This is a genomic window from Streptomyces actuosus, from assembly GCF_016921115.1.
Classification (GTDB): domain Bacteria; phylum Actinomycetota; class Actinomycetes; order Streptomycetales; family Streptomycetaceae; genus Streptomyces; species Streptomyces actuosus_A.
This window is the reverse complement of record NZ_JAFFZS010000002.1, coordinates 341,487-397,422: the sequence shown is the minus strand read 5'-3', so window position 1 is coordinate 397,422 and position 55,936 is coordinate 341,487. Positions and strand designations below refer to the sequence as shown.

49 protein-coding genes and 3 pseudogenes (1 of these 52 running past the window's edge) are annotated in these 55,936 nt (G+C 72.7%); 20 read left to right on the top strand and 32 right to left on the bottom strand.

The features are described 5' to 3' along the window. Positions 1-91 precede the first annotated feature (91 nt). Positions 92-787, top strand: a complete 696-nt coding sequence (locus JS756_RS04695; RefSeq protein WP_205381622.1) for a hypothetical protein — start codon at positions 92-94, stop codon at positions 785-787. 30 nt (positions 788-817) lie between these two features. Here JS756_RS04695 and JS756_RS04690 read toward each other — a convergent pair whose 3' ends face one another. Both JS756_RS04690 and JS756_RS04685 read right to left on the bottom strand, forming a co-directional pair. Then, positions 818-1,030 carry a DUF397 domain-containing protein gene (locus JS756_RS04690; RefSeq protein ID WP_205381621.1) on the bottom strand — a complete coding sequence of 71 codons (213 nt, stop codon included), beginning with the start codon at positions 1,028-1,030 and terminating at the stop codon, positions 818-820. Then, positions 1,027-1,902 carry a helix-turn-helix domain-containing protein gene (locus JS756_RS04685; protein WP_205381620.1) on the bottom strand — a complete coding sequence of 292 codons (876 nt, stop codon included), beginning with the start codon at positions 1,900-1,902 and terminating at the stop codon, positions 1,027-1,029. Before JS756_RS04685 ends, JS756_RS04690 begins: the two co-directional genes overlap by 4 nt. A gap of 162 nt (positions 1,903-2,064) precedes the next feature. Between JS756_RS04685 and JS756_RS04680 the strand changes: the two genes are divergently transcribed. Together JS756_RS04680 and JS756_RS04675 are read left to right on the top strand one after the other, a co-directional pair. Further along, positions 2,065-2,631, top strand: a complete 567-nt coding sequence (locus tag JS756_RS04680) for an ATP-binding protein (RefSeq protein ID WP_205381619.1) — start codon at positions 2,065-2,067, stop codon at positions 2,629-2,631. Positions 2,632-2,770: 139 nt separating this feature from the next. Next, positions 2,771-3,622: a helix-turn-helix domain-containing protein gene (locus JS756_RS04675; protein WP_205381618.1), complete on the top strand. Its 852-nt coding sequence runs from the start codon at positions 2,771-2,773 to the stop codon at positions 3,620-3,622. 240 nt (positions 3,623-3,862) lie between these two features. Here JS756_RS04675 and JS756_RS04670 read toward each other — a convergent pair whose 3' ends face one another. Both JS756_RS04670 and aspS read right to left on the bottom strand, forming a co-directional pair. Then, complete coding sequence (locus JS756_RS04670; protein WP_240203220.1) at positions 3,863-5,233, bottom strand: thioester domain-containing protein; 1,371 nt, start codon at positions 5,231-5,233, stop codon at positions 3,863-3,865. A gap of 607 nt (positions 5,234-5,840) precedes the next feature. Then, positions 5,841-7,604 (bottom strand): aspartate--tRNA ligase, encoded by a 1,764-nt coding sequence (aspS, locus tag JS756_RS04665; protein ID WP_205381616.1) that lies wholly within the window; start codon positions 7,602-7,604, stop codon positions 5,841-5,843. A 163-nt stretch (positions 7,605-7,767) separates the two neighbouring features. Between aspS and JS756_RS04660 the strand changes: the two genes are divergently transcribed. Next, on the top strand, positions 7,768-9,891 hold the full coding sequence (locus JS756_RS04660; protein ID WP_205381615.1) for a SpoIIE family protein phosphatase: 2,124 nt from the start codon (positions 7,768-7,770) through the stop codon (positions 9,889-9,891). A gap of 157 nt (positions 9,892-10,048) precedes the next feature. Here the strand turns inward: JS756_RS04660 and JS756_RS04655 are convergent, their stop codons facing one another. The 3 genes from JS756_RS04655 to JS756_RS04645 form a co-directional block, all read right to left on the bottom strand. After that, positions 10,049-11,095, bottom strand: a complete 1,047-nt coding sequence (locus tag JS756_RS04655; RefSeq protein ID WP_205381614.1) for an AI-2E family transporter — start codon at positions 11,093-11,095, stop codon at positions 10,049-10,051. 330 nt (positions 11,096-11,425) lie between these two features. Next, complete coding sequence (locus JS756_RS04650) at positions 11,426-12,397, bottom strand: pirin family protein (RefSeq protein ID WP_205381613.1); 972 nt, start codon at positions 12,395-12,397, stop codon at positions 11,426-11,428. 226 nt (positions 12,398-12,623) lie between these two features. Further along, a complete protein-coding gene (locus tag JS756_RS04645; RefSeq protein ID WP_205381612.1) occupies positions 12,624-13,097 on the bottom strand; it encodes an SseB family protein in 474 nt (157 codons plus the stop codon). Between the two features lie 151 nt (positions 13,098-13,248). Between JS756_RS04645 and JS756_RS04640 the strand changes: the two genes are divergently transcribed. The 3 genes from JS756_RS04640 (at position 13,249) to JS756_RS04630 (ending at position 16,974) form a co-directional block, all read left to right on the top strand. Next, positions 13,249-15,075: an acyl-CoA dehydrogenase gene (locus JS756_RS04640; protein ID WP_205381714.1), complete on the top strand. Its 1,827-nt coding sequence runs from the start codon at positions 13,249-13,251 to the stop codon at positions 15,073-15,075. Between the two features lie 118 nt (positions 15,076-15,193). Beyond that, positions 15,194-16,486 carry a M18 family aminopeptidase gene (locus tag JS756_RS04635; protein ID WP_205381611.1) on the top strand — a complete coding sequence of 431 codons (1,293 nt, stop codon included), beginning with the start codon at positions 15,194-15,196 and terminating at the stop codon, positions 16,484-16,486. A gap of 245 nt (positions 16,487-16,731) precedes the next feature. Continuing rightward, positions 16,732-16,974, top strand: coding sequence for a DUF6458 family protein (locus tag JS756_RS04630; RefSeq protein ID WP_205381610.1), 243 nt, complete (start codon positions 16,732-16,734; stop codon positions 16,972-16,974). Positions 16,975-17,128: 154 nt separating this feature from the next. Here the strand turns inward: JS756_RS04630 and JS756_RS04625 are convergent, their stop codons facing one another. Next, entirely contained in the window at positions 17,129-17,524 is a 396-nt protein-coding gene (locus JS756_RS04625; protein ID WP_205381609.1) for a cupin domain-containing protein, read from the bottom strand. Between the two features lie 51 nt (positions 17,525-17,575). Here JS756_RS04625 and JS756_RS04620 point away from each other — a divergent pair, with 51 nt between their 5' ends. Together JS756_RS04620 and JS756_RS04615 are read left to right on the top strand one after the other, a co-directional pair. Continuing rightward, positions 17,576-18,559 carry a GlxA family transcriptional regulator gene (locus JS756_RS04620; RefSeq protein WP_205381608.1) on the top strand — a complete coding sequence of 328 codons (984 nt, stop codon included), beginning with the start codon at positions 17,576-17,578 and terminating at the stop codon, positions 18,557-18,559. Next, entirely contained in the window at positions 18,556-19,050 is a 495-nt protein-coding gene (locus JS756_RS04615; protein ID WP_205381607.1) for an LURP-one-related/scramblase family protein, read from the top strand. Before JS756_RS04620 ends, JS756_RS04615 begins: the two co-directional genes overlap by 4 nt. Before the next feature lie 193 nt (positions 19,051-19,243). Here JS756_RS04615 and JS756_RS04610 read toward each other — a convergent pair whose 3' ends face one another. Next, positions 19,244-20,041 (bottom strand): carbon-nitrogen family hydrolase, encoded by a 798-nt coding sequence (locus JS756_RS04610; RefSeq protein ID WP_205381606.1) that lies wholly within the window; start codon positions 20,039-20,041, stop codon positions 19,244-19,246. 243 nt (positions 20,042-20,284) lie between these two features. Between JS756_RS04610 and JS756_RS04605 the strand changes: the two genes are divergently transcribed. Continuing rightward, complete coding sequence (locus JS756_RS04605) at positions 20,285-21,109, top strand: maleylpyruvate isomerase family mycothiol-dependent enzyme (protein WP_205381605.1); 825 nt, start codon at positions 20,285-20,287, stop codon at positions 21,107-21,109. A 386-nt stretch (positions 21,110-21,495) separates the two neighbouring features. Here the strand turns inward: JS756_RS04605 and JS756_RS04600 are convergent, their stop codons facing one another. From JS756_RS04600 to JS756_RS04590, 3 genes and pseudogenes are all read right to left on the bottom strand, one after another. Beyond that, entirely contained in the window at positions 21,496-22,818 is a 1,323-nt protein-coding gene (locus tag JS756_RS04600; RefSeq protein WP_240203219.1) for an MFS transporter, read from the bottom strand. Further along, the gene (locus JS756_RS04595) at positions 22,815-23,477 is read right to left on the bottom strand and encodes a GntR family transcriptional regulator (RefSeq protein ID WP_240203218.1); all 663 of its coding nucleotides are present in this window, start codon (positions 23,475-23,477) and stop codon (positions 22,815-22,817) included. Before JS756_RS04595 ends, JS756_RS04600 begins: the two co-directional genes overlap by 4 nt. A gap of 205 nt (positions 23,478-23,682) precedes the next feature. Then, positions 23,683-24,003 (bottom strand): annotated as a pseudogene (locus JS756_RS04590) (MBL fold metallo-hydrolase); the annotation flags it as partial. Positions 24,004-24,035: 32 nt separating this feature from the next. On the opposite strand from JS756_RS04590, the gene JS756_RS04585 reads away from it, so the two are divergent. Further along, on the top strand, positions 24,036-24,248 hold the full coding sequence (locus tag JS756_RS04585) for a cupin domain-containing protein (RefSeq protein ID WP_205381601.1): 213 nt from the start codon (positions 24,036-24,038) through the stop codon (positions 24,246-24,248). Then, positions 24,205-24,570: a helix-turn-helix domain-containing protein gene (locus JS756_RS04580; RefSeq protein WP_307790328.1), complete on the top strand. Its 366-nt coding sequence runs from the start codon at positions 24,205-24,207 to the stop codon at positions 24,568-24,570. The genes JS756_RS04585 and JS756_RS04580 overlap by 44 nt, the downstream gene beginning before the upstream one ends. A 444-nt stretch (positions 24,571-25,014) precedes the next feature. On the opposite strand, the gene JS756_RS04575 is transcribed toward JS756_RS04580, so the two are convergent. The 3 genes from JS756_RS04575 to pdhA (JS756_RS04565) are packed head-to-tail and all read right to left on the bottom strand — an operon-like array spanning position 25,015 to position 28,614. Next, positions 25,015-26,442 (bottom strand): dihydrolipoamide acetyltransferase family protein, encoded by a 1,428-nt coding sequence (locus JS756_RS04575; protein WP_205381599.1) that lies wholly within the window; start codon positions 26,440-26,442, stop codon positions 25,015-25,017. Positions 26,443-26,452: 10 nt separating this feature from the next. Continuing rightward, on the bottom strand, positions 26,453-27,433 hold the full coding sequence (locus JS756_RS04570; protein WP_205381598.1) for an alpha-ketoacid dehydrogenase subunit beta: 981 nt from the start codon (positions 27,431-27,433) through the stop codon (positions 26,453-26,455). Between the two features lie 2 nt (positions 27,434-27,435). Beyond that, entirely contained in the window at positions 27,436-28,614 is a 1,179-nt protein-coding gene (gene pdhA, locus JS756_RS04565) for a pyruvate dehydrogenase (acetyl-transferring) E1 component subunit alpha (protein ID WP_205381597.1), read from the bottom strand. Between the two features lie 324 nt (positions 28,615-28,938). Here pdhA (JS756_RS04565) and JS756_RS38515 point away from each other — a divergent pair. The 3 genes and pseudogenes from JS756_RS38515 to JS756_RS04555 all read left to right on the top strand — a co-directional run. Next, positions 28,939-29,147 (top strand): annotated as a pseudogene (locus tag JS756_RS38515) (DNA-binding response regulator); the annotation flags it as partial. 103 nt (positions 29,148-29,250) lie between these two features. Further along, positions 29,251-29,688, top strand: a complete 438-nt coding sequence (locus JS756_RS04560) for a pyridoxamine 5'-phosphate oxidase family protein (RefSeq protein WP_205381596.1) — start codon at positions 29,251-29,253, stop codon at positions 29,686-29,688. 65 nt (positions 29,689-29,753) lie between these two features. Next, positions 29,754-30,797, top strand: coding sequence for a phosphotransferase (locus JS756_RS04555; RefSeq protein ID WP_205381595.1), 1,044 nt, complete (start codon positions 29,754-29,756; stop codon positions 30,795-30,797). A gap of 55 nt (positions 30,798-30,852) precedes the next feature. Here the strand turns inward: JS756_RS04555 and JS756_RS04550 are convergent, their stop codons facing one another. Continuing rightward, entirely contained in the window at positions 30,853-32,466 is a 1,614-nt protein-coding gene (locus tag JS756_RS04550) for a protein kinase domain-containing protein (RefSeq protein WP_205381713.1), read from the bottom strand. Positions 32,467-32,954: 488 nt separating this feature from the next. Here JS756_RS04550 and JS756_RS04545 point away from each other — a divergent pair, with 488 nt between their 5' ends. After that, entirely contained in the window at positions 32,955-34,649 is a 1,695-nt protein-coding gene (locus JS756_RS04545; protein ID WP_205381594.1) for a Stk1 family PASTA domain-containing Ser/Thr kinase, read from the top strand. 106 nt (positions 34,650-34,755) lie between these two features. Here JS756_RS04545 and JS756_RS04540 read toward each other — a convergent pair whose 3' ends face one another. Then, complete coding sequence (locus tag JS756_RS04540; RefSeq protein ID WP_205381593.1) at positions 34,756-35,301, bottom strand: bacterial proteasome activator family protein; 546 nt, start codon at positions 35,299-35,301, stop codon at positions 34,756-34,758. Positions 35,302-35,472: 171 nt separating this feature from the next. Here JS756_RS04540 and JS756_RS04535 point away from each other — a divergent pair, with 171 nt between their 5' ends. Further along, positions 35,473-36,264 carry a hypothetical protein gene (locus JS756_RS04535; protein ID WP_205381592.1) on the top strand — a complete coding sequence of 264 codons (792 nt, stop codon included), beginning with the start codon at positions 35,473-35,475 and terminating at the stop codon, positions 36,262-36,264. A 109-nt stretch (positions 36,265-36,373) separates the two neighbouring features. On the opposite strand, the gene JS756_RS04530 is transcribed toward JS756_RS04535, so the two are convergent. Beyond that, the gene (locus JS756_RS04530; protein WP_205381591.1) at positions 36,374-37,360 is read right to left on the bottom strand and encodes an NAD(P)H-quinone oxidoreductase; all 987 of its coding nucleotides are present in this window, start codon (positions 37,358-37,360) and stop codon (positions 36,374-36,376) included. A gap of 147 nt (positions 37,361-37,507) precedes the next feature. Then, positions 37,508-38,200, bottom strand: a pseudogene (locus tag JS756_RS04525) (potassium channel family protein); the annotation flags it as partial. Between the two features lie 81 nt (positions 38,201-38,281). Here JS756_RS04525 and JS756_RS04520 point away from each other — a divergent pair. Next, positions 38,282-39,397 carry a potassium channel family protein gene (locus JS756_RS04520; RefSeq protein WP_205381589.1) on the top strand — a complete coding sequence of 372 codons (1,116 nt, stop codon included), beginning with the start codon at positions 38,282-38,284 and terminating at the stop codon, positions 39,395-39,397. A 122-nt stretch (positions 39,398-39,519) separates the two neighbouring features. Here JS756_RS04520 and JS756_RS04515 read toward each other — a convergent pair whose 3' ends face one another. Genes JS756_RS04515 through pdhA (JS756_RS04495) form a run of 5 tightly spaced genes read right to left on the bottom strand, consistent with a single transcriptional unit; the run spans position 39,520 to position 45,507 of the window. Beyond that, positions 39,520-40,908 carry a molybdopterin molybdotransferase MoeA gene (locus tag JS756_RS04515; RefSeq protein WP_205381588.1) on the bottom strand — a complete coding sequence of 463 codons (1,389 nt, stop codon included), beginning with the start codon at positions 40,906-40,908 and terminating at the stop codon, positions 39,520-39,522. Next, positions 40,905-41,888, bottom strand: a complete 984-nt coding sequence (locus JS756_RS04510) for an NTP transferase domain-containing protein (protein WP_205381587.1) — start codon at positions 41,886-41,888, stop codon at positions 40,905-40,907. The genes JS756_RS04515 and JS756_RS04510 overlap by 4 nt, the downstream gene beginning before the upstream one ends. Positions 41,889-41,939: 51 nt before the next feature. Further along, a complete protein-coding gene (locus tag JS756_RS04505; protein ID WP_205381586.1) occupies positions 41,940-43,370 on the bottom strand; it encodes a dihydrolipoamide acetyltransferase family protein in 1,431 nt (476 codons plus the stop codon). Then, positions 43,370-44,374, bottom strand: coding sequence for an alpha-ketoacid dehydrogenase subunit beta (locus JS756_RS04500; protein ID WP_205381585.1), 1,005 nt, complete (start codon positions 44,372-44,374; stop codon positions 43,370-43,372). Before JS756_RS04500 ends, JS756_RS04505 begins: the two co-directional genes overlap by 1 nt. Next, entirely contained in the window at positions 44,371-45,507 is a 1,137-nt protein-coding gene (gene pdhA / locus JS756_RS04495) for a pyruvate dehydrogenase (acetyl-transferring) E1 component subunit alpha (protein WP_205381584.1), read from the bottom strand. The genes JS756_RS04500 and pdhA (JS756_RS04495) overlap by 4 nt, the downstream gene beginning before the upstream one ends. A gap of 188 nt (positions 45,508-45,695) precedes the next feature. On the opposite strand from pdhA (JS756_RS04495), the gene JS756_RS04490 reads away from it, so the two are divergent. After that, positions 45,696-46,181, top strand: a complete 486-nt coding sequence (locus JS756_RS04490) for an Lrp/AsnC family transcriptional regulator (RefSeq protein ID WP_205381712.1) — start codon at positions 45,696-45,698, stop codon at positions 46,179-46,181. Positions 46,182-46,283: 102 nt separating this feature from the next. Here JS756_RS04490 and JS756_RS04485 read toward each other — a convergent pair whose 3' ends face one another. Both JS756_RS04485 and JS756_RS04480 read right to left on the bottom strand, forming a co-directional pair. Beyond that, positions 46,284-46,874, bottom strand: coding sequence for a TetR/AcrR family transcriptional regulator (locus JS756_RS04485; RefSeq protein ID WP_205381583.1), 591 nt, complete (start codon positions 46,872-46,874; stop codon positions 46,284-46,286). Then, positions 46,871-48,388: a 3-hydroxyacyl-CoA dehydrogenase gene (locus tag JS756_RS04480; protein WP_205381582.1), complete on the bottom strand. Its 1,518-nt coding sequence runs from the start codon at positions 48,386-48,388 to the stop codon at positions 46,871-46,873. Before JS756_RS04480 ends, JS756_RS04485 begins: the two co-directional genes overlap by 4 nt. A gap of 159 nt (positions 48,389-48,547) precedes the next feature. Here JS756_RS04480 and paaN point away from each other — a divergent pair, with 159 nt between their 5' ends. Then, positions 48,548-50,239, top strand: a complete 1,692-nt coding sequence (paaN, locus tag JS756_RS04475; protein WP_205381581.1) for a phenylacetic acid degradation protein PaaN — start codon at positions 48,548-48,550, stop codon at positions 50,237-50,239. A 138-nt stretch (positions 50,240-50,377) separates the two neighbouring features. On the opposite strand, the gene JS756_RS04470 is transcribed toward paaN, so the two are convergent. From JS756_RS04470 to JS756_RS04445, 6 genes are all read right to left on the bottom strand, one after another. After that, complete coding sequence (locus JS756_RS04470) at positions 50,378-51,139, bottom strand: TrmH family RNA methyltransferase (RefSeq protein WP_205381580.1); 762 nt, start codon at positions 51,137-51,139, stop codon at positions 50,378-50,380. A 10-nt stretch (positions 51,140-51,149) separates the two neighbouring features. Next, on the bottom strand, positions 51,150-52,421 hold the full coding sequence (locus JS756_RS04465; RefSeq protein WP_205381579.1) for an HTTM domain-containing protein: 1,272 nt from the start codon (positions 52,419-52,421) through the stop codon (positions 51,150-51,152). Continuing rightward, positions 52,418-53,452, bottom strand: coding sequence for a DUF5819 family protein (locus tag JS756_RS04460; protein ID WP_205381711.1), 1,035 nt, complete (start codon positions 53,450-53,452; stop codon positions 52,418-52,420). The genes JS756_RS04465 and JS756_RS04460 overlap by 4 nt, the downstream gene beginning before the upstream one ends. 436 nt (positions 53,453-53,888) lie before the next feature. Beyond that, complete coding sequence (locus tag JS756_RS04455) at positions 53,889-54,218, bottom strand: rhodanese-like domain-containing protein (protein ID WP_205381710.1); 330 nt, start codon at positions 54,216-54,218, stop codon at positions 53,889-53,891. Positions 54,219-54,274: 56 nt separating this feature from the next. Next, complete coding sequence (locus JS756_RS04450; protein ID WP_205381578.1) at positions 54,275-55,078, bottom strand: hypothetical protein; 804 nt, start codon at positions 55,076-55,078, stop codon at positions 54,275-54,277. A 163-nt stretch (positions 55,079-55,241) separates the two neighbouring features. Then, on the bottom strand, positions 55,242-55,936 hold the 3' portion of the coding sequence (locus tag JS756_RS04445; RefSeq protein WP_205381577.1) for an LLM class flavin-dependent oxidoreductase. Its footprint extends 169 nt past the window's final position; the window shows 695 of its 864 coding nt (coding positions 170-864); its start codon lies beyond the right edge, outside the window; it ends in the stop codon at positions 55,242-55,244.

Here is a 55,936-nt window from a genome sequence, read left to right as displayed (position 1 = left end):
GTCGGACCGCGGGACTGCGCGCCTGGCCCGGTCGGCGGCCCGCGTCTGGCAGAGTGCTGCCCGACCCCACCCCTCTCCCCCCCTGGGCCCAGTGAACCTCCCCGACCCGCACCGCCGACTCCTCTCGGACGTCGCCACCGCAGACCTCCCCCACACCCTCGTCCTCGCCGGCGGCTACGCCCTCCAGGCCCACGGCCTCGTGGACCGGCCGCACGCCAACGTGGACATGGCGACGGAGAGCCAGGAGCCGACGGACCGGCTCGCCGAGGCGGTCGCGACCGCGCTCCGCAGCCGCGCCCGCGACGTCGTCACGGGGCCCGTCACCCCGCTCACGGCGCACCTGTCGGTCACGGACCCGCCCACGGGCGAACGGTGCGACCTGATCCTCCACAAGGAGACGCTCTGGCACCCGCCGGTCCTCACGGACCTCGGCCCCGCCCTGAGCACGGAGGACGCCGTCGGTACGAAGATCAGGGCCCTGTACGACCGGGGCGCCGCCGTCGACCTCGTCGACGCCCGCGCCGCCGCGGCCCGTTTCACCCTGCCCGACCTGGAGGACCTGGGCCGCCATCACGCGCACGACCCCTTCGACCTGCCGACCCTCCGGTCCCGTCTGGAGGGCAGCGACTGGTACCCGGACGCCGCGTTCACCGCGTACGGCCTGACGGAGGCGGACATCGCCGCCCTGCGCACCTGGGCCCAGCACTGGTCCGACGACATCGCGGAACGCCTGCTGGAGGACGGCGCCAACCCGGACACCGAGGACGGCTCCGAGCCCGACGGGTGAAGCCCGCCCGGCCCACGTGCCGACGAGGCGTCAGCTCCCGGACGCGTACCCCACGAACTCCGCCCAGGCCTCCGGCGACAGCGCCAGCCGGGGACCGGCGTCGCGGTACTTGGAGTCGCGGACGTGGACGGTGCCGGGGGTGGGGGCGATCTCGACGCAGGAGTCACCCTCGTTGCCGTCGCTGTAGCTGCTCTTGAACCAGGCCAGTTCGGAGGCGTCCCCGGCGGAGGGCTTGCGGATCATGTCTCTCCCAGCAGTTGCTCGATGAAAGCCAGCGACTCCCGAGGCGGGAGAGCCTGGGCCCGGATGGTGCCATACCGCAGCTCCAGGATGCGCACCTGCCTCGGATCACAGACGGGACGACCGTTGAAGGCGCCGTCGGAGCGGCCCGTCGCCGTACCGTCGGCGAACTTCAGCAGCTCGATCCTTCCGTCGAGACCAGGGTGCGCCTCCACACGGGTCGGCATCACCTGCAGCGTGACGTTGCGCAACCGGCCCACCTCCAACAGGCGTTCGAGCTGCTGCCGCCACACCATTGTGCCTCCGAGTGGCCGTCGCAGCAGCGCCTCTTCCAGCACGAAGCCGAGCGCGGGGGCAGGATCCCGCTCGAAGATGGTCTGTCGGGCCATCCGAGCGGCCACCAGGCGTTCCACCTCGGCCTGCGCGTAGGGCGGTTGTCGCGACTCGAACGCGGCCCGCGCGTGCTCCGGCGTCTGCAGCAACCCGTTGATGCTGTTGCAGACGTACACCCCGAGCTCTACGGCCTTCGCCTCCATCTCGGCCAGATCCCGCACCTTCTTCGGGTACCGGACCTTGTTCACGTCCTCCTTCATCGCCGAGAGCAGGCCGCCCGCGCCCAGCACCTCGTCCGCCCTGTCCAGATACTCGGGCCGGGGGATCCGCTTCCCGGCCTCGATCTTGTAGACGAGGTCCTCGCCGTACCCGACCGCCCGCCCGAAGTCGGCGGCCCGCATGCCCACGGCCTCCCGCCGCAGCTTCAACTGCCGTCCCACGGTGGCGACGACGGCGACGCCCCACTCGTCGTCCGGGTCCACCTCCCATCCCGGCTCGTCCGCCTCGGTCCTGAGCCGCCGTACCTCACCGTCCACCGACATGCGCGCCCCTCCGACGTACCGCCACCGCCTCGTACCGCGACGCCCCTACCCGCGCGCACCGCCCCGACAAGCCCGGACACCACCGGACAAGCGCCGGACAGTCACCGTACGCATCGGCGCCGTCACTCCTCACGGTAAGCCGCTCCGGCCACGCTGAGTGACGTGAATCAGGAACTGACCGCCGCCGCAGACCGGCTCCCCCAACCCGCCCGCCCCGTCCGCAACTTCAGTGTCCTGCTGTCCCCGACCCCACGCGGCGCCCGGCTGGCCCGGCTGCTCGCGGTCGAGCAACTGCGCTCGTGGGAGCTGCCGTTGGATCCGGCGCGGCACGTCGTCGCCGAACTGGCGAACAACGCGGCCACGCACGGCCGCGTCCCCGGCCGGAACTTCCGCCTTCTTCTGTACGTCGTCGGCGCTGTCCTGCGCGTCGAGGTCACCGACACGCGCGGTGACCGGCTCCCGCCGCACCGGAACGCGGTGCGCGGCGGAGAGGGCGGTCACGGGCTGGCGCTCGTGGACGCGTTCGCCGACCGCTGGGGAGTGGCACCGGGGCTGCCGCCGCGCAAGACGGTCTGGGCCGAACTCACCGTCCCGGCCTGCATGTCACCGGCACCCGACGGTCCGGGTCCCGGTGCCGCGGGCGGTCTTCTCCAAGGACCATCGGGGAGAAAGAACTCCCACCAAGCCCCACCCCTCCCTCCCGCGGGGCGCACTCACTCGCCGGAGTGAATATGTCCAACTCGGCTGGATCCGGGACCGGTTGCGTGCCCTACGCTCAGCGCGACACCACCGCAGACATGCGACGGCCCCCGCCGGGACTGCCATCCCAGTGCGAGGGCCTGACCACCTAGGAAGCAGACCCTTCCCGATGGATACCGAAAACCCTAACGCGCGCTCGCGTCCGCAGTCCCGGCTCCCGGGGAAAAACCACCCGGGGGCGCGGCCGGATTCCGGCGTGGTCCACGACAGCGCCCGCCACACCGAGAACTTCACGGTGATCGGCAACCATCTCGCCCAGCACGAGGAGTTGTCCCTGCTCGCCATCGGGCTGGGCTGCCACATCCAGTCGCTGCCCAAGGGCAGCCCCGTCGGCATCAAGTCCCTCGCCGACCGCTTCCCCGAGGGGCCCACGCGCATCGCCGCGGCTCTGCGGGAACTCGAAGCCCACGGCTATCTGCGCCGTACCCGTGAGCGCCGGCCGGGCGGGCAGGTCGTCACCCGCACGGTCTTCTGCAACAAGCCCGGACATCGCGCCGGTCCGGCCGAGGGTCCCCGCAGGTCCGCCCGCCGTCCGGCGCCGGAGAAACCGCCGCCGCGCAGGCGCCTGCCCGCCGTACCGCAGCCCGCGTCGCCCTCACCCGACCTCCTGCGGGCGGCCGTCGACGTGCTGGCCGGCCTCCGCCGCCTCGACCCCCGCCTGCTGCTGTCCGCGACGGACACCGAGCACCTCGCTCCGGGCGTCGCCGCCTGGATGGAACGCGACCTGCCGCCGTCCGCCGTGCGCCGCGCCCTGACCGAGCGGCTGCCGGCCGAGCCCTTGACCCGGCCCGCGGCCCTGCTGGCCCACCGTCTGACCGCGCAGTTGCCGCCACCGCCGCCGTTCCGGCCCCCGGCCCCACCGGCCCCGGAGCCCAGACACCCCTGGCAGACCTGCGGCACCTGCGACCGCGTCTTCCGGGCCCCCTCCCCCGGTCGCTGCCGCGACTGCCGAACCGGTTGACGCGACGGACGTGGCGCCCCGGGCGCCGTCCACGGCAGAGTCCGTCGGGAGAGCGCGGAAGGAACTCATCAGGCCGGTGCGCCACGGTGTCCGTGTGCCCGGCGTGCCTCGGGCCCGGTCCGGGGTGTTCCCGGCCGGGCCCGACAGAGCAGCACGGTCCGCCGGCGGACGTCGGGGGCGTCCGGCGGCGGACCGTGCTCACCTGTTCGGCGTCGGGTCGTCAGGACCCGGCGGCCACCGTCAGGCGGACGGCGTGGAGCGGCGCTTGCGCAGGAAGAAGACCAGTCCGCCACCGGCCAGCACCAGAGCCACGGCCGCGCCCGCGATCACCGGGGTGGCGCTGCTGCCACCGGTCTGGGCCAGGCCGCCACCGGTGGTGGTGGTGCCGGGCGTGTCGGTACCGGGCGTGGAGGTGCCGGGCGCCGGGGTGCTCGCCGAGGGACTGGGCGACGGGCCGGCGGTCTTGCAGTCCAGGACGCCGTGGGTCTCCCACGGGCCGTAGCCGGCCGCGCTGGCGATCTTGATGTCGTACGCCTGGTCCTCGTCGACCTTCACCAGGACGGTCTCGGACTTGCCCGGCTGGACCGTGTGGGTCTCGCCGTTCAGGGTGAAGGTGAACTCCTGGTCGCCGCTGTTCGCGGCGGTCACCTGGATGCCGCCCGCGGCGCAGTCCTTCTCGAAGGTCACGGCCGGGATCGGGCCCTTGTGCTCCTTCGGCGCCCAGGCGCCGGACGCGGACGCGGTGACCGGCACCTCGGTGCTGCCGGCCAGGATCAGGGTCTGGCTCTTCTTGTCGACGGGGCCGAAGACCCGGCCGACCTCGATCCGGGTGGTGGTGGAGGCGGTGAGGGTGCCCTCGCCCTTGGGCGCGTCCGCCGGCACCTTGAAGAACAGCTTGTCGCCGTTGGCCGCGGTGGTGGCGGCCTTGCCGTCCGCGTCGACCAGGGTCACCCCGGCGTCCGCGGACTTCTGGTCGAGGGCCACCGAGACCTTGTCGGCGCTGGTGTTGACGGTGACCGGTCCGATGCTGTCGCCGCTGGTGCCCGAGACGCTGTCCGGGGTGAGCTTCAGCGAGGGCAGCGGCTCGTCGGCGGAGCCGTGCTGCTCGGCCTGCTCCTCCAGCCACTTCGTGACCTTGTCGGCGCCCTTGTCGCGCGGGTGGGCGTTCACGCCGTCGGAGAAGTGCCAGATGGCCGCCTGGGTCGCGGCTGCGGCGGTGTCCTCGTTCAGCTTGGCACCGACCTTGGAGCCCAGTGCGTCCGGCTGGACCACGGGGTAGGCGTGCTGCAGGATCCAGCGGATCCTGCCCAGCCGTTCCTTCTTGTCCGACAGGACGGAGTGGTCCCAGTCCGTCTCGGTGTACTTGGTGCCGTCGTACGTGGGGTTGTGGATGTCGATGCAGTACGTCTCGAGTTCGGCGCCCTTCAGCGTCAGGCGCATGGTGCCGCCGGTGAGGGTCTCCTCGGCGTGATCGGAATCGTCGAGTATGTCGATACGGCCGCCATGGACGATGTCGCCCAGAACGGCGGTGTCGGCCTCGCCACCCCCGTCGGCCGACGCCGCTCCGGCGAAGGCGACACTTCCCGCACAGAACATGCTCGTCGCGAGCATGACACCAGCAACGGACGGTATGGACCGCCCGCGAACTCGGAACATAGCTACGTCTCCTCCCGACGGCCGCACGGCATGGCGGACCGCCGACATGCCACGCCCCCAGAACGCGGCCCGTGTTGGTCGCCGCACATCCTAGGGATTCCTGAGCCCCGACGTACCACCGGGTCGGAAATGACTCGTCGGACACGTGATATGGGTGGGTCCCTGGAGTAGCAAGGGAGTTGACGCTACATCAGGGTGCCGGCCCAGGAACAGGTGCACATCGCGTCGAGTCCGCCCCGCCCCACACGCCCCGCCATGGCTCGTGATCGCCGACCAGAGCCGGCTCCGGGCACGCCCGCCCGTCCCCCGAGGCCGTCGGACGCCCCGTCGAGTGACGGGACTTCCCCCGCAGTCATCGCCTACCCGACGCCTCGACAACTGAGCAACCGGGCCCGGGGACCGGGCACGTCCACGCATCAAGCAGCGTCACGGCACAGGAGCGGACCCGGTCATCGGGGGTGAACGCCGCCGCCCGGCCCGCTCCGCGGGGCCCGCACATGGCGAGGCGCCCGGACCGGGGCTCGTCCGCCCCGGGTCCGGGCGCCTCGGCGCCGGCCGGTGTCTACTTCGGCTGCGGCTTGCGCACCGACAGGTGCAGCTCCTTCAGCCGGGCCTCCTCCAGCTCCGTCGGCGCCCCCATCATCAGGTCCTGGGCGTTGCCGTTGAGCGGGAAGGAGATGGTCTCGCGGATGTTGGGCTCGTCGGCCAGCAGCATCACGATGCGGTCGACGCCGGGGGCGATGCCGCCGTGCGGCGGGGCGCCGAAGCGGAAGGCGCGGAGCATGCCCGCGAACTTCTCCTCGACCGTCTCGCGGTCGTAGCCCGCGATCTCGAACGCCTTGAGCATGATCTCCGGCTCGTGGTTCCGGATCGCGCCGGAGGACAGCTCGACACCGTTGCAGACGATGTCGTACTGCCAGCCCAGGATGTCCAGCGGGTCCTGGGTCTCCAGGGCCTCCAGGCCGCCCTGGGGCATGGAGAACGGGTTGTGCGAGAAGTCGATCGCGCCGGTGTCCTCGTCCTTCTCGTACATCGGGAAGTCGACGATCCAGCAGAACCGGAAGACGTTCTCCTCGAAGTGCCCGGCGCGCTTGGCGGCCTCGACCCGCACCGCACCCATGATCTTCGAGACCTCGTCGAACTCGCCGGCGCCGAAGAACACGGCGTGACCGGACTCCAGGCCGAGGCGCTCGGTGAGGACCTTGACGTTCTCCTCGGTGAGGAACTTCGCGATCGGGCCGGTCAGCCCGCCGTCCTCGGCCACCCGCACCCAGGCCAGGCCCTTCGCGCCCAGCGAGATGGCGTACTCGCCGAGCTGGTCGAAGAACTTGCGCGGCTGGTCCTGGACCGCCGGGACCGGCAGCGCCCGCACGTGCTTGCCGGCGAAGGCCTTGAACTCCGAGCCCTCGAAGACATCGGTGATGTCGACGAGCTCCAGCTGGGCCCGCAGGTCGGGCTTGTCGGAGCCGTACTTCAGCATCGCCTCGCGGAACGGGATCCGCGGGAAGGGGGAGGTCACGTGGCGGCCGTTGCCGAACTCCTCGAACAGCTCGGTCATCAGCTGCTCGATGGGCAGGAAGACGTCCTCCTGCTCGACGAAGCTCATCTCGACGTCGAGCTGGTAGAACTCGCCCGGCGAGCGGTCGGCACGGGCGTCCTCGTCGCGGAAGCAGGGCGCGATCTGGAAGTAGCGGTCGAAGCCGGAGATCATCAGCAGCTGCTTGAACTGCTGCGGGGCCTGCGGCAGAGCGTAGAACTTGCCCGGGTTCAGACGGGAGGGAACGACGAAGTCGCGCGCGCCCTCGGGGGAGGTCGCCGACAGGATCGGCGTCGCCATCTCGTTGAAGCCCAGCGCCGTCATCTTGTGCCGGATCGCGGAGATGACCGCCGACCGGAGCATGATGTTGCGGTGCATGCGCTCGCGGCGCAGGTCCAGGAAGCGGTACTCCAGGCGCCGCTCCTCGTTGACCCCGTCCTCGGCGTTGATGGTGAAGGGCAGCGGAGCCGCCGCGCCCAGCACCTCCACGGCGCCGACCTCGACCTCGACCTCGCCGGTGGGCAGGTCCGGGTTCACGTTCTCGGTTCCACGTGAAACAACCTGGCCGTCGACGCGGACCACGGTCTCCTTGGACAGCTTGTCCAGGGCCTCGTACGCCTCCGTGCCCGGGCGGGCGACCAGCTGGGTGATGCCGTAGTGGTCACGCAGATCGATGAAGAGGATGCCGCCCAGGTCGCGCCGATTGTGCAGCCAGCCACTCAGCCGGACGTCGGTGCCGACGTCAGAGGCGCGGAGCTGTCCGCAGGTGTGGGACCTGTACCGATGCATCGTCGTTTCATCCAGTCTTCGCGGATCGGGAATCTCCGGGGCCCGGTGCCCGGACTTTTCAAGGGTACCGGGCAGGCCGTCGTCGCCTCCCCACCCTTTTCCCGGCGTGACATGACCAGGCCAGCGGTGGCATCGTCCGATCGTCTCTTCATAAAGTGGGGCAATGCGCACCGGTGAACCCCTGCCCTCCGTGGGGGAGGTCCTCTCCGCACTCGCGACCGGCCTGTGGAACTGGGACACCGCCACCGGTCAGGTCTCCCTCGACGCCGAGGCGGCACGCCTGCTCGGGCTGCCCGCCGAGCAGGCCGTGCTCACCGAAGCGCAGGTGCGCTCACGGCTCCACCCGGTCGACTGGAACGAGATCACCGGTGTCGTCCAGCTCGCCGTCGCCGAGGGCACGCTGGCCGAGGTCCGGATCCGGATCATGGACGAGCGCGGTCACGTCGTCCGCGTCGTCCGCAGCCGCTCGAAGCCGTCCTTCGATCCGGTCAGGCGGGCCTTCGAGCTGACGGGCACCCTCCAGGAGGTCGCCGAGCCCGCCCCGGGCACCCCGGCGGGACGCCGCGCCGTCACCGGCGACTGGCGGCGCTCCCGGGAGGCCTTCCTGCTGGACGCAGGCCGTGCTCTGGCGGAGGCGCGGTCCACGGCCGAGGTGCTGCGGGTGGCGGCCGGGCTGTCGATGCCCGGCTTCTCACCGGACGGGCTCGCCGTCTTCGGCGTGGAGGGCGACCGGCTGACGATCATCGGCCACCACGGGCAGCAGCCCGGCGACGAGGGGCCCTTCGCCCAGCTGGCACTGGAGACCGACTACCCGGCGGCCGAGGTGGTGCGCACCGGGCGCGCGGTGTACCTGTCCTCCCCGGAGCAGTACCGGGAGCGCTATCCGCTGACCTGGCCGCTGGCCCAGCGGTTCCACCGGCAGTCCTGGGCGTTCCTGCCGCTGACCGTGGCGGGCGGCACCATGGGCGCCTGGATGGCCGCCTTCACCTATCCCGTCGCCTTCACCCCGGACGAACGGTCCGTCCTGACCACCGTCGCGCGCATGCTGGCCCAGGCCCTGTCGAGGGCCGGCGCCGCCGAGACCGAGCGGGAGCTGACCGACGGGCTCCAGCGCTCGATGCTGCCCTCCCTCGGCAAGGGCATCCCCGGCATGAGCATCGCCGCCCGCTACGTCCCCACCGGCGGCGGACTCCAGGTCGGCGGCGACTGGTACGACATGATCCCCCTGCCCAGCGGCCGGTTCGCCCTCGTCATCGGCGACGTCCAGGGGCACGACGTGCACGCGGCCGGCCTGATGGGCCAGCTGCGGATAGCCCTGCGGGCCTACGCCGCCGAGGGCCACCGGCCCGATGCGGTGCTCTCGCGCGCCTCCCGCTTCTTCTACGGACTCACGCAGAGCGACGACGACATGGCCGGCCTGCGCTTCGCCACCTGCCTGTACATCGAGGTCGACCCGGTCACCGGCATCGTGGAGACCGCACGCGCCGGGCACCTGAACCCGGCCGTACGGATGCCGGACGGCACGGTGATGCTGCGGACCACCGCCGGCGGGCTGCCGCTCGGCATCGACCCGGACAGCGACTACCCCACCACCCTGCTCACCCTGGATCCCGGCGAGACGCTGCTGATGTGCACCGACGGCCTCGTCGAGACCGGCGGCCACGACCTGGACTCCGGCTGGCAGCGCCTGCGGGGGGTCATGGAGGAGCACAACGGGCACGACGGCGAGGACGGGGATCTGGAAGAGCTCGCCGACGCCCTCGTCCGGGCCGTGCACGGGCCCTCCTCGCACCACACCACCGGCCCGCTCGCCGACCGCCGCGAGGACGACATCGCCCTGCTCCTGCTGTGCCGGCAGGGCGGCGGCCGGGGCGCGAACGGGACGGCGGTCCGGCCGCCGGTGCGCCGCATGATGCTGACGGTCGCGCAGGCCGAGCCGGAGCGCGTGGCCACCGGCCGGCGGCAGCTGCGCGACCTCCTCCATGACTGGTCCTCCCCCGACCAGGTGGACTCGGCGGTGCTGCTGGTCTCCGAGCTGCTCACCAACGTCCTGGTGCACACCGACGCCGACGCGCTCCTGCTGGCCGAGGTCACCGGCGAGAGCGGCGCCCGGCGGCTCCGGGTCGAGGTCACCGACGCCGGGGACGACCTGCCGCATGTGCGCCGGCCGGGCGAGCTGGCGTCCTCCGGGCGCGGTCTGATGCTGATCGAACTGCTCGCAGACGCGTGGGGGGTGGCCCCACGGGGCCAGGGCAAGAGCATCTGGGTCGACCTGAAGGAGGCCTGACCCGGCAGGCACGCACCGGCGGACCGCTCGGGTCACGTCGGGGAGCGCGGGCCGCGGTACGGGGTGCGGGGGCGTCGTGGGGTGCGGTGCGGCGGGGTGGTCGGTGCGGGATACGGGCCGCGGAACAGGCGTGGGCGGCGCCGGGGCACGCCGCGGACTACGGCGCGGTGGCGCGGGCCCGCAGTTCCTCGACGACACCGAAAGCGGCGGCCGTGACCGGCACGGCCAGCAGCATGCCCAGGATCCCGGCGACGGACGCGCCCGCGGTGATCGCCAGCATCACCACGGCCGGATGCATCTGCACCGTCCGGCTCTGGATCGCCGGCTGGAGCACATGCCCCTCCAGCACCTGCACGGCGAGGACGACGCCGAGCGCCCAGAGCCCGATGACGAACCCGCGCTCGGCGAGCGCGACGAGGACGGCCAGGGTCCCGGAGATGAACGCGCCGAGATAGGGGATGTAGGCCCCGACGAAGACCAGCGCCCCGAGTCCCACCGCCCCCGGCACGTCCAGCGCGAGCAGGCCGACGGTGATGAACGTGGCATCGATGAGGGCGATCAGGGTGGTGCCCCGCATGAACCCCTCGACGGCGCGGAAGGCCCGGCGGGCGACGGCCTCCAGGAGGTCCGCGCTGCCGCCGGGGGCGAGGGAGCGCAGGGTGCCGACGGCCCTGTCGCCGTCGCGCAGGAAGAAGAAGACGAGCAGCAGCGCGAGAACCGCCATGGCGAGGGTCTGGGCGACGACGCTCACCCCGCTGAGGAAGCCCGAGGCCGCGGTCCCGCCGAACCTGCCCAGCAGGTCGCGGGCGTTCGTGGCGAGGTCGTCGAGCGAGGTGCCGGCCGCCCCGAAGTGATCGGCGACGCTGCGTGCCGCGTCCTTCAGCGAGGAGACGATCTGGTCGCCGGTGTCGACCAGTGCGGCGACGACGATGTACACGGCGCCGCCGACCACCGCGACGACGGCCACGCACGTCACGGCGGCGGCGACGGACCGGTTGACCCGGGCCTGCAGCAGGCGCCGGTGGAGCGGCCCGAGCAGCGCCGTACCGAGCAGCGCGAGCAGCACGGGCGTGACGGCCGTGCGGAACTCCGCGCACAGCAGGATCCCGACCCAGCCGACGCCCGCGACGAGCAGGATGACGACGCACCAGGCGGCGAGCCGCCGGACGGCTGCGGGCAGCGGCGAGGGGGAGGGCTCCTGCACCCTCACCACCCGACCACACCCCCCGGCCCTCCGTCGCGCGGGGGACGCCCGGCGGAGTGAGCCGCCGGCACGGGCGGCCGGCAGGGGCGCGGTGCGGGTTCCGGTGCCGGTCCTGCGGCCCGCGCACGGACGACGGCAGGGGCGGAGCCCGGTGCTCCGCCCCTGCCGGCCGTCGTCCGGGCCGCCCTGCGCCCACTCGCATCGCCCCCTGTGCCCGTCGGCTCGCGCCGGCGTCCGTCGGCGCGCGGCCCCGCGAAGGCGGCGATCGTCCGGCCGGAACAGGGACCACGACGCACCGGCCCCGGTTCCCCGGGGCCGGTCCGGCACGTCCTACAGACCGCCCTCCTGCATCCCGTGCACGGCCGGGATCGTTCCGAGGCGGCCCTTCTGGAAGTCCTCGAAGGCCTGCATCAGCTCGTCCTTGGTGTTCATCACGAACGGGCCGTAGTGGGCCATCGGCTCACGGATGGGCTGTCCGCCGAGGAGGACGACCTCCAGGTCGGGCGTGTGGGAGTCCTGCCTGTCGTCGGCGCGGACGGTCAGCGAGCCGCCGCCGCCGAAGACCGCGGTCTGGCCCAGGTGGACCGGGCGCCGCTCGGCGCCGACCGATCCGCGCCCGGCCATCACGTAGGCGAGGCCGTTGAAGTCCTCGCGCCACGGCAGGGTGATCTCCGCACCCGGCGCCAGCGTCGCGTGGACCATGGTGATCGGCGTGTGGGTGATGCCGGGACCGGCGTGGCCGTCCAGCTCACCGGCGATGACGCGCAGCAGCGCGCCGCCGTCCGGGGACGTCAGCAGCTGGACGCTGCCGCCACGGATGTCCTGGTAACGCGGGGGCATCATCTTGTCCTCGGCGGGGAGGTTCACCCACAGCTGGAGGCCGTGGAAGAGCCCTCCGGACATGACGAGGTGCTCCGGCGGGGCCTCGATGTGCAGCAGGCCGGCGCCGGCCGTCATCCACTGGGTGTCGCCGTTGGTGATGGTGCCGCCACCGCCGTTGCTGTCCTGGTGGTCGAAGACCCCGTCGATGATGTAGGTGACGGTCTCGAAGCCGCGGTGCGGGTGCCAGGGCGTGCCCTTCGGCTCCCCGGGCTGATAGTCCACCTCACCCATCTGGTCCATCATGATGAACGGGTCGAGGTGGCGGTAGTTGATCCCCGCGAACGCCCGGCGCACCGGGAAGCCCTCGCCCTCGAATCCGCTCGGCGCGGTCGTGACCGCCAGCACGGGGCGTGCCGCGGCGTCGGCGGGAGCGGTCACGCGGGGCAGCGTCAACGGGTTCTCGACGGTCACTGCAGGCATGTCGGTACCTCCTCGGTCTACGCTCACTTTAGTTGAGCGTTGAACTTCTTGCCACCCTGAACGAAGAAAGCCCGGAGGGCATTCCCTCCGGGCTCGCGCCACGGTCCAGCCGTGGAACAGAGGCCTCAGCGGCACGTCCGGCGCATCGGAACGACGGAAGCGGCCGCACGAGCAGCACGGGGGGCGACGGCGTCAGCCGTGCGCCCGGCACATCGGGACGACGGCCTCAGCCGTACATCCGGCGCATCGCGAAGTCGACCATCTGTTCGACTGCCTTCGCGTCGAAGACCATGCGGTGCTCACCCTCCATGTCGACGACGAAGCCGTAGCCGGTCGGCAGCAGGTCGATCACCTCCGCACCGGTGATCACGAAGTACTTGGACTCCTTGCCCGCGTACCGGCGCAACTCCTTCAGCGAGGTGAACATGGGGATCACCGGCTGCTGGGTGTTGTGCAGGGCGAGGAAGCCCGGGGTGTCCCCCCGCGGGCAGTACACCTTGGACGTGGCGAAGATCTGCTGGAAGTCCTCGGCGGACATCTGACCGGTGGTGAAGGCGCGCACCGCGTCCGCGAGCGAGGGCGGGGACGGCTCCGGGTACAGCGGCGGCTGCTGCCCGTATCCGCCGGACATCGGCTGCTGGGGCCCGGCGTACTGCTGCTGCGCGGTGCCACCGTCCATGGTCTGGCCGTATCCGTACATGCCCCAAAGAGTAACGAGTCACAGATGAGGGGATCGGGGTTGCTTCTTATTACCGACGGGTAGCATCATCGGAGCTACTTGTTGGTACGTGAACTAGTGCGAGGATCCACATCCAGTGCCTCGCCGATCCCTCTTCAACGGAGCCGTCGCCATGGGGCACTACAAGTCGAATCTCCGAGACATCGAGTTCAACCTCTTCGAAGTACTGGGACGCGACAAGCTGTACGGCACCGGCCCGTTCGAGGAGATGGACACCGAGACCGCCAAGAGCATCCTGGAGGAGCTGACCCGCCTCTCCGAGAACGAGCTCGCGGAGTCCTTCACCGACGCCGACCGCAACCCGCCGGTCTTCGACCCGGAGACCAACACGGCCCCGGTCCCGGCCTCCTTCAAGAAGAGCTACAAGGCCTTCATGGACTCCGAGTACTGGCGCCTGGGCCTGTCGGAGGAGATCGGCGGCACCACCGCCCCGCCCTCCCTGATCTGGGCGTACGCGGAGCTCGTCCTCGGCGCGAACCCGGCCGTGTGGATGTACTCCTCCGGCCCGGCGTTCGCCAACATCCTCTTCGAGGAGGGCAACGAGGTCCAGAAGAAGATCGCCCGGATCGCCGTCGAGAAGACCTGGGGTTCCACCATGGTCCTCACCGAGCCCGACGCGGGCTCCGACGTCGGCGCCGGCCGCACCAAGGCGATCCAGCAGGAGGACGGCTCCTGGCACATCGAGGGTGTGAAGCGTTTCATCACCTCCGGTGAGCACGACATGGAGGAGAACATCCTCCACTACGTCCTCGCCCGCCCCGAGGGCGCCGGCCCCGGCACCAAGGGCCTGTCCCTCTTCCTCGTCCCGAAGTACCACTTCGACTTCGAGACCGGCGAACTGGGCGAGCGCAACGGCGTCTACGCCACCAACGTCGAGCACAAGATGGGCCTGAAGGCCTCCAACACCTGCGAGATGACGTTCGGCGACCAGCACCCCGCCAAGGGCTGGCTGATCGGCGACAAGCACGACGGCATCCGCCAGATGTTCCGCATCATCGAGTTCGCCCGCATGATGGTCGGCACGAAGGCGATCTCCACCCTGTCGACCGGCTACCTCAACGCGCTGGAGTACGCCAAGGAGCGCGTCCAGGGTCCCGACCTGGCGAACTTCATGGACAAGGCGGCGCCCAAGGTCACCATCACGCACCACCCCGACGTGCGCCGCTCGCTGATGACGCAGAAGGCGTACGCGGAGGGCATGCGCGCGCTCGTCCTCCACACCGCCTCCGTCCAGGACGCCATCGCCGTCAAGGAGGCGAACGGCGAGGACGCCAAGACCGAGCACGCCCTCAACGACCTGCTCCTGCCGATCGTCAAGGGCTACGGCTCCGAGAAGGGCTACGAGCAGCTCGCCCAGTCGCTCCAGACCTTCGGCGGCTCCGGCTTCCTGCAGGAGTACCCGATCGAGCAGTACATCCGCGACGCCAAGATCGACACCCTGTACGAGGGCACCACCGCCATCCAGGGCCAGGACTTCTTCTTCCGGAAGATCGTCCGCAACCAGGGCGCGGCCCTCAACTCCGTCGCCGAGGACATCAAGAAGTTCCTCGCCCTCGGCACCGGCGGCGAGGAGCTGACCGGCGCCCGCGAGCACCTCGCGAAGGCCGCCGTCGAGCTGGAGGCCATCGTCGGCCTGATGCTGACCGACCTCGCCGCCACCGAGCAGGACGTCAAGAACATCTACAAGGTCGGCCTCAACACCACCCGCCTGCTCATGGCCTCCGGTGACGTGATCGTCGGCTACCTGCTCCTCAGGGGCGCCGCGGTCGCCGCCGAGAAGCTGGAGACCGCCACGGCGAAGGACAAGGCCTTCTACACCGGCAAGATCGCGGCGGCGAAGTTCTTCGCGGCCAACGTCCTGCCCGGCGTCACCCTGGCCCGCAAGATCGCCGCGGGCGTCGAGCTGGACCTGATGGAGCTGGACGAGGCCGCGTTCTAGGACGCATGGGACAGCAAAGGACAGCTCTGGACAGCTGAACCTCCTTCCACACCCTCCTCACGAGGGCCCACTCCCTTTGCCCGGGAGCGGGCCCTCGTCCGTCGTTAAGGTGAACCCCATGAGCGAACCCTCACGCTTCGACCGCGGCCACACCGACGACCTGATGACCTTCCTCGCGGCGAGCCCGTCGCCGTACCACGCAGTGGCGAACACGGCCGCGCGTCTGGAGAAGGCCGGCTTCCGGCAGGTCGCCGAGACGGACGCCTGGGACGGGACCAGCGGCGGCAAGTACGTGCTGCGCGGCGGTGCCCTCGTGGCCTGGTACGTCCCCGAGGGCGCGGCGGCGCACACGCCGTTCCGGATCGTCGGCGCACACACCGACTCCCCCAACCTGCGCGTCAAGCCGCTGCCGGACACCGGGGCGCACGGCTGGCGCCAGGTGGCCGTCGAGATCTACGGCGGCCCCCTGCTGAACTCCTGGCTCGACCGCGACCTCGGCCTCGCCGGCCGTCTCACCCTGCGGGACGGCTCCACCCGCCTGCTGAACGTGGACCGCCCGTTGCTGCGCGTCCCGCAGCTCGCCATCCACCTGGACCGCTCGGTCAACGCCGACGGCCTCAAGCTCGACAAGCAGCGCCACCTCCAGCCCGTGTGGGGACTCGCCGACACCGTGCGCGACGGCGACCTCATCGCCTTCCTGGAGGAGGAGACGGGTCTCGCCGAGGGCGAGATCACCGGCTGGGACCTCATGGTCCACTCCGTGGAGCCGCCCGCCCACCTCGGCCGCGACCGCGACCTCGTCGCGGGCCCCCGCATGGACAACCTGCTGTCCGTGCACGCCGGCGTGGCCGCACTGACCGCGGTCGCCGGACGCGACCTGCCCTGCATCCCCGTCCTGGCCGCCTTCGACCACGAGGAGAACGGCTCCCAGAGCGACACCGGCGCCGACGGCCCGCTGCTCGGCAGCGTCCTGGAGCGCTCGGTGTTCGCGCGCGGCGGCACCTTCGAGGACCGGGCCAGGGCCTTCGCCGGCACCGTGTGCCTGTCCTCCGACACCGGCCACGCCGTCCACCCCAACTACGCCGAGCGGCACGACCCCACGCACCACCCCCGGGTCAACGGCGGCCCCATCCTGAAGGTCAACGTCAACAACCGCTACGCCACCGACGGTTCGGGCCGCGCGATCTGGGCGGCGGCGTGCGAGAAGGCGGACGTCCCCTTCCAGTCCTTCGTCTCCAACAACTCCATGCCCTGCGGCACCACCATCGGCCCCATCACCGCGGCCCGCCACGGCATCCGGACCGTCGACATCGGCGTGGCGATCCTGTCCATGCACAGCGCCCGCGAGTTGTGCGGCGTGGACGACCCGCACCTGCTGGCGAACGCACTGGTGGCGTTCCTCGACGGCTAGTGCCGCGGCAGGCGACGTTCGCCCGTCGAGGAGCGGCGTCCGGTGCGTGCTCCCGGTGTGCCGGACGGAAGCCCTCGTACGGGATGTACTCGGGCTTTCGTCCGGTGCGGCGAGCGTGCGTGCCGGGCGTCGCGACGGGGCGAACGTCGCCTGGTGCGGCACCGGTCAGTTCCGTTGCGGCGCATGTCCGTCGTCCGGGCGGGTACCCGGATTCCACACAACGACCGGACAGGGAGGCGACCTTCATGGGCCTCGGCGGGTGCATCGTTCTCATCGCCGCGGGAGCAATCCTCGCGTTCGCGACCGACTGGCACATGGAGGGAGTCGATCTCGACCTGGTCGGCATCATCCTGATGGCCGTCGGGCTGATCGGCGTGGCGACCTTCAGCGGCATCTACCGGCGCCGGCGCGTGGTGGTGCCGTCCACGACCCCCGTCGTCGAAGGGGAACGGGACCACCACCACACGCCCGGCGGCTACGGCCTCTAGTGCCGCACCGCGTCCCGGGAGCGGCGGCCACACCGAGACGGTGGGCCCGCTCCGAGAGGGCCGGGCCCGGGGCCTGCCGGCCCGGGGCCCTTCTCACGGACGCGGCGCGATGCGGAGCGGGTCATGGATCGAGGGGCCCGCCCGCCACCGGCGGTCAGGTCAGCGGGTGTCCCGTCGTCGCGTCCACGTGGTCCGGTACGTCGTCGTGGCGGTCTCCGACGGTCAGGGTCCCGGTGGGTTCGAGGAGCAGGATCTCGGTGGGCAGGGGCGCGTACGGTTTGTGCTCGGTGCCGCGGGGGACGGTGAAGACGGAGCCCTTGGGGAGGACCACCGTGCGCTCGCCGCCTGCCTCGCGCAGGGCGATGTGCAGCTCGCCGGCCAGGACCAGGAAGAACTCGTCGGTGTGGTCGTGGACGTGCCAGAGGTGCTCGCCCTCGACCTTGGCGACGCGCACGTCGTAGTCGTTGACGGCGGTGACGATGCGGGGGCTCCACTGCTCGGTGAAGGAGGCGAGGGCGGCGGGCAGGGAGACGGGTTCGCTGGATCGCATGACGCCATGGTCGCCGCGGCGGTCCTGGCGCACGAGTGCTAGAAATTGCACATGCCGCAAGAATCCTCGCACCGCGTCGTGCTGATGGTCGACGAGAACTCCAACCCGTTCGAGATGAGCTGCGCCATCGAGGTCTTCGGACTGCCGCGCCCCGAGCTGGGCCGGGACCTCTACGACTTCCGGCTGTGCGCCGCCGAGCCCCGGACCCGGATGCGGGACGGGTTCTTCACCCTCAGCGACGTCGCGGACCTCGGGGCGGCCGAGGAGGCCGACACCCTCATCGTGCCGAACCGGCCCGACACCGACGCCCCGCGGGCCCCGCACGTACTGGACGCCGTACGCCGCGCCCACGCGCGCGGGGCGCGCCTCGTCGGCTTCTGCTCCGGCGCGTTCACCCTCGCGGAGGCCGGGCTGCTGCACGGGCGCCCGGCGGCCTGCCACTGGATGTGGGCGGACTCCTTCCGGGCCCGCTTCCCCGGCGTGCGCCTCGACCAGGACGTGCTGTTCGTCGACGACGGCGACATCCTCACCGCGTCGGGCAGCGCCTCCGCGCTCGACCTCAGCCTCCACGTCGTTCGCCGCGACCACGGCGCCGAGATCGCCAACCACGTCTCCCGGCGTCTGGTGTTCGCGGCACACCGCGACGGCGGACAGCGGCAGTTCGTGGAACGTCCGGTGCCGCACATCAGGGACGAGTCTCTCGCCCCGGTGCTGACGTGGGCGCAGGAGCGGCTCGGTGAACCGCTGACGGTGGCCGACCTCGCGGCCCGCGCGCGGGTCAGCCAGGCCACCCTCCACCGGCGTTTCCGCGCGCAGCTCGGGACGACGCCGCTCGCGTGGCTGACAGGCGAGCGCGTGAACCTCGCCCGCCGGTTCATCGAGCGCGGCGAGAAGAGGCTGGACGTGGTCGCCGCGCGCAGCGGCCTGGGCACCGCCGCCAACCTGCGGGCCCGGCTCCGCCAGGAGACCGGGCTCAGTCCGTCGGCCTACCGGCGGCGTTTCGGACCCTCCGGCGGGGAACCGGTGACCCCATGAGATACCTCGTACGGGAACGGCTCCTCGGCTTCGGCGACGACTACTGGATCGAGGACGACCGGGGCGACAAGGTCTTCCTCGTCGACGGCAAGGCCCTGCGGCTTCGGGACACCTTCGAGCTGAAGGACGCGGACGGGCGGGTGCTCGTCGACGTCCGGCAGAAACTGTTCGCCCTGCGCGACACCATGGTCATCGAGCGGGACGACGAACCGCTGGCGAGGATCCGCCGCAAGCGGCTGTCGCTGCTGCGCAACCACTACCGGGTGTCCCTCGTCGACGGCACCGATCTCGACGTCAGCGGCAAGATCCTCGACCGCGAGTTCGCCGTCGAGTACGACGGGGAACTCCTCGCCGTCGTCTCCCGCCGCTGGCTCACCGTCCGGGACACCTACGGCGTCGACGTCGTCCGCGAGGACACGGACCCGGCACTGCTGATCGCGGTGGCGGTGTGCGTGATCCAGCTGGCGGAGAAGGAGCGGGAGGAGGACTGAGCGCTCCGCCGGACGCGCCGCGGTACGACGTCTGCGGCGGACCGCGGCGACGTCGTGGCCGGTCGCGCCGTTCCCCGCGCCCCTTCGACGCACTGCCGAACCGGAGTGGACCCGACCCGGCCCGCTCGACCGGCACCGGGGGCGCGGGGTGTCCGACGGCTCGGGGAGTGTCCCCGTCGCAGGGCGCCGCGGGTCACCGGCGCGGTGTCCCCAGCCCCAGCACGCGGTCCTTCAGCGCGGGGAACTGGTCTCGCGTCGCGGCCACCTTCGCCGGGTCGAACGAGACGCGGAGCACCTCCTCGCCCGGGCCCGCCTCCGCCAGCACCTCACCCCACGGATCGACCACGATCGAGTGACCGGCCTGCGGAACTCCCGCGTGCGTCCCGGCCGTTCCACAGGCGAGCACGAACGCCTGGTTCTCCACCGCCCGCGCCTGAGCCAGCAGCGTCCAGTGCGCCCGGCGGCGCTCCGGCCAGCCTGCCGGGATCACCAGGGTCTCGGCACCGGCGTCGACGAGGCCGCGGAAGAGCTCGGGGAAACGGAGATCGTAGCAGGTCGCCAAGCCCAGGGTCGTCTCGGGCAGACGGACGGTCACCAGTTCCCGCCCCGCAGCCATCAGCACGGCCTCGCCCTCGTCGAAGCCGAAGCGGTGGATCTTGCGGTAGGCGGCGGCGAGCTCACCGGAGGGAGAGAAGACGACGGACGTGTTGTACAGCGGTCCTTCCGGGTCCCGCTCGGGGACGGACCCGGCGTGCAGCCACACGCCCGCGTCGCTCGCGGCCTTGGCCATCGCCTCGCAGGTCGGCCCCTCCAGCGTCTCGGCCTCGGTGCCGAACCGCTCGTAGGAGAAGGCCCCGGTGGTCCACAACTCGGGAAGGACGACCAGGTCGGCGGCTCCGGCTTGTTCTCGCACCAGTGCGGCGAGGCGTTCCCGGCGCGAGTCGACCGATTCGTCCTCGCTTACGGCGATCTGGATGAGAGAAGCGCGCACACTACCACCGTCCTGGCGTCGAGCCGTCCACCGGGCCGTCCCCACGGACGTCCTCACGGGCCTACGATCGTCACACGAAAGCACTGCCGGGGTGCCTCAGAGCAGCGTAACTTGGGGGTCCTCCCAGCTTGAGCGAAGCCGAGAGCCGGGGGGAGTTTCAAGACACCCGACGAGTGCAGCCACCTCCCACTGGCAACGCCGCCACAACCTGCCCGTGTACCAACCGCCGAGGGGTCCCGTTCCGTGAGTCTGCATCCCACTCTCCAGCCCTATGCCGATGCCTGGACCCACTCCATCGAAGCGATATCCGAGCTGGTGCAGCCGCTGGCGGAGGCTGACTGGAACCGCCGTACCCCGTGCCCGGCCTGGTCGGTGCGCGACGTCGTGTCGCACGTGATCGGCATGGACTGCGAGATGCTCGGCGACCCGCGTCCCATCCACACCCTGCCGCGCGACCTGTTCCACGTGACCAACGACCACCAGCGCTACACGGAGATGCAGGTCGACGTGCGCCGGCACCACACGGCGCCGGAGATGACGTCCGAGCTGGAGTACACGATCATCCGCCGCAACCGCCAGCTGCGGAACGAGACCCGGGATCCGGGCACCAAGGTGCGCGGCCCCCTCGGCACGGAGCTCACCCTGGCGGAGTCCATGCGCAACCACGCCTTCGCGGTGTGGGTGCACGAGCAGGACCTGCGCACCGCCCTCGGCCGGCCCGGCGATCTCGACTCCCCGGGCGCGCTCGTCGCCCGCGACGTCCTGCTCGACGCGCTTCCGGTCGTCGTCGCCGAGCGCGCGCAGGCTCCCCGCAGTTCGGCCGTCGTCTTCGACGTGCACGGGCCGGTGGAGTTCCTGCGCACCATCCGCATCGACATCCAGGGCCGCGGCACCCTGGAGACCGCTCCTGCTCTCGGCCCCGCCGCCGCTCTCACCCTGGACTGGGAGACCTTCGTCCGTCTGGCCTGCGGCCGGGTGACGGTGGAGGCGGTGTCGGACCGGCTGAAGCAGGAGGGCGACCAGAACCTGGCGTCGGCGATCCTGCGCAACCTCACGGTGACGCAGTAGTGCTCACGCCGCCTCCGCACGGCTGTGGGCGGCCCTGAGCCCTCGATCGATCCGTGGGCGGTCCGGCAACCGGAAGCGGCACCGAACGGGTGGGCGGGCGCAGCGGGGGGCGCTCCGTGAGGCGGTGCGCGCGCCCCGCCCCCGGGCCGGCGCCGACGCCGGGCACGGCCACCGCGCACCGGTGCCCCCGGACAGCGGCCGACGCGCCGCGGCGCCCCGGCAGGAACTGCGTGCAGCGGCGTCCCGGGACGGGACGTCGCGGGATGCCGGGACCGCACACCGCTTCGCCCGGTCCGCCCACCCGGGACCGCACACCGGCCGCCTGGACCGGCCGGCCGCCTGGACCGGCCGGCTGCCGGCGGGCCGGCGTCGGCCACCGACCGCCGTCACGCAGGGACGTGCACCGTTTCCACCCGGCTGGCGACCAGCCGTTCCCGCTCCCGCCGGGCGGCCCGCCGCCGCAGCCGCAGGATCTGGCTGACCCCGACCGCCTGGAGCACGAACAGCGCGCAGAAGGCGACGGTGTAGTTGTCGCCGGTCGCGTCGAGCAGCACCCCGATCGCGAACAGCGTGGTCATCGAGGCGACGAAACCGCCCATGTTGGTGATGCCGGAGGCCGTGCCCTGCCGCTCCGGCGGGTTCGCCGGGCGCGCGAAGTCGAAGCCGATCATCGACGCGGGCCCGCAGGCGCCGAGCACCGCGCAGAGCACGACCAGCAGCCACATCGGCGCCCGGTCGGCGGAGGCCAGCGTGGGGTAGGAGAGCGTCACCGCCCACATCAGGGCCGTCGCCCCGACCGTACCGAGCGCCAGTGGCAGCCGTGCCTCGTGGTGGCGGGCGACGATCTGGCCGTAGACGAGGCCGACGGCCATGTTGGACAGCACGATCAGGGTGAGCAGCTCACCGGCCGTGGCCCGGGTCAGGCCCTGCGCCTCGACCAGGAAGGGCAGGCCCCACAGCAGCAGGAACACCATCGCCGGGAACTGGGTCGTGAAGTGCACCCACAGCCCCAGCCGCGTGCCCGGCTCACGCCAGGAGGCGGCGATCTGGCGGCGCACGTAGGCGGCACCCCGGTGCGCCGGCGGTTCCGGCTCGAAGCCCTCGGGGTGGTCCTTGAGGAAGAGGGTCACGAGGAGCAGCACCACGGCTCCGGCCAGCGCGCTCCCGCCGAACGCCGCGGTCCAGCCCAGGCCGTGCAGCAACCGGGAGAGGACGAGGGTGGAGACGAGGTTGCCCGCCATGCCGACGAGGCCGGCGAGCTGGGCGACGAGCGGTCCGCGCCGGGCCGGGAACCAGCGGGTGCCCAGCCGCAGCACGCTGATGAAGGTGAGCGCGTCACCGCAGCCGAGCAGGGCGCGGGAGGCGAGGGCGGTGCCGTACGAGGGGGAGAAGGCGAAGCCGAGCTGCCCGGCCGTGAAGAGCACCGCCCCCATCGTGAGCACCTTCTTGGTGCCGAGCCGGTCGACCAGGAGGCCGACGGGTATCTGCATGCCGGCGTAGACCAGCAGCTGGAGGATGGAGAAGGTGGACAGCGCCGAGGCGCCGACGTGGAAACGGTCGACGGCGTCGAGTCCGGCCACGCCGAGGGACGTGCGGAAGATGACGGCGACGAAGTAGACGGAGACGCCGACGGCCCAGACGGCCGTCGCGCGCCGCCCGCCGGGCGGATCACCCCGCAGCCCGGCCGCGGAGGCCGGGGAGGGCGTCATCGCACCTCTCCCCGGGCCAGGTGGGAGAACCATCCGACGTGCCGGTGGACGACGGCCACGGCCGCCTCCGCGTCACCGGAACGCAGTGCGTCGAGGATCTCCGCGTGCTCGGCCAGGGTCTTGGCGATGCGGTCGGGGTGGGAGTGCATGACGGCGACGCCCATGCGCAGCTGCCGGTCCCGGAGCTGGTCGTACAGGCGGGAGAGGATCTCGTTCCCGCCGCTGCGGACGATCTCGGCGTGAAAGCACCGGTCGGTGGTGGCGGCGGCGGCGAAGTCGCCCGCTGCGGCCTGGGCCCGCTGCTCGGTCAGGAGCCGCTCCAGCCGCTCGACGAGCGCGGCGGAGGCGGGCACCGCCTTGCGGGCCGCGTGCTCCTCGACGAGCAGCCGGGTCTCGACGACGTCCGCGATCTCCTGTGCGGAGACGGGCAGGACCAGTGCGCCCTTCTTCGGGTAGAGCTTGATCAGCCCTTCCACCTCCAGCCGCAGCAGCGCCTCGCGCACCGGGGTCCGTGAGACCCCGACTGCTTCGGCGAGCTCACCCTCGGTCAGCAGGGTGCCGCCTTCGTAACGGCGTTCCAGGACGCCTTGTTTGACGTGGCTGTAGACGCGGTCGGCGGCGGGGGGCTGCTTGACGGGTGCGGGTGGGGCGGGTGACATGCCCACAGGATAGATACAACACGTACGCATGAGGAGCCCCGTCCATCATCCGGACGGGGCGGCCCCCGATCCGGCACTCGGCGCGCCGCACGGCGCCCCGCCCCTGGCGCCCGCACGACCTCGGCCCGCACAGCACCCCGTACAGCACCGTGCCGGTGGGGACCTCTTCAGGGGCGGCGGTGGGACGCGAGGTGGTGACGGGCTCTCAGACATCGCCGGCGACGTCGTCGTCCACGCGTGCCCGCAACCGCCCTTTCGCCTCCGACCGCTCCAGCCGTCGCTGCTCCTTCACCACCCGACGCCGCACCCGGTCGGGCTCCAGGATCCCGCCGTGGCCTGGGTGCAGCCGCTCGGGGCCCAGGTCGAGCATGCGCCGGAGACTGGCCAGATCGGCGAGGGGGTCGTCATGGAAGGGCGGGTTCCAGGGCCGGTGGGGCAGTAGTCCGAGCAGCGGTGTCGCGATCAGGTCTCCCGCGACGAGGTCCCCCGCTTCGGTGAGGACCGACACCGACCCGGCGGTGTGGCCGGGGGTGGGGACGGGGGCTCACCCTCCCGCCGGTGCTGGTGCTGCCCGCTGCCGACGGCGGCGTGCCCGAGCGGAGCGAGCTCGCCGACACCCTCCGGAGGCTCACGGCCGAACTCGCCGAACCCCGGCCCGGTTCCCGGACGGTCGTCGACCGGCTGACCGACGTGCTGTTCGTCCACATCCTGCGCCGGTGGACCGCAGATCAGGGCGAGCACGGCGCCTCCTGGGTCCTGGGCCCTGCGTGACCCGCAGGTCGCCGCCGCGATCTCCCTCCTGCACGAGGACCCGGCCCGCCCCTGGACCGTCGAGGAACTGGCACAGCGGGTGGGTGTCTCCCGCGCCACGCTCTCCCGGCGCTTCACGCATCTCGTCGGCGAGCCTCCCCTGGCCTACCTCACCCGCTGGCGCCTGGAACTGGCCGGCCGGCGCCTGCGTGACACCGCCGACGCGCTGCCGGCCGTGGCCAGGAGCGTCGGCTACACCTCGGTATCGGCATTCTCCCGGGCCTTCACACGTCAGTGGGGAACGCCGCCGAGCCGCCACCGCACCGGCCATCACCCGCCATGAGCACTCAGGCCCGGTCCTCAGTCCCCGTCCGCAGCCTCCTGAACCGCCGGGGACGGGAACGGGAACGGACCCGGGATCGGTTCACCGGGGCGTGCTGGACGGTCGGGGGGCTCTCTTCCCCGGGAGACGATGTGCGGGTGGAGCACGTCAGGGACTCCTGCGACGCCCCGTCGGTGGAGGCGGTGCTGCGCCCGCGGCACGGCGGCGATCGCGGCACGGCGGCGATCGCGGCCTCGCCCGGCCGGGGCGGCCGAGGCCCGCCGCACAGGGCCGGAAGGTCTGCTGCCGCCGCAGTCGCGGTGGCGGGTCCCGCGCGGTCGCACCCCGGCGGGACCGCGGTCGTCGACGGTCTCCGGGCGCCCCGGCCCGGGGGCGCCCCCGGTCCACGGACCCGGGAGCCGCGCCCCTCGGCCAGGAAGAGGGTGCGCGGCTCGCCTCGGCCGGTTACGACCAGGTCATCAGCCGCTTGGGCTGCTCCAGGATCGCCGCCGTGTCCGCCAGTACCCTCGAGCCGAGTTCGCCGTCGACCAGGCGGTGGTCGAAGGAGAGCGCGAGCGTGGTGACCTGACGGGGCTTGATCCTGCCCTTGTGGACCCACGGCTGGAGCTTGATCGCGCCGACCGCCAGGATCGCCGACTCGCCCGGGTTGATGATCGGCGTGCCGGTGTCGACGCCGAAGACGCCGACGTTGGTGATGGTGACGGTGCCGCCCTGCATGGCGGCGGGGGACGTCTTGCCCTCCTTCGCCGTCGACACCAGGTCCGCCAGGGAGTCCGCCAGCTCGGGCAGGGTCTTGGCGTGGGCGTCCTTGATGTTCGGGACGATCAGTCCGCGGGGGGTGGCCGCGGCGATGCCCAGGTTGACGTAGTGCTTGACCACGATCTCCTGCGCCGCCTCGTCCCAGGACGCGTTGATGTCCGGGTGGCGGCGGACGGCCAGCAGCAGGGCCTTGGCGATCAGCAGGAGCGGGTTCACCCGCCGGCCCGCGAACTCCTTGTCCTGCTTCAGCTCCTCGACCAGCTTCATGGTGCGCGTGACGTCCACCGTCACGAACTCCGTGACGTGCGGAGCCGTGAAGGCGGAGCCGACCATGGCCTGCGCCGTCACCTTGCGGACGCCCTTGACCGGGATGCGGGTCTCCCGGGCCCCGTCGTACGACACGGGCGCCGCGGGCGCGGGGGCGGCCTGCGGTGCCGCCGCGGCGGACGGCTCCGCCACCGGCGCCGGCGCCTGCTGCGGGGCCGCCGCGGCGTGGACGTCCTCGCGGGTGACGATGCCGTCCGGGCCGGTCGGGGTGACCGTCGCCAGGTCCACACCCAGGTCCTTGGCCAGCTTGCGGACCGGCGGCTTGGCCAGCGGGCGGGACTTCTCCGCCGCCGGAGCCACGGAGGCCGCCGGAGCCGGGGCCTGGGGGGCCGGGACGTGGCCGTTCAGCTCCGCCTGGAGGGCCGTGGCGGCGGGCTGCGCCGCCTTGCGCGGGCGGCGCTTGGTGGAGGACGCGGCCACGCCGTAGCCGACGAGGACCGGCTGGCGGGCCTGCGGCTGGGACTCCTCCGGCTGGGGCTGCTCCGGCTGGGCGGGGGCGGCGGGCTCCTGCGCCACAGGGGCGCCGCCCGCCACGTCGACGGCGATGATCGCCGTGCCCACGTCCACCGTGGTGCCCTCGTCGAAGTGCAGCGCGCGGACCACGCCGTCGTAGGGGATGGGCAGCTCGACCGCGGCCTTGGCCGTCTCGACCTCGCACACCACCTGGCCGTCGGTGACCGTGTCACCGGGCTGGACGTACCACTTGAGGATCTCCGCCTCGGTGAGCCCCTCGCCCACGTCCGGCATCTTGAACTCGCGTACGGACGCTTCCGTCATCGTCGTCACGACCCTCTCCTCAGTACGCCAGGGCGCGGTCGACGGCATCGAGCACCCGGTCCAGGCTCGGCAGGTACTCCTCCTCCAGACGCGCCGGCGGGTAGGGGGCGTGGTAGCCGCCGACCCGGAGCACCGGGGCCTCCAGGTGGTAGAAGCAGCGCTCCGTGATGCGCGCCGCGATCTCCGCACCCGAGCCGAAGAACACCGGGGCCTCGTGCACCACGACCAGGCGACGGGTCTTCTCCACCGACGCCCGGACGGCGTCGAAGTCCAGGGGACTGACCGAGCGCAGGTCCAGGACCTCCAGGTTCTTGCCCTCCTCGGCCGCCGCGGCGGCGGCCTCCTGGCAGAGCTTGACCATCGGGCCGTACGCGGCGAGCGTCAGGTCCGTGCCCTCGCGCACGACCCGGGCCTTGTGCAGCGGCCCGGGGATCGCCTCCGTGTTGACCTCGCCCTTGTCCCAGTAGCGCCGCTTCGGCTCGAAGAAGATCACCGGGTCGTCGCTCTGGATCGCCTGCTGCATCATCCAGTAGGCGTCCGACGCGTTCGACGGCGAGACGATCTTCAGACCGGCCACGTGCGCGAAGAGGGCCTCGGGGGACTCCGAGTGGTGCTCGACCGCGCCGATCCCGCCGCCGTAGGGAATCCGGACCACGACCGGGAGCTTCACCTTGCCCAGGGACCGGGCATGCATCTTCGCCAGCTGCGTGACGATCTGGTCGTACGCCGGGAACACGAAACCGTCGAACTGGATCTCGACGACGGGACGGTAGCCGCGCAGGGCCAGACCGATCGCGGTGCCCACGATGCCCGACTCGGCGAGCGGGGTGTCGATCACCCGGTCCTCGCCGAAGTCCTTCTGCAGGCCGTCGGTGACACGGAAGACACCACCGAGCTTGCCGACGTCCTCACCCATGACGACGACCTTGGGGTCGGCCTCCAGAGCGCGGCGCATCGACTCGTTGATCGCCTTGGCCAGAGCCATCTTCTCCGCTGCCATGATCAGACCCCCTCAGCATCCGCGAACGACGCCTGGTAGGCGGCGAACTGCGCGCGCTCCTCGTCGACGAGCGCATGCCCGTCCGCGTACACGTTCTCGAAGATGGCGAACCGGTCCGGGTCCCGCATGGCACGCACCGCCTCGCGCACTCGTTTGCCCAACGCCTCGCTCTCGGTCTCCAGTTCCGCGAAGAATCCCTCGTCCGCGTGGTTCGAGGCCTCCAGGAACCGGCGCAGGCGCAGGATCGGGTCCTTGGCCTCCCAGGCCTGCCGCTCGTCGTCGTGGCGGTAGCGGGTGGGGTCGTCGGAGGTGGTGTGGGCGCCCATGCGGTACGTCCACGCCTCGATCAGCGCCGGGCCCTCGCCGCGCCGGGCGCGCTCCAGGGCCCAGCGGGTCACCGCGAGGGACGCCAGCACGTCGTTGCCGTCCACCCGGACGCCGGGGAAGCCGAAGCCCTGGGCGCGCTGGTAGAGGGGGACGCGGGTCTGCTTCTCGTTGGACTCCGAGATCGCCCACTGGTTGTTCTGGCAGAAGAACACGACGGGTGCGTTGTAGACCGCGGCGAAGTTGAACGCCTCGCTCACGTCGCCCTGGCTGGAGGCGCCGTCGCCGAAGTACGCGATCACTGCGCTGTCCGCGCCGTCCTTGGTGATGCCCATCGCGTAGCCGGTGGCGTGCAGCGCCTGGGAGCCGATGACGATCGTGTAGAGGTGGAAGTTGTTGCTGTTGGGGTCCCAGCCGCCGTTGTTCACGCCGCGGAACATGCCGAGCAGGTTGGTCGGGTCGACCCCCCGGCACCAGGCGACACCGTGCTCACGGTAGGTCGGGAAGACGTAGTCGTCCTCGCGGGTGGCCCGGCCGGAGCCGATCTGGGCGGCCTCCTGGCCGAGCAGCGACGCCCACAGGCCCAGCTCGCCCTGGCGCTGCAGGGAGGTGGCCTCGGCGTCGAAGCGGCGGGTGAGCACCATGTCGCGGTACAGACCGCGGAGCTCTTCGGGGGTGATGCCGGCGACGTACTTGTCGTACTCGGCGTTCTTGACGCGCTTTCCTTCGGGCGTCAGCAGTTGTACGAGCTCCGGCTCGTTGCTCGGCGGCTTCTTCGCAGTCGTGCGCTTGCCGGCCGTGCTCTTGGTACCGGCGCTGCGTCGCGGCTGGCGCGCGGCAGTGCTCTCCACGGTCACGTGTGCTCCTCCGTCGGTCCGGCTACCCGGGTTCGCCGGGTGCCAGTGCGGCTCACCTGCTGCCCGGGACGCACGGGGTGGGTGCTGCCCGGTCGGGAACAGGCGTGGCAGGTGCCCCGGCGAGCACCCTGCAACAGGCACGTTACCCAGTGGTCCACATTTCTGTGAAACCCCTCCTGACCTGCGATTTTGCTTGGATTTCCAAGTAAATCGCGTTCAGTGGGAACACTTCCTGGTCACAGCCTTGCAGGGGGCCGGAACAACGGCACGTTATCCCGGTGAACCGCGACACGGGAAGAGTCCGCCGAAAGGGAGATCCGAAACGGAGATCAACGCCGGCCGAACGCGAGATCGACCCAGGAGCGACGGATTCTCGACCCGATCGGGGAGGGACTCCCGATCGGCAGATCGGCGAGCGGCTCCACCGCGCCGAAAGGACGATCAAGAATGACGTGTCGGGTCCGCGGCCGAAGCCGGGCATGCGGCGGCGGGCCCGGGCCGCCGCCCGTGCGGCCCGCGTCCGGGCCGAGAAGGACTGCCCCATCCCACCGCGCCGCGCCCGGCGGGACCTTCGGCCCTTCCTCCCGGGGCCGCCGACTCTGGTGCCGGCCCCCCGCGCCCACGCACCGTGGAGTCATGCCGAACGGTGAACAGCGCGCCTTGGACCTGCTCGCCCGGGTCACCCACGGCAGGGTCGCCACCAGCATGCGTGCCCTGCCGGTCCTCGCCTGCGCCCGGCACATCGTGGCCGACGGCCACGTGCTGTTGCGCATGCACCGCGGCCACGGCTACCAGCACGCGTGCGCGGGCCACGTCGTCGCCTACGGCGCCGACAATCTCGGTACCGGAGAACCTGGCCGGCCGGGAACGCCCGGGGAACAGTGGTCGGTGCAGATCGTCGGGGCGTGCGCGGCCACGGAGCCCACCGCGGCCCAGCTCGCCCGCTTCGGCCCGGCGCCGCGGACCATGGACGGGGAGCCGTTCGACCCGGTCTACCTGCGCGTCACCCCGGAGATCGTGACGGTCCACACCGCGGACGACAGCCTGAGACGGCACTTCGAGCACGTCCTGTGACCGGTTACGACTGCCTGTGACAAACCCCAGTTCACGGCACCGGCCCGTGCCCTAGCATCGGGCGCGTGCCGCGACCGTGTGTACCACCCCCTGCGCCTCACGCGCCCCCATTACGCGCCCTTCTCAGCCAGTACGCCGCCGGTTCCGCCCTCGCCTGCGAACCGGTCGACCAAGGGCTGCTGAACCGCGGCTACCGCCTGTGCACGACCCGCGGCCGCTACTTCCTCAAGCACCACTTCGACCCCGACACCGCCGATCCGGACGCGATCGAGCGCCGGCACCGCGCCACCTGGCGCCTGGCCGAGCTGGGCGTGCCCGTCGCCCCGCCGCTGGCGGGCCGGGACGGCCGGACGGTCGCCGTCGTCGGCGGTCACGCCTACGCCCTGCACCCGTGGATCGACGGCCGTCACCGCGACGGCGGCCAGCTCACCCGCGGCGAGAGCGCGCGGCTGGGGGCCCTCCTGGGCGCCGTGCACGCCTGCCTGGAGCGCGTGATGCCGCCGAAGGGACGCACCCGCCCCGCCACGAGCCCCCACCCCGTGGAGAGCGCCGATCCCGCCGACACCTTCGCCGTCATCGACGACCTCCTCGCCCGCGTGCGCCGCCACCACCCCTCCGACGCGTTCGACGACCTCGCCCGGCACCGGCTGCTGGAGCGCCGCGCCCTGCTGGAACTGCACGCGGGCCGGCGTCCACCGCGCGGCGGACCCGTGGGCTGGGTGCACGGCGACTTCCACCCGTTCAACCTGCTGTACCGCGACGACGCACCCGCGGCGATCGTCGACTGGGACCGGCTGGGCGTGCAGCCCCGCGCCGAGGAGGCCGTACGCGCCGCGGCGATCTTCTTCGTCCGGCCGTGCGGGACCCTCGACCTGCCCAAGGTACGGTCCTACGCGCGCGCGTACCGGCGCGCCGCCGGGGCGACGCCCTCGGAACTCGCCGCCGCCGTGCACCGCGTGTGGTGGGAGCGCCTGAACGACTTCTGGATGCTGCGCTGGCACTACGAGCGCGGCGACACCCGCGCGGACTGCCAGTTCCCCGCCGCCTCGGCGCTCGCCGTGTGGTGGACTCGGGAGTACGACGCCGTGTGCGACGCGTTCGCGGAATGACGCGGGGCCCCGGGAGCCCTGTCGGGTCCTGAGGGCCCCGGGCTCCCGGCCGCGGTCAGGGACCGAGGACACCGCCGTCGGCACCGGCGCCGACCGTCGTTCCGCCGTCGCCGGTACCACCGTCGCCGGTACCGCCGTTGTTGCCGCCGCCGTCCGCCGTGCCCGTCGGCTGCGACGGCGTCCCGCTCGGCTCACCGGACGGCACGTCGGTCGCCGAGGGCTCGCCCGTCGGCTCACCCGTCGGCTGCTCGCTGGGCGTCTGCGACGGCGTCCACGACGGCGTCGGGGAGGGCGTGTAGTACGAGCCGGACCCGCCACCGGTGTTGTCGTTCGTCGCGTTGTCGGTGGCCTGGTCGGTCGCCTCGTCGCTCGGCGTCCGGCTCGCACCGTCGTCGGTGCTGGACCGGGTGGCCGAGGGCGGCGACGTGGTCGGCGAACCACTGCCCGGCGTACCGGAGTTCTTCAGCGCCAGCGCCACGCCCGCGGCGATCGCGATCACCGCGAGGAAGGCGAGGATCCACAACTTGCCCCGGCCGCTGCCCCTGTTGCCGTGCCCCTCGAAGCCGCCGTCGTCGCCGCTGCCGTAACCGGCGGGCAGGATCGGCTGCGGGATCTGGGTGGTGCCGTAGCCGTCACCGGGGTGCGGCAACACCTGGGTACCGGCGAAACCCCCCACGGGGGTGTGCCGTCCGTCGTGCATCCCGACGGGACCGGTGTTCCAGGTGCCGGTGTGGCCACCCGCCTCGTAGAGCATCTGCAGCGCGTACTGGACCAGCCCGCGCATCTCCTCCGCCGTCTGGAAGCGGTCGTCCGGCTCCTTGGCGAGGGAGCGCATGACGAGGCCGTCCAGCTCCGGCGGAGCGCCGTCGGACGCCTCCGACGGCGGCGTCGGGATGTCCTGGACGTGCTGGTAGACCACCGAAAGCGGGGTCTCGCCGGTGAAGGGGGGCCGCAGCGCGAGCAGTTCGTACAGCAGACAGCCCGTCGCGTACAGGTCTGAACGGTGGTCGACGGCCTTGCCCAGCGCCTGCTCGGGGGAGAGGTACTGGGGGGTGCCCATGACCATGCCGGTCTGCGTCATCGTCGTCGACGCGCCGTGCAGGGCGCGCGCGATGCCGAAGTCCATCACCTTCACGGCGCCGTTGTCGGTGATGATGACGTTCGCCGGTTTGATGTCGCGGTGCACGATGCCGTGCTGGTGCGAGTAGGCCAGCGCCTCCAGCACACCGGACACGATGATCAGCGCCTGCTCGGGCCCGGGCGCCTCGGCGTTCATCAGCAGGTCGCGGATGGTGCGGCCCTCGACCAGCTCCATGACGATGTACGGCACGCTCTGGCCGCCCACGACGTCCTCGCCGGAGTCGTACACGGCGACGATCGCATGGTGGTTGAGGCCGGCCACGGACTGGGCCTCGCGGGTGAAGCGGGCCTTGGAGACCGGGTCCTCGGCGAGGTCCGCCCGCAGCAGCTTCACCGCCACGGTACGTCCGAGGCGCACGTCCTCGGCGGCGAACACCTCGGCCATGCCGCCCCGGCCGAGTCTCCGGCTCAGCCGGTACCGGCCGTCCCCGACAAGTCCGCCGTTGCCCCACTGCTCAGGCCCGTCCGACATCCCGCCGCCAGTCGCCTCGGGGTCGGACGGGCCCTGAGCGCGCTGCTGTGCCATCAGTCCTCGCCGTCGTTTCTGCCCGCGGTGCGCGCGGTGTTGTCACGGTCTCCGTCGGCCACGCTACAGCCTCCGCGCAAGGCTCCGGTCCGTGTGGGCCGCCGGGACCGGCCGTGGGCGGACCGGCCATGAAACCGCGAGCCCGCACCGGGGTGCAAATCCCGTGTACGGGCCGTAGGGCCGCTGTAACACTTCCGCGACGCTTCTTTCGCGTACGGTCACGGAACGGGCACCGAGCTTGACGTGTCGGTGGCCTGGGGCAGACTTGGCCGGGAATGACACTTTCGATCACCGCCAGCCGGTGCTGTGACCGGAAAGGTCCGCCGGGAACCTCGCGGCATCCGGCGCGGTGCATCGACGATGCGCAGCACGACCCGCGTACCGGACGTACTCGAGTCGCACGGCGGCGCGGTGCCGTGCCGGGCACCGCGAGCGGGTGGGCCTCTCCGGCCGCGGCACCGGCGCGTGACGGCCGATGGGGGACGCAGAACATGAGCCAGGACGGCGCACGGGGCCGGTACGCGGGGCGGGCACTGGCCGGCGGCCGTTACCAGCTGCGCGACTTGCTCGGCGAAGGCGGCATGGCGTCGGTCCATCTCGCCTACGACTCGGTGCTCGACCGGCAGGTGGCCATCAAGACCCTGCACACCGAACTCGGCCGTGAACAGGCCTTCCGCGAGCGCTTCCGCCGCGAGGCGCAGGCCGTGGCCAAGCTCACGCACACCAACATCGTCTCCGTCTTCGACACCGGCGAGGACGACCTCGACGGCTCGACCATGCCGTACATCGTCATGGAGTACGTCGAGGGCCGGCCGCTGGGCTCGGTGCTCCAGGAGGACGTCCAGCACCACGGCGCGGTGCCCGCCGACAAGGCCCTGAAGGTCACCGCGGACGTGCTGGCGGCGCTGGAGATCAGCCACGAGATGGGGCTGGTCCACCGTGACATCAAGCCCGGCAACGTGATGGTGACCAAGCGCGGCGTCGTCAAGGTGATGGACTTCGGCATCGCGCGCGCCATGCAGTCCGGCGTCACGTCGATGACGCAGACCGGCATGGTCGTCGGCACCCCGCAGTACCTGTCGCCCGAGCAGGCGCTCGGGCGCGCCGTGGACGCCCGCTCCGACCTCTACTCGGTCGGCATCATGCTGTTCCAACTGGTCACGGGCCGCCTGCCGTTCGACGCGGACTCACCGCTCGCCATCGCCTACGCGCATGTGCAGGAGGAACCGCCGCTCGCCTCCTCGATCAACCGCTCCCTGCCTCCGGCCGTGGACGCGCTCATCGCCCGCGCGCTGAAGAAGAACCCGAACGAGCGGTTCCCGACGGCCGAGTCCATGCGCGACGAATGCCTGCGTGTGGCGGCCTCCTTCCAGGCGACCCCGCCGAGCATCGTCCCCGGCACGCCGACCCAGAGCGGCGGGGGCGTCGGCTCCGCGGTGTTCCCGCCGGTCGGCAACACCGCCCAGGCCCCGCAGCAGAACGTCCGGACGCCGTACCAGCCGGCTCCCCCGGCGCCCGTCCAGAACCCGTACGGCACCCCGCCCCCGGCGCCGACCCCTCCCACCCCGGCTCCCACCTACGGCTACCCGCAGCAGGGCGGGTACCAGACGCCGGCGCCGGCCCCGGCGCCGTACGCGGCGCAGCACGGCGGCGTGGCCACCCCGCCGCCCTACCACCAGGCCCCCCACACCGCAGGCTCCCCCGGGCCGCGCGGCGGCCGGAGCGGGGCCCGGCGGGTGGTCATCGGTTCGATCGTGGTCTCGGTCGTCGCCGTCGTCGGCCTGCTCGCCGCGATGGCGATCAGCGGCGGCAACGGGGGCGGAGGCGGAGGCGGTGGCGACACCACCGGCGACCAGGAGGTGTCCGCCTCGGCCTCCACCGGCCGGCAGGACGGCTACCGCGGGCCGGACACGACCCGGACGATCGACGAGACCGAGTGCACCGAGCCGCGCGAGGGGTACAACGACCCCGACAAGATCGAGGTGCCGAGCTTCACGTTCCGGTACATCGACTCGGTCAAGGCGTGCGCGGAAGCCGCGGGCTGGACCCTGAAGATCACCCACATCGACGAGAACACCTACGGCGAGGGCTCGGTGATCACCCAGTACCCGACCGCCGACACCGAGGTCGACCCGAAGAACGTCGAGATCCAGATCGGTGTGTCGACCGGGAACCCGCCTTCCTGACCGTCCTCACCGTCCCTCGCTGCGCAGGGCACGATCGCCCGACGTGAAGGAAGGGGCCCGGCGCCGTCGCGCCGGGCCCCTTCGCGTCCCAGGGACCATCGGATCCTTACAGGTACGGACCGCCCGAGCGGCCGCCCGGGTGCGGGTCCTCCTGGCCCTCGTGGCCCACGCCGGGCGGCAGGGCGCGCCGCATCTGCTCCAGCTGGGCCCGCGCGGCCATCTGCTGGGCGAACAGCGTGGTCTGGATCCCGTGGAAGAGGCCCTCCAGCCAGCCGACCAACTGGGCCTGCGCGATGCGCAGCTCCGCGTCGGAAGGGGTCACGCCGTCCGTGAAGGGCAGGGAGAGTCGCTCCAGCTCCTCGACCAGCTGCGGAGCCAGGCCGTCCTCCAGCTCCTTCACCGAGCTGGCGTGGATCTCCTTGAGCCGGACCCGACTCGCCTCGTCGAGGGGAGCCGCGCGGACCTCCTCCAGCAGCTGCTTGATCATGCTGCCGATCCGCATGACCTTCGCCGGCTGCTCGACCTGCTCCGTCACCGGGGTCTCGTGGGAGTCCTCGTCCCCTTCGATGCCGCCGAGTGCCATGCCGTCCTGGCCCACGACCAGGATCTTCTGGGCGTTCTCCGGCGACCTTTCGTTCCTCGGCATCTCCATGCCGCCATTCTCTCGCACCCCTGTACCTCACCACCGAGGTGCCCCCGCCGAGGACTGATCCACCGTTGTGCCACCTCCCCGGTTCCCCGCAGCGCCCTCGTGCCGGCAGGGGGTCGACCTGTCGGCGGAACCCGGAATGCCCGGAACGTCGCATGGTGTGAGCCTGGTGAGGTGATTCCTACTCCATGGCTGAGGGGGACGGCACTGCCGGCGGCGGTGCTGGGAGCAGCACTGCTCGTACAGACGGGGGCGATATCGACGGCCTACGGGGCCGTACCGACGGCCACGGCCGCCCCGCCGCACCGGGCGGGAGCCCCGCACCCCGCCGTCCCACCCGACAGGGCCGGGGCCCCGCACCGGGCCGTCCCGTCCCACCGGGCGGACGCTCCCCAGGGGACCGACCCGTCCCACCCGACGGAAACAACCCACCGTGCCGACCTCCCCGACGCGGCGCAAGCACCCCGCCCCGCCGACCCGCCCGACCCGGCACAAGCACCGCAGGGGACGGCCTCGTCCCAGCGCGGCGAGGCCGCGATCCGGCCGCCCGAGGCGTCCGACGGCGCCGATGCCTCCCACGTCCCGCGCCCGGGGCCCTCTGCCGAGCCTTCGCGGGCCGGGTCACGGGCCGGCGAGGGCCGGGAGCACCCCGGGCGGCAGGAGGAGCCGGTGACACCGGTGAAGAAGGCGCCGGCACAGCCGCAGGACCCGGCGGACGGGGCTCGGCAGAACAGCGACGGGGAGGCCGGCGGGACGGACGTCCTGGACGAGCAGCCGCAGAGCGCCGACCTCGCCTCCACGGCGCCCTCGGCCTCCACCGCGTCGCGCCCCCTGCCGCAGGCCGGCGCGGCCGCCGAGGCGTCCACCGAGCCCGTTCTGCGGATCCTGCCGCTGGGCAGCGGCCTGGTGCTGATCGGGCTCGGGCTCGGCTGCGCGTTCGCGGGACTGCGACTCAGGCGCGGCTAGTGCCGGGCGTGTTCCGAAAGCAGCGTCGTCCGCCGAAGGGCGGGCGGGACGTCAGCAGCCCGCCCTTCGGCGGCCGGGGCGGGCTGCGGCCCGGCGGCGGGGCGCCCGCTCAGGCACCCGGCGCGACCAGCAGGACCTTGCCCACGTGCTTGCTGTCCTCGACGACACGGTGGGCGGCCGCGGCGTCCGCCACCGGCAGTTCGCGGTCGACGACCGGACGGACGTGGCCGGCGGCCAGCAGCGGCCAGACGTGCTCGCGGACGGCGGCGACGATGGCCGCCTTCTCGTCGAGCGGGCGGGCCCGCAGCGAGGTGGCGCTGATCGCGGCGCGCTTGGTCAGCAGGGTGCCGATGTTCAGCTCCCCCTTCACGCCGCCCTGCATGCCGATGATCGCCAGGCGGCCGTTGACGGCGAGCGTCTGGACGTTGCGCTCCAGGTACTTGGCGCCCATGTTGTCGAGGATGACGTCCGCGCCCGTACCGTCGGTGGCCTTCATGACCTCGGCGACGAAGTCCTGCTCCCGGTAGTTGATCAGGATGTCGGCGCCCAGCTCGGCGCAGTGCCCCAGCTTCTCCTGCGTACCCGCGGTGACCGCGACCCTGGCGCCGACGGCCTTGGCGAGCTGGATCGCCATCGTGCCGATGCCGCTGGAGCCACCGTGGACGAGCAATGTCTCCCCGGGACGCAAGTGGGCGATCATGAACACGTTGGACCAGACCGTGCAGGCCACCTCGGGCAGCGCGGCGGCCTGTACCAGGCCGACGCCCTTGGGCACCGGCAGCAGCTGCCCGGCCGGGACGACGACCTTCTCGGCGTAACCGCCGCCGGAGAGCAGCGCACACACCTCGTCGCCGACGCTCCAGCCGGAGACGCCGGTGCCGAGCGCGGCGATGCGGCCGGAGCACTCCAGGCCCGGGTAGGGCGAAGCGCCCGCAGGGGGGTTGTAGAAGCCCTGCCGCTGGAGGATGTCCGCGCGGTTGACGGCGCTGGCAGCCACCTCGACCAGCACCTCTCCTTCGCCGGGCACCGGGTCGGGGACCTCGTCCCACACCAGCGCCTCGGGTCCACCAGGTTCGGGAATCGTGATCGCATGCATGCGTCGGACGGTACTCCTGCCGTCCGCCTCCGCGTCCCGTGGCGCCCCCGGTCGGCGATGTGCTCCAGGCGGCAGCCGCGTTCCCCTCGTCGGAGGCCGCGCCCCCCCTCGTCGGCAGCCGCGCCCGCCTCGGTGAGCGGACGTCCGTCAGGCCGGGGTGATGCCGGGGCGGGGCGAGCCGGGTCCCGGCTCGGGCTCCGGCACGCGCACGATCGTGATCACCCGGTCCGTCAACTCCAGGACCCCGGTGGCCGGATCGTCGTAGCCGAGCACCCGGTGCCCGCGTACGACGCTCACCACCAGGTCGGCCGTGTCCCGCGGACGGCGGCCCACCTCGGCCTTGGTGACGGGGCGTTCCACCAGGTCGAGGCCGTGGCCCGACTGGATGAGGTCCTCCATGACCAGGCCGGCCGACGGGCTGAGGACGGACAGGCCGAGCAGGCGGCCGGCAGCGCCGGAGCTGGTGACGACGTCGTCGGCGCCGGACTGCTTCAGCAGCGGCGCGTTCTCCTCCTCACGCACCGCGGCCACGATCGTCGCCGTGGGATTGAGCTGGCGTGCCGTCAGCGTCACCAGCACGGCCGTGTCGTCGCGCTGGGGCGCGATGATGATGCGTCCCGCCCGGTGCACCTCCGCCCGCCGCAGGATGTCGCTGCGCGTTCCGTCGCCGACCACACCCGTGTACCCCTCGGCAGTCGCGGCGTCGATCGTCCTGGAGCTGGGGTCGATCACGACGACCCGATCCTTGCGCAGCCCTGCCGCGCAGACGGCACGGGTCGCGGACCGGCCCTTGGTGCCGAATCCGACGACGACGGTGTGGTCGCGCACAGGGGGCCTCCAGACGTGTTGTGTGCCGGCGGGTGCGGCTTCATCGGCAACCATGGTGCCGTTCGAACGGATCACAGGGCAGGGGGCACGGCGATGAAGGACGAGGGGCATCCGACACACCACACGGGGAGGGTCTCCCTACTGCGGTCCGTCTGGTACCGCTCACGCAGCGAGGCACGGGACGACGCCGAGGCGGGCCGTGCCATCGCCATGCCGACGCAGACCACCACACCGCCGCTGCTCCAGGTGCTGCGGCGGCTGGCTCTGGCGCTGCTCGTGCTGGCCGCCACGACGCTGATCGTCTGGGTCGACCGCTCCGGCTACCGGGACGGCGCGGACGGCTCGGTGGACCTGCTCGACGCGGCCTACTACGCCACCGTCACGCTCTCCACCACCGGATACGGCGACATCACCCCGGTCAGCGACGCCGCCCGGCTCACCAACATCCTCGTCATCACACCGCTGCGCGTACTGTTCCTGATCATCCTGGTCGGCACCACCCTGGAGGTGCTCACCGAGCGCACCCGCCGTCAGGTCCGCATCCACCGCTGGCGGTCCCGTATCCGCGACCACGTCGTGGTGATCGGCTACGGCACCAAGGGGCGCCACGCCATCCAGACCCTGATCGGACAGGGCATCGCCAGGGAGCGGATCGTCGTCGTGGACACCCAGCGCAAGGCGGCGACGGCAGCCGCCGACGAGGGGCTGGTCTCGGTGACCGGCGACGCCACCCGCTCCGACACCCTGGTGAAGGCCGAGCTCCCGCGGGCGGCCCGGGTCATCGTCGCCGCCCAGCGCGACGACACCGCGACCCTGGTGACGCTCACCGCCCGTCAGCTCAACCGTCGCGCCACGATCGTCGCCGCCGTCCGGGAGGACGAGAACGCACCGCTGCTGAAGCAGTCCGGCGCCGACACGGTCATCACCACCTCCAGCTCGGCCGGCCGCCTCCTCGGCCTGTCCATGGCGAGCCCGTCGGTGGCGCGGACCCTGGAGAACCTGATGACCCTCGGATCCGGCCTCGACCTTGCCGAACGGCCGGTGGCCGCGGAGGAGGTCGGGCGGGCACCGCGCACCCTCGCCGACCTCGTGGTGGCGGTCGTGCGCGACCGGCAGCTGCTGGATTACACCGATTCCCGGCTGGCAGAGCTTAGGGCCGGCGACCGGATCATCACCGTGAGCCGGGCGGTGGCGCCTGAGGAGGAGTGATGTTTCACGTGGAACACTCCGGATGGTGAGGTTTCCGCCGGATAGGCGCGGGAGCGCGGTGTTTCACGTGAAACAGACCCGAACGGCGGCGTTTCCCCTGAGGAGAGCCGCACTGCGACGTTTCACGCGAAACAGGCGCTGATGCCTCCGGCCACCCAGGGCAGGCCGAGCAGCTCCGTCTCCTGGCCGGGTCGTGCGCCGCCCGGCGGGACGACCGCGAGGGCGTCGGCCGCCGCGATGCCGCGCAGCATGGCCGGGCCGTTGTAGTGCAGCGGGACGGCACGGTCGCCACGCAGGACGACGGGGACCAGCCGGGTGTCGTACGGGTGCCCGTGCACCCCGTCCTTGAGGGGCAGCGCGAAGGTCGGGGCGCTGGGGCGGTCCGCGAGGGAGCGCAGCAAGGGCTCGGCGAGTGTGAGCAGGCCGGAGACGGCGGCCAGGGGGTTGCCGGGGAGACCGACGAGGTGCTGGTCGTCCGCGATCTGTGCCAGCAGCATCGGGTGCCCGGGACGCACCTTCACACCGTCGACGAGAAGGTCGGCACCGATGCGCCGCAAGGTCGGGTGGACATGGTCGACCGGACCGGCGGCCGTACCACCGGTGGTGACGACCAGGTCGGCATCGGAGCCCGCGACCGCCCGGTGCAGGGCGTCGGCGTCGTCGCCGACCCGGTGGACGGCGCCGACCTCGACACCCAGGGCGCGCAGCCACGGCGGCAGCAGGGGGCCGAGCGCGTCCCGGATGAGACCGTCGTGCGGCAGCCCCTCGGTGAGCAGCTCGTCCCCGAGAACCAGGACGTCGACCCGCGGGCGCGGTACGGCCGTGAGCGTGTCGTACCCGGCGGCGGCGGCCAGACCGAGCACGGCCGGGGTCACCAGGGTCCCCAGGGGCAGCAGATGTTCGCCGCTGCGGCACTCCTGGCCGCGGGGGCGGATGTCCTGGCCGTGCGTGACGTCGCGGGTGGCGTGCAGGTGGCCCGCGTCGTCGGTGCGTCCGTGCTCGCTGCGCAGGACGGCGGTGGTGTCGGCGGGGATGCGGGCGCCGGTGGCGATCCGGACGGCCTCGCCGTCGGCCAGGGCCTCGGGCGCCGCGTGCCCGGCGAGCACTCCGGTGCCGCGGACGTCCCAGGGGCCGGGACCGGCGACGGCCCAGCCGTCCATCGCGGACGTGTCGAAGGACGGCAGGTCGGTGAGGGCGGCGAGCGGCGCTGCGAGGACCAGGCCCAAGGCGGCGTCGAGCGGCACGGAGACGGGGTTGCGCCGCACGGCGTCGGCGCGCGGCCGTCCGGCGCGTGCGGCGATCGAGCGCGCCTCGGACCAGGAGGTGGCCCGATGGCGGTGCCCGGGGTCCCGGGGTCCGTGGGCGTCGCCGTGCTCCGGGCCGGGCGCGGTGCCGTGGCCGGCGGGGGTGCGGCGGCTGCCGGACGCGCGGCTGTCCTTCACGAGGGCGAGCACCTCCTCGACGTCGAAGTCGTCGGCGTCGTGACCGCTGCGGACGTCCGGGGCGGTCATCCGGCGTCCGGGCGGTTGTCGGGTGCGGTACCGGGCGCGCCCTCGGCCCCGGCCGTGCCGGACTCCTCGGTGCCGGACTCCTCGGCCCAGCGTCGCGCCAGGGCGGCTGCCCTGCGGGCGGTCTCGGCGACGGCCTCGGGGCCACCCTGGGCCTGCGCGGCGGCGTAGCCGACGAGGAAGGTGGTCAGCGGGGCCGCGGGGCGGGCCACGCCGTGAGCGGCGTCCCGGGCGAGGTCGAGCAGGAGCTTGGTGTCGACGGCGAGGTCGATGCCCAGCTCGTCCTTGACTGCGGAGATCCATTCATCCAACACGTGCCCATGCTCCCTGATGCGTGCCCTGGCGGTGGCGATGTCGTCCCAGGTGTCGCAGTCGAAGGAGGCGACGGGGTCCGGGACACGGGTGAGGTCGAGCGCGGCGGTCAGTCTGCGCAGCGGCAGACCGGTCAGGCCGGTGTGCGCGTCGGTGAGCGCGGCGAGCCCGCGGCGCAGGGCAGCGGACCGGTAGGCGGCGACGAGGGGCTGGTCCCGTCCGCCGCCGTCGGTGAGCAGCGCGCCGTCGGCGCCGGTGGTCCGCAGGGCGGACACCAGCCGCCGGACCGTCGGCGCGGCGAGGAAGGGCAGGTCGGCGGAGAGGACGACGACATGATCGGCCCTGATGTGCCGCAGTCCGGTGTCGAGTGCGGCCAGCGGGCCGCCGCCGGGCGGCTCCTCGCGGGCCCAGCGCACCGGCCGGACGGTGGGGCGGGGGTCGGCGACGACGACCGTCGTGCCGGCACCGGCGCAGGCCGTGAGCACGCGGTCCAGCAGCGCCCGCCCGCCCACGCGCACGCCGGGCTTGTCGGCACCCCCGAGCCGCCGGGCGGCGCCCCCGGCGAGGACGACGGCGTCGAAGGAGCCGCGGGCCTCACCGACGCCGGCGACCGGTCCCGGCGCGGGGTCGGGACCGGTGCCACGGAGGCCGGTCGGTTGGTCGACGGTCACCCCCCGAGTATGCGGGCCCGGGCTCTCGGGGAAAACGCGGGGGGCGGGCCGTCACAGTGTGCGCAGGAGCACCGCCGGCTGTTCGACGCAGTCGGCGACGTACCGCAGGAAGCCGCCCGCGGTACCGCCGTCGCACACCCGGTGGTCGAAGGTGAGCGACAGCTCGACGACCTGCCGGACCGCGAGCTCGCCCTCGTGCACCCACGGCTTGGGGATGATGCGGCCGACGCCGAGCATGGCGGCCTCGGGGTGGTTGATGATCGGCGTGGAGCCGTCGACACCGAACACTCCGTAGTTGTTCAGCGTGAAGGTCCCGCCGGTCAGGTCGGCCGGTGTGAGCGCCCCGGCCCGGCCCGCCTCGGTCAGCCGCGCGAACTCCGCGGTCAGCGACTCGGCGTCACGCGCCTGGGCGTCCCGCACGACGGGGACGACAAGACCCCGATCGGTCTGTGCGGCGAAGCCGAGGTGCACGTGGTCGAGCTGCACGACCTCCCGGGCGTCGGTGTCGACGTAGGAGTTGAGCTCGGGGAACCGGGCGAGTCCGGCGGTGCAGATGCGGGCCAGCAGAGCCAGGAGGGAGATCTTCGACCGTCCGCCCGCGTTCATCGCGGCCCGCGCGCGCAGCAGTTCCGTCGCGTCGGCGTCCACCCAGCAGGTGGCGTCCGGGATCTCGCGGCGGCTGCGGGACAGCTTGTCGGCGACGGCACCGCGGACACCCTTGAGGGGCACGCGGAGGCCGCCCTCGGGCGCGGAGGAGGGGCGTGCCGGCGTCACCCGCGTCTGCGGCTGCGGGGCCGTCGGCGCGGCGGGCTCGGCCTGGGCGGCCTGCACGGCCTGCTGGACGTCCGCCCGCAGGATCAGGCCGTCGGGACCGGAGCCGTGCAGCCGGCGCAGGTCCAGGCCGTTCTCGCGGGCGAGCCGCCGCACGAGGGGCGAGATCACGGGGACGGGGCCCTCACCGGGAGCGGCGACGGGCACGGTGGCCGTCGGCGTCGGGGAGGACGTGGGGGCCGCGGGCGCACCCCTCCGCGCGCCGTCGGCCGCAGGGGACGGGGGCGTCGCCGGGGTGGTGGCCGACCGGACGCGGCGTCGCCGCGCCGGGGGTGCGCCGGTGCCGTAGCCCACGAGGACGTTGCCCGAGGTCTCGGCCGCACCGGAACCGCCCGCCGCGGACGAACCGGAGCCGGCGTCCGCCGCGCTGCCGGCACCCGGCTCGCCGGGGCCGTCCGAGGACGGGGCGCCCACGGCGACCGTCAGCAGCGGCGCGCCGACGGGCAGCTCCTGGCCCTCCTCGCCGAAGCGGGCGGTGACCACACCGCCGTAGGGGCAGGGCACCTCGACCATCGCCTTGGCCGTCTCGACCTCGACGACCGGCTGGTCGATGGCGACGACGTCCCCGACCTGGACCAGCCAGCGGACGATCTCCGCCTCGGTGAGCCCCTCCCCGAGGTCGGGGAGCTTGAACTCCAGCACCTGTGCCATCAGCCTTCGGCCTCCCATTGCAGACGCGCCACGGCGTCCAGGATCCGGTCCACACCGGGGAGGTGGTGCCTCTCCAGCATCGGCGGGGGATAGGGGATGTCGAACCCGGCCACGCGCAGCACCGGTGCCTCCAGGTGGTGGAAGCACCGCTCGGTGACCCGCGCCGCGATCTCGCCGCCCGGACCGCCGAACCCGCCCGACTCGTGCACGACGACCGCCCGCCCGGTGCGCCTGACCGACGCGCAGACCGTCTCGTCGTCGAAGGGCACCAGGGAGCGCAGGTCGACCACTTCGAGGTCCCAGCCCTCGGCGCGCGCGGCCTCGGCCGCTTCCAGGCAGACCGGCACCGACGGACCGTAGGTGATCAGGGTGGCGCTCCGCCCGGTGCGCCGGACCGACGCGCGGCCGATCGGCTCGACCGTCGACGGCTCCTCAGGGTTCCAGGAGTCCTTCGACCAGTACAGGCGCTTGGGTTCGAGGAAGACGACCGGGTCGTCGGAGGCGATGGCCTCACGCAGCATGCCGTAGGCGTCGGCGACGGTCGCGGGCGTGACGACATGGAGCCCCGGAGTCGCCATGTAGTACGCCTCGGAGGAGTCGCTGTGGTGCTCGACGCCGCCGATGCCGCCGCCGTAGGGGACGCGGACCGTGATGGGCAGGGGCATCGTGCCGCGGGTGCGGTTGCGCATGCGCGACACATGGCTGATCAGCTGCTCGAACGCCGGGTAGGCGAACGCGTCGAACTGCATCTCGACGACGGGGCGCAGCCCGTACATCGCCATGCCGACGGCGGTGCCGAGGATGCCGGCCTCGGCGAGCGGGGTGTCGGTGCAGCGGTCCTCGCCGAACTCCTTGGCGAGACCGTCGGTGACCCGGAACACACCGCCCAGCGTGCCGACGTCCTCACCGAGTACGTGCACGGCGGGGTCGGCGGCCATCGCGTCGCGCAGCGCGCGCGTGAGGGCCTGCGCCATGGTGGCCGGCTTGACGGCGACGGTGGTCATCCGTGCGCCCCTTCCTGCTCGGCTTCGAGCTCGGCGCGCAGCTGGGCCCGCTGTTCGCGCAGTTGCGGGGTGGGTTCGGCGTAGACGTCGGTGAAGAGGTCCATGGGGTCGAGCACCGGGTCCTGGTTCATGCGCTCGCGCAGGGCGGCGGCGAAGGCCTCGGCGTCCTGGCGGGCGGCCTCGACCGCGTCCTCGTCGATCAGACCGCGCTCGGTCAGTTCCCGCTCCAGCAGCAGGATCGGGTCGTGGTCGCGCCAGGCGTCGACCTCGTCGGCACCGCGGTAGCGGGTGGCGTCGTCGGCGTTGGTGTGGGCGTCGAGGCGGTAGGTGATCGCCTCCACGAGCGTCGGGCCACCGCCCTCACGTGCGCGGCGCACGGCGTCGGTGAGCACCTCGTGCACGGCGGCGGCGTCGTTGCCGTCGACCAGGCGGCCCGGCATGCCGTACCCGACGGCCTTGTGGGCCAGGGAGGGGGCGGCGGTCTGCTTGGCGAGCGGCACAGAGATCGCGAAGCCGTTGTTCTGGACGAGGAAGACGACCGGGGCCTGCCAGACCGCCGCGAAGTTCAGGGCCTCGTGGAAGTCGCCCTCGCTGGTGCCGCCGTCTCCGACCATGGCCAGCGCGACCACGTCGTCGCCCTTGAGGCGGGCGGCGTGGGCGAGACCGACGGCGTGCGGGAGCTGGGTGGCGAGGGGGGTGCTGAGGGGGGCGACGCGGTGCTCGTAGGGGTCGTAGCCGGTGTGCCAGTCACCGCGCAGGAGGGTGAGCGTCTCGACGGGGTCGACGCCCCGGGCCACCGCGGCGAGGGTGTCGCGGTAGCTGGGGAAGAGCCAGTCCCGTTCCTCCAGGGCGAGCGCGGCGGCGACCTCGCAGGCCTCCTGGCCGGTGCTGGAGGGGTAGACGGCGAGACGTCCCTGCTTGGTCAGGGCGGTCGCCTGCGCGTTGTAGCGGCGGCCGCGCACCAGCTGCGTGTACAGGGTGCGCAGCAGCGCGGGGTCGGCCTTGGCCGCCGCCTCGGTGCCGAGGACGCGGTGGGGCTCGGAGTCGGGCAGCAGCGGCGCGGGGTCCGTGCGGGGCTGCCAGGCGGGCGGCGGCGACGGCTTGTACGCGCCGCGCTGCTCCATGACCGTCATGACGGCACCTCCTCATGGGAGTGGCTGAGAGGCGCAGCGTCTGTGATGCGCCTCACCTACCGATTGTTCGGTCGCCGGCACATTTTGGCTACAGGCACCCCCAGGCTGTGGACAAACGGTCCTCCACAACCTGAGATGGATGCAGTACGTCCATGGTAGAGAGGCGGGGGGACGTGGCATCTGAACAAATGGCCGAGGGCCCGGACACCGGTCCCCCTCTGCCTCCGCCGCGTCCGCTGGACTCGATCGACGAGGACATCCTGCGGATGCTGCAGGCCGACGGGCGCGCCTCGATACGGTCGGTGGCGGAGCAGGTCCACGTGTCGCGCGCCAACGCCTACGCGCGGATCAACCGGCTCATCGAGGACGGCGTCATCCGGGGGTTCGGGGCCCGCGTCGACCACGAGCGGGCCGGCCAGGGCACCTCGGCCTACATCACGCTGACGATCGTGCAGAACTCCTGGCGCACGGTCCGCGAGCAGCTCCGCCGCCTGCCCGGCGCCTCCCACATCGCCCTGGTGGGCGGGGACTTCGACGTCCTGCTGCTGGTCCACACCCCCGACAACCGCGCCCTGCGCGAGGTGGTCCTCACCCGCCTCCAGGCCATCCCGGAGGTCCTCAGCACGCGCACCCTGCTGGTCTTCGAGGAGGAGGACCTCGAACCGCAGGGGTGATTCCGATCCCGGCCGTACCGGCCGGGCGTACGCGCGGACCGGCCATCCGCACGGAGCGGGCCCGCGGGCCGGACGGCCCCGGAGACCGCCGTCACCGCGCCGTCACTCCGCCTTCCGCAGCCCCCCGAACACCAGGCGCACCACCGCGTCCCCCACCTCGCGCTCCCCCGCGCCGCGGCCGTCGGGGCGGTACCACTCCACGATCGAGTTGATCATGCCGAAGACCAGGCGGGTCGCGAGGCGGACCTCGACGTCGCCGCGGACGTCACCGTCGTCGGCGGCGGCCCTGAGCAGGTCCGCGACACGGTGATCGAAGTCGCGGCGGCGGTCCAGGGCCCAGCGCTCGGTGGAGGTGTTGCCGCGCACCCGCAGGAGCAGCGTCACGTACGGCAGCTCGGTGATGAGCACCTCGACCATGCGCCGGATCACGTACTGCAACCGGTCCGCGGACCGTCCCTCGCGCGCGTGCTCCTCGTCGAGGATGCCGAACAACCCGTCCAGCGCCCGGCTGACGGCGCGCCGCAGGAGCTCCTCCTTGCCGGCGACGTGGTGGTAGATCGACGACTTGGAGATGCCGGCCGCCCGCGAGAGGTGCTCCATGGAGGTGCCGTCGTAGCCGCGCTCGTTGAAGACCTGAACGGCGACGGAGAGGAGCGTCTCGGGCGTGTACGCGTCGCGCTTGGCGGTGGTCATGAGCCGCTGACCTCCCGCTTGTCGGACGCGTACGCGTGGCGGTACAGCGCGAGCGACGGCGCGTAGCGGCCGGACGGGTCGCGCAGGTGCAGGTCGTCGAGGAGGGCGTACGCCCAGTTGCGGCCCAGCCGGCGGCTCCATTCGAAGGGGCCGAGCGGGTAGTTGACGCCCAGGCGCATCGCCGTGTCGATGTCCTCCTCGGTGGCGACGCCCTTGGCGACCGCGTCGTGCGCGAGGTCGACGATCCGTGCGACCGTGCGCGCGACGATCATGCCGGGGACGTCGCCGATGACGCTGACGTCCTTGCCGAGCGCCTGGAAGAGGCCGGTGGCCTCGGCGAGGGTCTGCGGGGAGGTGTCCTGCGAGGCGGACAGGGCGATGCGGGTGGCCCTGCGGTAGTCGAGCGCGAGGTCGAAGTAGACGACGTCGCGGAACTCCACGGACGTCTGGCCGTCGGCGAGGGCCAGCTGGCCGCCGCCGGGCAGCACCAGGCGGGTGCCGTTGTCCTCGTCCTCCTCGCGGACCCGGATGCCGGCCTCGCGGATCATCGCGAGCAGTTCGGAGGCGGGGCCGAGGTCGCCCTCGGCGACGACGTAGGCGGGGGGCTGCTGCGGCTCGGCGGTGTGCGGCTCGGGGCGGTCGGCGCCGGCGCGGTGGTCGTACCAGCCGTGGCCGCTCTTGCGGCCGAGCCGTCCGGACTCGACCAGGCGCCGCTGGGCGAGCGAGGGGGTGAAGCGCACGTCCTGGAAGAAGGACTGCCACACCGAGTGGGTGACGGACTCGTTGACGTCCTGGCCGATCAGGTCGGTCAGTTCGAAGGCGCCCATGCGGAAGCCGCCGGACTCGCGCAGCACCGCGTCGATGGTGGCGGGGTCGGCGCCCTGGGCCTCGTAGACGGCGAAGGCCTCGGCGTAGAAGGGCCGCGCGATGCGGTTGACGATGAACCCCGGGGTGTCGGCGCACGCGACCGGCGTCTTGCCCCACGCGCGGGCGGTCTCGTACGCGCGTGTGGCGGAGGTGACGTCGGTGGCGAAGCCGGAGACGACCTCGACCAGCGGCAGCAGCGGAGCCGGGTTGAAGAAGTGCAGGCCGACGAGCCGGCCCGGGTTGCGCAGGGCGCCGCCGATGGCGGTGACCGACAGCGAGGAGGTGTTGGTGGCGAGCAGGCAGTCGTCGTGGACGATCTCCTCCAGCGCGCGGAACAGCTCCTGTTTGACGTCGAGCCGCTCCAGGACGGCCTCGACGACGAGCGCGCAGTCGGCCAGGTCGGCGAGGTTCTCGGCGGGCGTCAGGCGGGCGCGCGCCGCGTCGCGGTCGGCGCCGGTGAGCCGGTCCTTGGCGACGAGCCGGTCCAGGCGGACGCCGATCGCGTCGGCCGCTTCCCGGGCCCGCCCCGGGGCGGCGTCGTACAGCCGGACGGGGTGGCCGGCGACCAGAGCGACCTGGGCGATGCCCTGGCCCATGGTGCCGGTGCCGACGACGGCCACGGGGCTGCTGAGGTCGAGTGCTGTCATGAGCGCGATCCTCCCGCACGGGGTTTTCCACAGATGCGGCAGGCCCCCTTGTCCCGACCGATCGTTCGGTTACTCTAACTCCGACTGGCTGTTCCTGCCCATGTTCTGCCCAGGTCATGAACTCGACGGCGAGTTCTTCACACGAGGAGTTGGTCCCGCATGGCCGCCGCACTGACCGTCCACGAGCTGATCGCCAAGCACCGGCCGACCCTCGACCAGGCGCTGGAGACGATCCGCACGCGCGCGTACTGGTCACCGCACCCCGAGCACCCGAAGGCCTACGGGGAGAACGGCAGCCTGGACGCGGCGGCGGGCAAGGCCGCCTTCGACGCCCTGCCGGGCACCCGGCTCGACCTCGGCCAGCCCGGCACGGACGGCTGGGTCGGCGGCGAGGTGTCGCCGTACGGCATCGAACTGGGCGTGGAGTACCCGCACGCCGACCTCGACGTGCTGCTTCCGGCCATGAAGGCGGGCCTGCGGGCGTGGCGCGACGCGGGGGCGGAGATCCGCGCCGCGGTATGCCTGGAGATCCTCAAGCGGATCAGCGACCGCACGCACGAGTTCGCGCACGCCGTCATGCACACCTCCGGCCAGGCGTTCATGATGGCGTTCCAGGCCGGCGGCCCGCACGCCCAGGACCGCGGCCTGGAAGCGGTGGCGTACGCGTACGTGGAGCAGGTCCGCACCCCCGAGACGGCGGAGTGGACCAAGCCGCAGGGCAAGCGGGACCCGCTCGCGCTCACCAAGCAGTTCACGCCCGTCCCCCGCGGCATCGGCCTGGTCATCGGCTGCAACACCTTCCCGACGTGGAACGGCTACCCGGGCCTGTTCGCCTCCCTCGCCACCGGCAACGCCGTCGTGGTCAAGCCGCACCCGCGCGCCGTGCTGCCGCTCGCGCTCACCGTGCAGGTCGCCCGCCAGGTGCTCACCGAGGCGGGCTTCGACCCCAACCTGGTCGCGCTGACCGCCGAGCGCCCCGGCGAGGGCATCGCGAAGAACCTCGCCACGCGCCCCGAGATCCGCATCATCGACTACACCGGGTCCACGGCCTTCGGCGACTGGCTGGAGGCCAACGCCACCCAGGCGCAGGTCTACACCGAGAAGGCCGGCGTCAACACGGTGATCGTGGAGTCGACGGACGACTACAAGGGGATGCTGTCCAACCTGGCCTTCTCCCTGTCGCTGTACAGCGGCCAGATGTGCACCACCCCGCAGAACCTGCTGATCCCCCGGGACGGCATCCGCACCGACGAGGGCCCGAAGACCTTCGACGAGGTCACCGCCGACCTCGCCCGCGCGGTCGGCGGCCTGCTCGGCGACGACGCGCGGGCCAACGCCCTGCTCGGCGCCATCGTCAACCCGGACGTCAAGGCCCGCCTGGAGGCCGCCTCCGGTCTCGGCGAGGTCGTCCTCGCCTCCCGCGAGGTCGCCAACCCCGACTTCCCCGGCGCGGTCGTGCGCACCCCGGTCGTCGTCAAGCTGGACGGCGCCAAGCCGGACGCCGAGGCGGCCTACATGAACGAGTGCTTCGGCCCGGTCTCCTTCGCCGTCGCCGTCGACTCCGTCACCGACGCGATCGAACTGCTGCGGCGCACGATCCGCGAGAAGGGCGCGATGACGGTCGGCGCGTACACCACCGACCCCGAGGTCGAAGAGGCCGTGGAGGAGGTCTGCCTGGAGGAGGCCGCCCAGCTGTCCCTCAACCTCACCGGCGGGGTGTACGTCAACCAGACCGCGGCCTTCTCCGACTTCCACGGCTCCGGCGGCAACCCGGCGGCCAACGCGGCCCTGTGCGACGGCGCGTTCGTCGCCAACCGCTTCCGTGTCGTGGAGGTCCGCCGGCAGGCCTGATGCGATGACCGGCAGGGTCGGCAGGCCCTGCCGGAAACCGGCGGTTCCTCCCGGTAGGCCCTGCCGGGAGGAACACGGCGTCCCCGCGGGGCGGGCTTCCGCGGGCGACGGCGTCCCCCGCCTCGTCGGGCGGCTCGGTCAGAGCGCCGGCCGCGCCGCGGTGTGCCCGCCGAGGCTCCAGTGGTACAGCGTCATCGCCACGCTGGTCGCGAGGTTGTAGCTGGAGACCTGGGGCCGCATCGGCAGCGACAGCAGGCGGTCGGCCCGCGCGCGCAGGTCGGACGACAGGCCGCTGCGTTCGGAGCCGAAGGCGAGGACCGCGTCGTCCGGGAGCTCCACACCGCGGAGGTCCTCGCCCTCCGGGTCGAGCGCGAACAGCGGCCCGGGCGGCAGCCCGGCGGCGTCCAGCCGCTCCACCGCTGTCGCGAAGTGCAGCCCGGCGCCGCCGCGCACCACGGTGGGATGCCAGGGGTCGAGCGTGCCGGTGGTGACCACCCCGGCCGCTCCGAAACCGGCCGCCAGCCGGATCACCGCGCCCGCGTTGCCGAGGTTGCGCGGATGGTCCAGGACGACGACGGGGGCGCTGCGCGGCACCTGCCGCAACCGCTCCAGGTTGGCCTCTCGGGAGGGCCGTACGGCCAGGGCGGCCACCCCGGTGGGGTGCGGGCGCGGCACGAGTGAGGTGTACACGGTCTGCGGGACCTCGGTCAGCAGCGCCTCCAGCGGCTGCCGCACGTCCGGGGCCAGCTCGCCGGCGAGGGCGAGGGCGGCGGCCCGGTCGACGGCGACCGCCACCGGCACCTCGGCGCCGAAGCGCACGGCGTGCTTGACGGCGTGGAAGCCGTCGAGCAGCACGCAGGTGCCGGCGCACCGCTGCCAGTCGCGTACGGGATCGGTCATGCCGTGCAGCCTACGTAGGCGACACGGGCGTGGGTGACGCCGCGGGCGGGGAAGCCGCCGGAGGGACGGCCGCAGCCGGGCCCGCCTGCGGGTGCGCCGCGTCCCCCGGGGCGCGCGGCACGGGCAGTCCGGCGGTGCCGCGGCGCCGGGACAGGCGTCCCCGTGCGCGTGCCGCCCACCCGCTCACGCGGTGCAGGAAGGACGTCGGCAGGAACACGGCGTCCGCCGCGATCATCGCCAGGGAGAAGAACGGCAGACCCAGGACGACGGCGATCACGGCGTGCTCGGTCATCATCAGCGCCAGCAGAACGTTCTTCACCCGCCGGTTGAACAGGGTGAACGGGAAGGCGACCTGCACGACGACCGTGCCGTACGTCACCAGCAGCACCATGGTGCCGCTCGCCGCCAGCAGTCCGCCGAGCGCCGGCCACGGCGAGAAGTAGTCCAGGTGCAGCGGGTAGTACACGGCCGTACCGTCCTGCCAGCGCGAACCCTGGATCTTGTACCAGCCTGCCGTCGCGTAGATCAGGCAGGCCTCCACCATGATCACCAGCAGCGCGGCGTTGTGCAGGACGTTGCCGATCACGTCGAGGAGGATCCGCGGCTCGGCGGTGCGGCCGGACCGACCGGTGAGCCACCACAGCGCGTGCGCCACCCACATGCCCCACAGCAGGGCGGGAACCAGCGGCTCCGTCCAGTCGAACCGGCCCAGCGCGGTGGCCGCGACCAGTACCGCCCCGAGCACGGCCCACAGAGCGGGGCCGGCCCGGTCCACGACGTGCTCGCCGCGCGCGCGTGACCGCTGCGTGCGCCGCGCGCGGCGCGCGTCCAGCGACCACACCCGGCCGCAGCGGGTGAAGACGAGGTACAGCGACATCAGGTGGAGGACGTTGTCGCCGCCGTCGCCCATGAAGACGCTGCGGTTCTGCAGCGACAGCACGCCCACCATGAACAGCACCGATGCCGTGCGGGTGCGCCAGCCCAGGGCCAGCGACGCGGCGGAGACGACCGCGAGCGCGTAGACCGCCTCGAACCAGAGCCGGCTGTCCGACCACATGAGCGTCGTGAAGGCGTGGTTCATGCCGAGCAGTTGCTGGGCGAGGTCCCAGCTCCACGGGCTGTCGGGGCCGTACAGCTCCTCCCGGTGCGGGTACTCGCGCAGCAGGAACAGCAGCCACGTCGCCGCGAAGCCGATGCGGATGACGGCCGACTGGTAGGGGGCGTGGGCCGCCTCGGTGACCCGGGCGATGGCCGTGGAGAGCTTCGAGGAGAACCGGTTCATCGCACGCCTCCGCCGGTCTCGTCCGCGGGAACGACCCACCAGGGCATCACCCGGTACACCGGTTCCAGCGACACCTGCTCACGGCTCCAGGAGGGCGGGCGGACGTTGGTGGTGCGGGAGCGGACCTGGACCCGTTCCACGGCGGCACCCTCACCGGGCGCGCCCTCGCGCCGCAACCGCAGCACCGCCACGCGCCGCAGGTACGACTCGGAGAGCGTGCCGCGTGGGCTCACCGCCCGGTTGTCGGCGTTGTGCGTGGCGGTGAAGTAGTCGAAGGCACGGCGCAGTTCGTTCTGCTGGGTGTGGCTCGGCAGCAGGTTTCCCTCGATGGCGCGGCCGTCCTCGGCGGACAGGTCGTACCAGCCCGTGGTGCGGACCTCGCCGCCGGCGGTACGCACCTGGGCGCGTACCTCCACGGCGATGTTCTGCTGGAGCGGGTTGGGCGCGAACAGCTTCCAGTTCTGCTCGAACTCCGGGTAGACCCAGTCGTCGATCGCCTCGCCGTGCCGCTTGGTGACCGTGTTCGACGGGGCGACGTGCAGGAACACCACGCCCAGGTGCAGGCACACCGCGATCGCCACCACCGCGAGCGCGGCGGCGGCACCGATCCGGTAGCGCAACGAGAGCGCCGCGACGCCGGTCCGCGGCGGAGCAGGGGACACCCCCGGCTCCGGTGCCGCGGGCGGGGCGGGGACCGGTGCGATCGGCGGGGCGGGGGCCGCCGAGGCAGGTTCTGCCGGCGCGGAGTGCTCTGCCCGTGCGAACGGCCCAGCCGCTTCCGCCGGTTCCGGTTCCCGCTCCGGTTCCGCTGGGGATGCCGGTGCCGGTGTCTGCGGGGCGGCCGGGGCCGGGTCACAGGCGGTGGGTGGTTCGGCGTCCGTGCGGGTGGGCGGGGCAGCGGGGGCGGGTGGGGCGGCAGCGGACCCGACGCTCACGGCGGTGTCCGGACGGGTGGGTACGGCGTCGTCCGGCCCCGCATGCGGGGCGTCCGCACCGCCGTCCTGCGTGTGGTGTCCGCCGTACGCGTCCATTCCGCCCCGTTCCCCGATTCCGGTCTCGTCCCGCGCCCGTCGGACGGCCGCCCGCCGCGCCGCCGCCGGGCGCTCGCGCACGGAACGGTACTCAGCCTCGCGTGTCCGGCACAGCCCCGGTCGGGCCGGGGCCACCTTACGACGCCGTTCCGCGCGGGCCCCGCCCGGAGTCGAAGGGACGGGTCACCGGTGGGACGGTCCCGTCCCCGCCCGGCCGGTCGGCGCTCGGTACCCGTCGGCGACGGGCGGCACGGAGAGACGACCGGCGCGGCGGCACGGGACCGATACGGAGGCACGGGACGGGCGGAGGGACGGGACCGACACCGAGGCACGGCCGGTGCGAGGGACGGGACCGACACCGAGGGGCGGGAACCGGAGTCGCGCCCGCGAGGAGGGACCCGGAACGGATCCGGGAACAGGGCCCGGCGACGTCCCCTTACAGGACGTGACCGGGTTGCCCCGCGTCGGTCACCACCGGGCGGCCCGCGGCCTGCCAGAACTGCATGCCGCCGTCCACGTTCACCGCGTCGACGCCCTGCTGCACCAGGTACATCGTGACCTGTGCGGACCGGCCGCCGGAACGGCAGATCACATGGACCCGCCCGTCCTGCGGCGCCGCCTCGGTCAGCTCGCCGTACCGTGCCACGAACTCGCTGATGGGGATGTGCAGCGCCCCCTGGGCGTGGCCCGCCTGCCACTCGTCCCGCTCACGGACGTCGAGCAGGAAGTCGTCGTCCTTGAGGTCGTCGATCCCGACCGTGGGCACACCAGCTCCGAAAACCATGCCCCCGACGCTACCGGACGCGCTCGCGGCGACGAGGCCTACGACTGCCCGGCCAGTGCGCTCAGCTCGTCCTCCCGCGCGGCGACGTCGCCCAGCAGCTTCTCGGCGATGTCCTCCAGCAGGCGGTCGGGATCGTCCGGGGCGAGCCGCAGCAGCGATCCGATCGCGCTGTCCTCCAGCTCCCGCTGCAGGGCGGTGAGCATCTCCTTGCGCCCGGCCAGCCACTCCAGCCGGGCGTACAGCTCCTCGGCGCGGCTCGGACCGGCCTCCTTCGGCGCCGGTCCGGCTGCCCACTCCTCGGCCAGGTCCCGCAGCTCGGCCTCGTCACCGCGGGCGTAGGCGGCATTCACGCGCGTGATGAACTCGTCGCGCCGCCTGCGCTCCTCCTCCTGCTGGGCCAGGTCGGGGTGGGCCTTGCGGGCCAGGTCCCGGTAGAGCCGACGGGCCTCATCGCTGGGGCGGACCCGCTGCGGGGGCTGTACCGGCTGCTCGGTGAGCATCGCCGCGGCCTCCGGGAAGAGCCCCTGGCCGTCCATCCAGCCGTGGAACAGTTCCTCGACCTCCGGCATCGGCAACAGCCGGGAGCGCAGTTCCTCGGCGCGGCGCCGGTCCTCGGGGGCGCCGGTGCGCGCGGCCCTGGCCTCCGCGATCTGCGCGTCCAGCTCCTCCAGACGGGCGTACATCGGGCCGAGCCGCTGGTGGTGCAGCCGGGAGAAGTTCTCCACCTCGACACGGAAGGTCTCCACCGCGATCTCGTACTCGATGAGCGCCTGCTCGGCGGCCCGAACGGCACGCTCCAGCCGCTCCTCGGGCCGTGACTGCTCACTGTCCGGGGTCGTCATCCGAACAGCCTAGCGCTGCACTCCGGCCACGGCCGGAGCACGGCGGCCCCGCCGCCGACAGCACCCGCCCGGCGCCCGGCACCACCCCCCGGCACTCGGCAGGCACCCGCACCGCACGAGCCGGACGCCCCGCAGGCAGCCCGGTGCGCTCGGGACCGGAGGGTCAGAGCAGCGGCGGTCCCGCCTCGACGCGGCGCAGGACCGGGGGCAGGCGGTCCAGGGCGGGGCCGGTCTGCACCTGCCGCTCGTCCCACCAGGTGGCGCCGGCGTCGCGCAGCGGACCGATCACGTCCCGGGCCCTGGCCGCGTCCGCGGGCGTAGCACCTCCGAGCACGAACTCGAAGGGGTGCTCGGACCCGGCCGTGCGGTGCCTGCGCACATAGCCGATCAGGTCCCGTGCCTCCGCCACATCCGGTACGTGGCCGTGCCGGGCCGTCTCGAAGAGCGGTACCGCGCCGTCCCACCGCGCTGCCCGCCGCATGGGCGGGCGGCGCGGCCAGAATCCGCCGATCCACACCGGTGGACGGGGCCGCTGCACGGTGGCGGGCAGCAGTGTCACGTCCCGGACCTCGTAGTGCCTGCCCTGGTGGTTCACCGGCTCACCGGACCAGAAGCGCCCCAGGACCTCCAGCCCCTCGTCCAGCCGTTCGCCGAGGAGACGGGGCTCGGCGGCGTCGCCGAAGCTGCGGTACTCGTCCTCGACCGGCCCGCCCAGGCCGGCGGCGAAGATCGCCCGGCCGCCGCTGAGATGGTCCAAGGTGGCCACCTGGCGCGCGAGTTGCTGCGGACGGTAGCGGGGGACCGGCGTCAGCAGGGTGCCCAGCCGGATGCGGGAGGTCGCCAGCGCGGCTGCGGTGA

What these genes read in the sequence shown, in the direction of transcription:
- JS756_RS04690 (WP_205381621.1), bottom strand. Translation starts at nt 1,030, where the DNA reads ATGATCCGCAAGCCCTCCGCCGGGGACGCCTCCGAACTGGCCTGGTTC.
- JS756_RS04685 (WP_205381620.1), bottom strand. Translation starts at nt 1,902, where the DNA reads ATGTCGGTGGACGGTGAGGTACGGCGGCTCAGGACCGAGGCGGACGAG.
- JS756_RS04675 (WP_205381618.1), top strand. Translation starts at nt 2,771, where the DNA reads ATGGATACCGAAAACCCTAACGCGCGCTCGCGTCCGCAGTCCCGGCTC.
- JS756_RS04670 (WP_240203220.1), bottom strand. Translation starts at nt 5,233, where the DNA reads ATGCTCGCGACGAGCATGTTCTGTGCGGGAAGTGTCGCCTTCGCCGGA.
- aspS (WP_205381616.1), bottom strand. Translation starts at nt 7,604, where the DNA reads ATGCATCGGTACAGGTCCCACACCTGCGGACAGCTCCGCGCCTCTGAC.
- JS756_RS04660 (WP_205381615.1), top strand. Translation starts at nt 7,768, where the DNA reads ATGCGCACCGGTGAACCCCTGCCCTCCGTGGGGGAGGTCCTCTCCGCA.
- JS756_RS04650 (WP_205381613.1), bottom strand. Translation starts at nt 12,397, where the DNA reads ATGCCTGCAGTGACCGTCGAGAACCCGTTGACGCTGCCCCGCGTGACC.
- JS756_RS04645 (WP_205381612.1), bottom strand. Translation starts at nt 13,097, where the DNA reads ATGTACGGATACGGCCAGACCATGGACGGTGGCACCGCGCAGCAGCAG.
- JS756_RS04640 (WP_205381714.1), top strand. Translation starts at nt 13,249, where the DNA reads ATGGGGCACTACAAGTCGAATCTCCGAGACATCGAGTTCAACCTCTTC.
- JS756_RS04635 (WP_205381611.1), top strand. Translation starts at nt 15,194, where the DNA reads ATGAGCGAACCCTCACGCTTCGACCGCGGCCACACCGACGACCTGATG.
- JS756_RS04630 (WP_205381610.1), top strand. Translation starts at nt 16,732, where the DNA reads ATGGGCCTCGGCGGGTGCATCGTTCTCATCGCCGCGGGAGCAATCCTC.
- JS756_RS04625 (WP_205381609.1), bottom strand. Translation starts at nt 17,524, where the DNA reads ATGCGATCCAGCGAACCCGTCTCCCTGCCCGCCGCCCTCGCCTCCTTC.
- JS756_RS04620 (WP_205381608.1), top strand. Translation starts at nt 17,576, where the DNA reads ATGCCGCAAGAATCCTCGCACCGCGTCGTGCTGATGGTCGACGAGAAC.
- JS756_RS04615 (WP_205381607.1), top strand. Translation starts at nt 18,556, where the DNA reads ATGAGATACCTCGTACGGGAACGGCTCCTCGGCTTCGGCGACGACTAC.
- JS756_RS04600 (WP_240203219.1), bottom strand. Translation starts at nt 22,818, where the DNA reads ATGACGCCCTCCCCGGCCTCCGCGGCCGGGCTGCGGGGTGATCCGCCC.
- JS756_RS04595 (WP_240203218.1), bottom strand. Translation starts at nt 23,477, where the DNA reads ATGTCACCCGCCCCACCCGCACCCGTCAAGCAGCCCCCCGCCGCCGAC.
- JS756_RS04570 (WP_205381598.1), bottom strand. Translation starts at nt 27,433, where the DNA reads ATGGCAGCGGAGAAGATGGCTCTGGCCAAGGCGATCAACGAGTCGATG.
- JS756_RS04560 (WP_205381596.1), top strand. Translation starts at nt 29,251, where the DNA reads ATGCCGAACGGTGAACAGCGCGCCTTGGACCTGCTCGCCCGGGTCACC.
- JS756_RS04545 (WP_205381594.1), top strand. Translation starts at nt 32,955, where the DNA reads ATGAGCCAGGACGGCGCACGGGGCCGGTACGCGGGGCGGGCACTGGCC.
- JS756_RS04540 (WP_205381593.1), bottom strand. Translation starts at nt 35,301, where the DNA reads ATGGAGATGCCGAGGAACGAAAGGTCGCCGGAGAACGCCCAGAAGATC.
- JS756_RS04530 (WP_205381591.1), bottom strand. Translation starts at nt 37,360, where the DNA reads ATGCATGCGATCACGATTCCCGAACCTGGTGGACCCGAGGCGCTGGTG.
- JS756_RS04520 (WP_205381589.1), top strand. Translation starts at nt 38,282, where the DNA reads ATGAAGGACGAGGGGCATCCGACACACCACACGGGGAGGGTCTCCCTA.
- JS756_RS04515 (WP_205381588.1), bottom strand. Translation starts at nt 40,908, where the DNA reads ATGACCGCCCCGGACGTCCGCAGCGGTCACGACGCCGACGACTTCGAC.
- JS756_RS04505 (WP_205381586.1), bottom strand. Translation starts at nt 43,370, where the DNA reads ATGGCACAGGTGCTGGAGTTCAAGCTCCCCGACCTCGGGGAGGGGCTC.
- JS756_RS04500 (WP_205381585.1), bottom strand. Translation starts at nt 44,374, where the DNA reads ATGACCACCGTCGCCGTCAAGCCGGCCACCATGGCGCAGGCCCTCACG.
- pdhA (WP_205381584.1), bottom strand. Translation starts at nt 45,507, where the DNA reads ATGACGGTCATGGAGCAGCGCGGCGCGTACAAGCCGTCGCCGCCGCCC.
- JS756_RS04490 (WP_205381712.1), top strand. Translation starts at nt 45,696, where the DNA reads ATGGCCGAGGGCCCGGACACCGGTCCCCCTCTGCCTCCGCCGCGTCCG.
- JS756_RS04485 (WP_205381583.1), bottom strand. Translation starts at nt 46,874, where the DNA reads ATGACCACCGCCAAGCGCGACGCGTACACGCCCGAGACGCTCCTCTCC.
- JS756_RS04480 (WP_205381582.1), bottom strand. Translation starts at nt 48,388, where the DNA reads ATGACAGCACTCGACCTCAGCAGCCCCGTGGCCGTCGTCGGCACCGGC.
- paaN (WP_205381581.1), top strand. Translation starts at nt 48,548, where the DNA reads ATGGCCGCCGCACTGACCGTCCACGAGCTGATCGCCAAGCACCGGCCG.
- JS756_RS04470 (WP_205381580.1), bottom strand. Translation starts at nt 51,139, where the DNA reads ATGACCGATCCCGTACGCGACTGGCAGCGGTGCGCCGGCACCTGCGTG.
- JS756_RS04465 (WP_205381579.1), bottom strand. Translation starts at nt 52,421, where the DNA reads ATGAACCGGTTCTCCTCGAAGCTCTCCACGGCCATCGCCCGGGTCACC.
- JS756_RS04460 (WP_205381711.1), bottom strand. Translation starts at nt 53,452, where the DNA reads ATGGACGCGTACGGCGGACACCACACGCAGGACGGCGGTGCGGACGCC.
- JS756_RS04450 (WP_205381578.1), bottom strand. Translation starts at nt 55,078, where the DNA reads ATGACGACCCCGGACAGTGAGCAGTCACGGCCCGAGGAGCGGCTGGAG.